Origin of the sequence: Actinomyces sp. oral taxon 175 str. F0384 (assembly GCF_000223355.1) — a bacterium.
In the GTDB taxonomy this organism is placed as follows: Bacteria; Actinomycetota; Actinomycetes; order Actinomycetales; family Actinomycetaceae; genus Actinomyces; species Actinomyces oris.
This window is the reverse complement of the sequence record NZ_AFUR01000001.1, coordinates 403,700-458,789: the sequence shown is the minus strand read 5'-3', so window position 1 is coordinate 458,789 and position 55,090 is coordinate 403,700. Positions and strand designations below refer to the sequence as shown.

At 68.5% G+C, this 55,090-nt stretch carries 60 protein-coding genes (2 of these 60 cut by a window edge); 11 read left to right on the top strand and 49 right to left on the bottom strand.

What is annotated here, in order from left to right; all coding sequences use genetic code 11:
* The 6 genes from HMPREF9058_RS01855 to HMPREF9058_RS01830 all read right to left on the bottom strand — a co-directional run.
* A protein-coding gene (locus HMPREF9058_RS01855; protein WP_009747566.1) for a GNAT family N-acetyltransferase crosses the window boundary here: on the bottom strand, positions 1-189 show its 5' end (the start). 417 nt of this gene lie to the left of the window's left edge; the window shows 189 of its 606 coding nt (coding positions 1-189); the start codon lies at positions 187-189; its stop codon lies beyond the left edge, outside the window.
* A 25-nt stretch (positions 190-214) separates the two neighbouring features.
* Positions 215-973 carry a tRNA (adenosine(37)-N6)-threonylcarbamoyltransferase complex dimerization subunit type 1 TsaB gene (tsaB, locus tag HMPREF9058_RS01850; RefSeq protein ID WP_009406223.1) on the bottom strand — a complete coding sequence of 253 codons (759 nt, stop codon included), beginning with the start codon at positions 971-973 and terminating at the stop codon, positions 215-217.
* 9 nt (positions 974-982) lie between these two features.
* Entirely contained in the window at positions 983-2,041 is a 1,059-nt protein-coding gene (locus HMPREF9058_RS01845; protein ID WP_009747455.1) for a hypothetical protein, read from the bottom strand.
* Entirely contained in the window at positions 2,038-2,676 is a 639-nt protein-coding gene (gene tsaE, locus HMPREF9058_RS01840) for a tRNA (adenosine(37)-N6)-threonylcarbamoyltransferase complex ATPase subunit type 1 TsaE (RefSeq protein ID WP_009405776.1), read from the bottom strand. The genes HMPREF9058_RS01845 and tsaE overlap by 4 nt, the downstream gene beginning before the upstream one ends.
* An 80-nt stretch (positions 2,677-2,756) precedes the next feature.
* Positions 2,757-4,073 carry an alanine racemase gene (gene alr, locus HMPREF9058_RS01835; RefSeq protein WP_009747331.1) on the bottom strand — a complete coding sequence of 439 codons (1,317 nt, stop codon included), beginning with the start codon at positions 4,071-4,073 and terminating at the stop codon, positions 2,757-2,759.
* A gap of 121 nt (positions 4,074-4,194) precedes the next feature.
* Positions 4,195-6,105: a bifunctional ADP-dependent NAD(P)H-hydrate dehydratase/NAD(P)H-hydrate epimerase gene (locus tag HMPREF9058_RS01830; RefSeq protein WP_009405485.1), complete on the bottom strand. Its 1,911-nt coding sequence runs from the start codon at positions 6,103-6,105 to the stop codon at positions 4,195-4,197.
* A 197-nt stretch (positions 6,106-6,302) separates the two neighbouring features.
* Between HMPREF9058_RS01830 and HMPREF9058_RS01825 the strand changes: the two genes are divergently transcribed.
* Complete coding sequence (locus HMPREF9058_RS01825; protein WP_009747565.1) at positions 6,303-6,782, top strand: holo-ACP synthase; 480 nt, start codon at positions 6,303-6,305, stop codon at positions 6,780-6,782.
* Between the two features lie 88 nt (positions 6,783-6,870).
* Here the strand turns inward: HMPREF9058_RS01825 and glmS are convergent, their stop codons facing one another.
* The gene (gene glmS / locus HMPREF9058_RS01820) at positions 6,871-8,775 is read right to left on the bottom strand and encodes a glutamine--fructose-6-phosphate transaminase (isomerizing) (protein ID WP_009406268.1); all 1,905 of its coding nucleotides are present in this window, start codon (positions 8,773-8,775) and stop codon (positions 6,871-6,873) included.
* Between the two features lie 172 nt (positions 8,776-8,947).
* Between glmS and coaA the strand changes: the two genes are divergently transcribed.
* Positions 8,948-9,931 (top strand): type I pantothenate kinase, encoded by a 984-nt coding sequence (gene coaA / locus HMPREF9058_RS01815; RefSeq protein WP_043537571.1) that lies wholly within the window; start codon positions 8,948-8,950, stop codon positions 9,929-9,931.
* A 541-nt stretch (positions 9,932-10,472) separates the two neighbouring features.
* Here the strand turns inward: coaA and HMPREF9058_RS12910 are convergent.
* A complete protein-coding gene (locus HMPREF9058_RS12910; RefSeq protein WP_139018962.1) occupies positions 10,473-11,537 on the bottom strand; it encodes an alpha/beta fold hydrolase in 1,065 nt (354 codons plus the stop codon).
* Between the two features lie 28 nt (positions 11,538-11,565).
* Positions 11,566-12,072, bottom strand: a complete 507-nt coding sequence (locus HMPREF9058_RS12905; RefSeq protein WP_254654031.1) for a helix-turn-helix domain-containing protein — start codon at positions 12,070-12,072, stop codon at positions 11,566-11,568.
* 214 nt (positions 12,073-12,286) lie between these two features.
* On the opposite strand from HMPREF9058_RS12905, the gene HMPREF9058_RS01805 reads away from it, so the two are divergent.
* From HMPREF9058_RS01805 to HMPREF9058_RS01795, 3 genes are read left to right on the top strand one after another with little or no spacing between them, the layout of a single operon-like run.
* On the top strand, positions 12,287-13,324 hold the full coding sequence (locus HMPREF9058_RS01805) for a ketopantoate reductase family protein (RefSeq protein ID WP_009406080.1): 1,038 nt from the start codon (positions 12,287-12,289) through the stop codon (positions 13,322-13,324).
* Between the two features lie 58 nt (positions 13,325-13,382).
* Positions 13,383-14,453: a daunorubicin resistance protein DrrA family ABC transporter ATP-binding protein gene (locus tag HMPREF9058_RS01800; protein ID WP_043537727.1), complete on the top strand. Its 1,071-nt coding sequence runs from the start codon at positions 13,383-13,385 to the stop codon at positions 14,451-14,453.
* Complete coding sequence (locus HMPREF9058_RS01795; protein ID WP_009405639.1) at positions 14,450-15,277, top strand: ABC transporter permease; 828 nt, start codon at positions 14,450-14,452, stop codon at positions 15,275-15,277. The genes HMPREF9058_RS01800 and HMPREF9058_RS01795 overlap by 4 nt, the downstream gene beginning before the upstream one ends.
* Before the next feature lie 16 nt (positions 15,278-15,293).
* On the opposite strand, the gene HMPREF9058_RS01790 is transcribed toward HMPREF9058_RS01795, so the two are convergent.
* The 6 genes from HMPREF9058_RS01790 to truA form a co-directional block, all read right to left on the bottom strand.
* On the bottom strand, positions 15,294-18,473 hold the full coding sequence (locus HMPREF9058_RS01790) for a BTAD domain-containing putative transcriptional regulator (protein ID WP_254654030.1): 3,180 nt from the start codon (positions 18,471-18,473) through the stop codon (positions 15,294-15,296).
* Between the two features lie 114 nt (positions 18,474-18,587).
* A complete protein-coding gene (locus HMPREF9058_RS01785; RefSeq protein ID WP_009393329.1) occupies positions 18,588-19,049 on the bottom strand; it encodes a hypothetical protein in 462 nt (153 codons plus the stop codon).
* A 608-nt stretch (positions 19,050-19,657) separates the two neighbouring features.
* A complete protein-coding gene (gene glmM, locus HMPREF9058_RS01775) occupies positions 19,658-21,019 on the bottom strand; it encodes a phosphoglucosamine mutase (RefSeq protein ID WP_043537568.1) in 1,362 nt (453 codons plus the stop codon).
* Positions 21,020-21,328: 309 nt separating this feature from the next.
* Complete coding sequence (gene rpsI / locus HMPREF9058_RS01770) at positions 21,329-21,823, bottom strand: 30S ribosomal protein S9 (RefSeq protein WP_003789348.1); 495 nt, start codon at positions 21,821-21,823, stop codon at positions 21,329-21,331.
* Positions 21,824-21,866: 43 nt separating this feature from the next.
* On the bottom strand, positions 21,867-22,310 hold the full coding sequence (gene rplM, locus HMPREF9058_RS01765) for a 50S ribosomal protein L13 (protein WP_003789346.1): 444 nt from the start codon (positions 22,308-22,310) through the stop codon (positions 21,867-21,869).
* A gap of 257 nt (positions 22,311-22,567) precedes the next feature.
* Positions 22,568-23,467, bottom strand: a complete 900-nt coding sequence (truA, locus tag HMPREF9058_RS01760) for a tRNA pseudouridine(38-40) synthase TruA (protein ID WP_009747538.1) — start codon at positions 23,465-23,467, stop codon at positions 22,568-22,570.
* Between the two features lie 48 nt (positions 23,468-23,515).
* Here truA and HMPREF9058_RS01755 point away from each other — a divergent pair, with 48 nt between their 5' ends.
* The 3 genes from HMPREF9058_RS01755 to HMPREF9058_RS01745 all read left to right on the top strand — a co-directional run bounded on the left by HMPREF9058_RS01755 (position 23,516) and on the right by HMPREF9058_RS01745 (position 27,501).
* Positions 23,516-24,271, top strand: a complete 756-nt coding sequence (locus tag HMPREF9058_RS01755) for an ROK family protein (RefSeq protein ID WP_009406089.1) — start codon at positions 23,516-23,518, stop codon at positions 24,269-24,271.
* A 188-nt stretch (positions 24,272-24,459) separates the two neighbouring features.
* Complete coding sequence (locus HMPREF9058_RS01750) at positions 24,460-26,010, top strand: Re/Si-specific NAD(P)(+) transhydrogenase subunit alpha (RefSeq protein WP_009747274.1); 1,551 nt, start codon at positions 24,460-24,462, stop codon at positions 26,008-26,010.
* 12 nt (positions 26,011-26,022) lie between these two features.
* The gene (locus HMPREF9058_RS01745; protein WP_009405913.1) at positions 26,023-27,501 is read left to right on the top strand and encodes an NAD(P)(+) transhydrogenase (Re/Si-specific) subunit beta; all 1,479 of its coding nucleotides are present in this window, start codon (positions 26,023-26,025) and stop codon (positions 27,499-27,501) included.
* Positions 27,502-27,512: 11 nt separating this feature from the next.
* Here HMPREF9058_RS01745 and HMPREF9058_RS01740 read toward each other — a convergent pair whose 3' ends face one another.
* Entirely contained in the window at positions 27,513-28,241 is a 729-nt protein-coding gene (locus HMPREF9058_RS01740) for an MgtC/SapB family protein (RefSeq protein ID WP_003789333.1), read from the bottom strand.
* 177 nt (positions 28,242-28,418) lie between these two features.
* On the opposite strand from HMPREF9058_RS01740, the gene HMPREF9058_RS01735 reads away from it, so the two are divergent.
* From HMPREF9058_RS01735 to HMPREF9058_RS12760, 3 genes are all read left to right on the top strand, one after another.
* Complete coding sequence (locus HMPREF9058_RS01735) at positions 28,419-30,248, top strand: tetratricopeptide repeat protein (RefSeq protein ID WP_009405464.1); 1,830 nt, start codon at positions 28,419-28,421, stop codon at positions 30,246-30,248.
* A 388-nt stretch (positions 30,249-30,636) separates the two neighbouring features.
* Positions 30,637-33,315, top strand: a complete 2,679-nt coding sequence (locus HMPREF9058_RS01730) for a tetratricopeptide repeat protein (RefSeq protein ID WP_009406051.1) — start codon at positions 30,637-30,639, stop codon at positions 33,313-33,315.
* On the top strand, positions 33,285-33,548 hold the full coding sequence (locus tag HMPREF9058_RS12760) for a tetratricopeptide repeat protein (RefSeq protein WP_009747526.1): 264 nt from the start codon (positions 33,285-33,287) through the stop codon (positions 33,546-33,548). The genes HMPREF9058_RS01730 and HMPREF9058_RS12760 overlap by 31 nt, the downstream gene beginning before the upstream one ends.
* Positions 33,549-33,644: 96 nt before the next feature.
* Here HMPREF9058_RS12760 and rplQ read toward each other — a convergent pair whose 3' ends face one another.
* From rplQ to HMPREF9058_RS01565, 33 genes are all read right to left on the bottom strand, one after another.
* Complete coding sequence (gene rplQ, locus HMPREF9058_RS01725) at positions 33,645-34,370, bottom strand: 50S ribosomal protein L17 (protein WP_009406029.1); 726 nt, start codon at positions 34,368-34,370, stop codon at positions 33,645-33,647.
* A gap of 30 nt (positions 34,371-34,400) precedes the next feature.
* A complete protein-coding gene (locus HMPREF9058_RS01720; protein WP_003789324.1) occupies positions 34,401-35,402 on the bottom strand; it encodes a DNA-directed RNA polymerase subunit alpha in 1,002 nt (333 codons plus the stop codon).
* Between the two features lie 157 nt (positions 35,403-35,559).
* Positions 35,560-35,961 carry a 30S ribosomal protein S11 gene (gene rpsK, locus HMPREF9058_RS01715; protein WP_003781888.1) on the bottom strand — a complete coding sequence of 134 codons (402 nt, stop codon included), beginning with the start codon at positions 35,959-35,961 and terminating at the stop codon, positions 35,560-35,562.
* Positions 35,962-36,022: 61 nt separating this feature from the next.
* Positions 36,023-36,397: a 30S ribosomal protein S13 gene (gene rpsM / locus HMPREF9058_RS01710; RefSeq protein WP_010614542.1), complete on the bottom strand. Its 375-nt coding sequence runs from the start codon at positions 36,395-36,397 to the stop codon at positions 36,023-36,025.
* Positions 36,398-36,562: 165 nt separating this feature from the next.
* The gene (gene rpmJ / locus HMPREF9058_RS01705) at positions 36,563-36,676 is read right to left on the bottom strand and encodes a 50S ribosomal protein L36 (RefSeq protein WP_003781903.1); all 114 of its coding nucleotides are present in this window, start codon (positions 36,674-36,676) and stop codon (positions 36,563-36,565) included.
* A gap of 33 nt (positions 36,677-36,709) precedes the next feature.
* Positions 36,710-36,931, bottom strand: a complete 222-nt coding sequence (gene infA / locus HMPREF9058_RS01700; RefSeq protein WP_003781847.1) for a translation initiation factor IF-1 — start codon at positions 36,929-36,931, stop codon at positions 36,710-36,712.
* A gap of 270 nt (positions 36,932-37,201) precedes the next feature.
* Positions 37,202-38,083: a type I methionyl aminopeptidase gene (gene map / locus HMPREF9058_RS01695; RefSeq protein WP_009405577.1), complete on the bottom strand. Its 882-nt coding sequence runs from the start codon at positions 38,081-38,083 to the stop codon at positions 37,202-37,204.
* A 135-nt stretch (positions 38,084-38,218) separates the two neighbouring features.
* Positions 38,219-38,806 carry an adenylate kinase gene (locus HMPREF9058_RS01690; protein ID WP_009747302.1) on the bottom strand — a complete coding sequence of 196 codons (588 nt, stop codon included), beginning with the start codon at positions 38,804-38,806 and terminating at the stop codon, positions 38,219-38,221.
* A complete protein-coding gene (gene secY, locus HMPREF9058_RS01685) occupies positions 38,803-40,104 on the bottom strand; it encodes a preprotein translocase subunit SecY (protein ID WP_009405748.1) in 1,302 nt (433 codons plus the stop codon). The genes HMPREF9058_RS01690 and secY overlap by 4 nt, the downstream gene beginning before the upstream one ends.
* 350 nt (positions 40,105-40,454) lie before the next feature.
* The gene (rplO, locus tag HMPREF9058_RS01680) at positions 40,455-40,931 is read right to left on the bottom strand and encodes a 50S ribosomal protein L15 (RefSeq protein WP_003789315.1); all 477 of its coding nucleotides are present in this window, start codon (positions 40,929-40,931) and stop codon (positions 40,455-40,457) included.
* 1 nt (position 40,932) lies between these two features.
* The gene (gene rpmD, locus HMPREF9058_RS01675) at positions 40,933-41,139 is read right to left on the bottom strand and encodes a 50S ribosomal protein L30 (protein WP_009396392.1); all 207 of its coding nucleotides are present in this window, start codon (positions 41,137-41,139) and stop codon (positions 40,933-40,935) included.
* Entirely contained in the window at positions 41,139-41,846 is a 708-nt protein-coding gene (gene rpsE, locus HMPREF9058_RS01670; protein WP_003789310.1) for a 30S ribosomal protein S5, read from the bottom strand. The genes rpmD and rpsE overlap by 1 nt, the downstream gene beginning before the upstream one ends.
* Positions 41,847-41,880: 34 nt before the next feature.
* A complete protein-coding gene (gene rplR / locus HMPREF9058_RS01665) occupies positions 41,881-42,261 on the bottom strand; it encodes a 50S ribosomal protein L18 (protein ID WP_003789309.1) in 381 nt (126 codons plus the stop codon).
* 2 nt (positions 42,262-42,263) lie between these two features.
* Positions 42,264-42,803, bottom strand: coding sequence for a 50S ribosomal protein L6 (rplF, locus tag HMPREF9058_RS01660; protein WP_003789306.1), 540 nt, complete (start codon positions 42,801-42,803; stop codon positions 42,264-42,266).
* Positions 42,804-42,824: 21 nt separating this feature from the next.
* Positions 42,825-43,223, bottom strand: coding sequence for a 30S ribosomal protein S8 (rpsH, locus tag HMPREF9058_RS01655; RefSeq protein ID WP_003789305.1), 399 nt, complete (start codon positions 43,221-43,223; stop codon positions 42,825-42,827).
* Positions 43,224-43,281: 58 nt separating this feature from the next.
* Positions 43,282-43,467 carry a type Z 30S ribosomal protein S14 gene (locus HMPREF9058_RS01650; protein ID WP_003781856.1) on the bottom strand — a complete coding sequence of 62 codons (186 nt, stop codon included), beginning with the start codon at positions 43,465-43,467 and terminating at the stop codon, positions 43,282-43,284.
* Between the two features lies 1 nt (position 43,468).
* Positions 43,469-44,026, bottom strand: a complete 558-nt coding sequence (rplE, locus tag HMPREF9058_RS01645; protein WP_043537565.1) for a 50S ribosomal protein L5 — start codon at positions 44,024-44,026, stop codon at positions 43,469-43,471.
* Between the two features lie 2 nt (positions 44,027-44,028).
* Complete coding sequence (gene rplX, locus HMPREF9058_RS01640; protein ID WP_003781892.1) at positions 44,029-44,373, bottom strand: 50S ribosomal protein L24; 345 nt, start codon at positions 44,371-44,373, stop codon at positions 44,029-44,031.
* 2 nt (positions 44,374-44,375) lie between these two features.
* Positions 44,376-44,744, bottom strand: coding sequence for a 50S ribosomal protein L14 (gene rplN, locus HMPREF9058_RS01635; RefSeq protein ID WP_003781898.1), 369 nt, complete (start codon positions 44,742-44,744; stop codon positions 44,376-44,378).
* Positions 44,745-45,312: 568 nt separating this feature from the next.
* Positions 45,313-45,606, bottom strand: coding sequence for a 30S ribosomal protein S17 (rpsQ, locus tag HMPREF9058_RS01630; RefSeq protein ID WP_003789301.1), 294 nt, complete (start codon positions 45,604-45,606; stop codon positions 45,313-45,315).
* Complete coding sequence (gene rpmC, locus HMPREF9058_RS01625) at positions 45,603-45,848, bottom strand: 50S ribosomal protein L29 (RefSeq protein WP_009403578.1); 246 nt, start codon at positions 45,846-45,848, stop codon at positions 45,603-45,605. Before rpmC ends, rpsQ begins: the two co-directional genes overlap by 4 nt.
* Complete coding sequence (gene rplP, locus HMPREF9058_RS01620) at positions 45,848-46,267, bottom strand: 50S ribosomal protein L16 (RefSeq protein ID WP_003781881.1); 420 nt, start codon at positions 46,265-46,267, stop codon at positions 45,848-45,850. The genes rpmC and rplP overlap by 1 nt, the downstream gene beginning before the upstream one ends.
* 3 nt (positions 46,268-46,270) lie before the next feature.
* Positions 46,271-47,092, bottom strand: coding sequence for a 30S ribosomal protein S3 (gene rpsC, locus HMPREF9058_RS01615; protein WP_003789299.1), 822 nt, complete (start codon positions 47,090-47,092; stop codon positions 46,271-46,273).
* Positions 47,092-47,469 carry a 50S ribosomal protein L22 gene (gene rplV, locus HMPREF9058_RS01610; RefSeq protein WP_003789298.1) on the bottom strand — a complete coding sequence of 126 codons (378 nt, stop codon included), beginning with the start codon at positions 47,467-47,469 and terminating at the stop codon, positions 47,092-47,094. The genes rpsC and rplV overlap by 1 nt, the downstream gene beginning before the upstream one ends.
* A 31-nt stretch (positions 47,470-47,500) precedes the next feature.
* On the bottom strand, positions 47,501-47,779 hold the full coding sequence (rpsS, locus tag HMPREF9058_RS01605; RefSeq protein ID WP_003786073.1) for a 30S ribosomal protein S19: 279 nt from the start codon (positions 47,777-47,779) through the stop codon (positions 47,501-47,503).
* A gap of 14 nt (positions 47,780-47,793) precedes the next feature.
* Positions 47,794-48,630, bottom strand: a complete 837-nt coding sequence (rplB, locus tag HMPREF9058_RS01600) for a 50S ribosomal protein L2 (RefSeq protein ID WP_009747234.1) — start codon at positions 48,628-48,630, stop codon at positions 47,794-47,796.
* A gap of 26 nt (positions 48,631-48,656) precedes the next feature.
* Entirely contained in the window at positions 48,657-48,959 is a 303-nt protein-coding gene (rplW, locus tag HMPREF9058_RS01595; RefSeq protein WP_003786064.1) for a 50S ribosomal protein L23, read from the bottom strand.
* Positions 48,956-49,600: a 50S ribosomal protein L4 gene (gene rplD, locus HMPREF9058_RS01590; protein WP_009403568.1), complete on the bottom strand. Its 645-nt coding sequence runs from the start codon at positions 49,598-49,600 to the stop codon at positions 48,956-48,958. The genes rplW and rplD overlap by 4 nt, the downstream gene beginning before the upstream one ends.
* 4 nt (positions 49,601-49,604) lie before the next feature.
* The gene (gene rplC, locus HMPREF9058_RS01585; RefSeq protein WP_003789295.1) at positions 49,605-50,273 is read right to left on the bottom strand and encodes a 50S ribosomal protein L3; all 669 of its coding nucleotides are present in this window, start codon (positions 50,271-50,273) and stop codon (positions 49,605-49,607) included.
* Between the two features lie 8 nt (positions 50,274-50,281).
* Positions 50,282-50,590: a 30S ribosomal protein S10 gene (rpsJ, locus tag HMPREF9058_RS01580; RefSeq protein WP_003786051.1), complete on the bottom strand. Its 309-nt coding sequence runs from the start codon at positions 50,588-50,590 to the stop codon at positions 50,282-50,284.
* Between the two features lie 258 nt (positions 50,591-50,848).
* The gene (locus tag HMPREF9058_RS01575) at positions 50,849-52,087 is read right to left on the bottom strand and encodes a class C sortase (RefSeq protein ID WP_009747501.1); all 1,239 of its coding nucleotides are present in this window, start codon (positions 52,085-52,087) and stop codon (positions 50,849-50,851) included.
* 237 nt (positions 52,088-52,324) lie between these two features.
* Positions 52,325-53,932 carry a SpaH/EbpB family LPXTG-anchored major pilin gene (locus tag HMPREF9058_RS01570; protein ID WP_009406155.1) on the bottom strand — a complete coding sequence of 536 codons (1,608 nt, stop codon included), beginning with the start codon at positions 53,930-53,932 and terminating at the stop codon, positions 52,325-52,327.
* A gap of 150 nt (positions 53,933-54,082) precedes the next feature.
* Positions 54,083-55,090, bottom strand: the final stretch of a protein-coding gene (locus HMPREF9058_RS01565; protein ID WP_009747652.1) for a CshA/CshB family fibrillar adhesin-related protein. 1,863 nt of this gene lie beyond the right edge of the window; the window shows 1,008 of its 2,871 coding nt (coding positions 1,864-2,871); its start codon lies off the right edge, out of view; the stop codon is at positions 54,083-54,085.

The following is a 55,090-nucleotide window of genomic DNA, read 5'->3' as shown; positions in this document are numbered from 1 at the left end:
GGACTCGACGACGACGTAGCGGCGGTCCGCCATCGGCCCGTGGGAGGCCTCCAGCTCGGCGGCCAGCAGGTCACGGCTCCAGGCCTCGGCTCCGAAGAGCTCGCCCTCGAGTCGGGCGACGGCCTCCAGGTCCCCCGCCGCCATCTCCCGCAGACCTGGGGCCCGGCCCGCTCCGGTCGCCTCGGGCACCTCAGTGTCCTTCTTCGCCCCGGGGTCAGCGCACGCGCTTGCGAGCGGCAGGCATCTGCACGTCGGCGTGGCGCAGGTAGAGCGGCTGTGTGCTCAGCTCCTCGCCGCGCTCGAGGCGGGCCAGGGCGATGCGCACCTGGGTCAGGGCGTCGCCGGAGACTGGGGCTAGGGCCTTCTGGCAGGAGGCCATCTCCGCCAGCTCGGGGTAGAGGGAGGCACCGGAGCCGGCCACGACGTCGATGCCTCCACTCCCCTTGTCCTGCCCCGGTGCCTGCTCGGCGAGGCGCTGGGCGACCTGGGCCGGGGGGCAGACGATGATCTCGGTCAGGCGGGTGACGTCGTCGGGACCGTTGGCGCGGAAGAGTGCCGTATAGACCTCGCGCCTGCGGGCGTCGGTGGCGACCAGGACGACCGGCCCCGTCTGCCCCTCCTGGGCTCCGAGCTCATCCAGGGCGCGGCGGGCGACGGCGTCGAGGCTGGAGACCCCGTGGACGGGGACGCCCCGGGTGCGCCCGACGACCCCGGCCGTCACCAGACCCGCGCGCAGTCCGGTGAAGGGGGCCGGCCCGGTGGCGGCGACCACGGCGTCCAGCGGGCGCTCGGCCGCCTCGGGAGCCGACAGAGCCCGGGAGAGCATCTGTCCGAGGGACTCGGCGTGACGGCGGGTATCGGTCTGTTCGTCCTGGCTCAGCACCTGCAGGGCGCGTGCGCCGGCGGCGGAGGGGACGGCATCGACGACCGCGACCTGAGTCCCCAGGGAGGAGTCAATGGAGAGGATTCGCACCGGACCAGCCTATGCCCTCGGGTCTCGCGGCAGGTTGACGCGGCTCTCGGGGATCGTGTCCCCCAGGGTCTCACCGGCGGTCGCATCGGCGTCGTCCTCGGCCCCGTCCCCCAGGAGGGACAGGTCGATGGCGGCGCGGGGGATACCCCGGCGTACTGCGGCGCCCTGGGTGTCGGACTCGTCCCGGCTGAGCCGGTCGGCGCGCTCGGCCATGTCTGCGCGGTTGCGGGCCTGGCGCAGCGGGGCAGTCACCTTGCGCTCGTGACGGACCGTGATGATGACGGTGACGATCCCGACGACGACGACCGCCAGGACCGGCCCCCAGATCGCCCAGCCCCCCGTGGTGGAGCGCTCCTCGCTCTGCCCTGCGGAGGTCTTGGGCTTGGATCCGGCGCGTTCACGCAGGATCTCTCCGTAGTCGCGCAGCTCGATGGGGCCGGCCAGGCGCCGCGTGGCGGCCTCCCCCATCGCCGTCACCGTGGTGCCGCTCAGCGAGTACCAGGCGTTGGCGTTGCGGTCGTGGACGAGGTGGGCCTCGCCCATCTGGTCGACGTCGGTGGCCAGGTCGTCGTCGAAGACGGGGGTGCAGGTGGCGTGCCCCTTGTCGTGGACCACCTCGAGAAGACCGACAGGCTTGCCGCCCGAGGAGACGGTCGCAGCCCAGTCTCCGGTGTCGACGGGTTGGGCGGAGGGCTGGGAGCCGTCGAGGAAGCCGGAGGCCCAGGTGTAGACGCTGCGCGGATCACCCACCGTGATCTCGCCCTGCTCACCGGTGCTCTGACGCACCTGCGCCACGCACTCGCTCTCCATGAGCGCCTTGGCCTCGTCGCGCGAGTCGGCGTCGGCTGCGACTCCTGTCACGCCGCCGGCCGATGTGATCGGCACGGGGCGGGGGCCGGTGTCGGCAACGGCGCGGGCCGGCCCCGGGGCCAGGAGGCAGACACCCAGGAGCGTCACCGCCGCAGCCGGCAGGAGCAGGCGCCGAGGACGCCGGGGACACCGGGAGCACTGAGCGGACTGGATGGGGATGGCGTTGCGGACCGGCGCCACGGTGGCGGGAGTGTTCACAGCGGCGCTCCCGGCTGGCAGGAGGCGTCTGTGCCCAGTGGGCTCAGGTCGACGTCGGCCCAGCGCGGACCGACGGCGCGCACGATGATCGTCCGGTTGCCGTCGTCGACCTCGCCAAGGTCCACGACCGGCTCCCCGGCCACCGAGCCGGCGGGAGACTCCGCCCCGGCGGGGGCCTCCTCGGGCTGCGGGAGCTCGGCGCGCACGGCACCGTGGGGGCGCATCACCTGGATCTCCAGGCGGTCGGGGCTCAGGGCCTCGACCTTCTCCTCGCCCCACTCGACCAGGGTGACGGCGCGATCCAGGGAGGAGTCCAGGTCGAGGGCGTCGATCTCCTCCAGGGAGGTGATTCGGTAGGCGTCGACGTGGATGAGGTCGGGGCCGTCGGACAGGGCGGGGTGCACGCGGGCGATGATGAAGGTGGGTGAGGAGACCCGGCCGCGCACCTCAAGGGCCGCACCGATGCCCTGGGCAAGCGTGGTCTTGCCGGCCCCCAGCCCGCCGGAGAGCATCACGAGGTCGCCGGCGCGCAGCAGGCGGGCCAGGCGGGCCCCCAGTGCCCGGGTCTCGTCGGCGTCGCCGGTGGCGACGGTGATCCCGGGGGCGGTCTGCGGTGTGTGCGGCGCTGGGCTCATATTCCCTCCTCTTCCGTGCATGGATCCGATAGTGGAGCCGGTCTGCCCGGTGGGGACCGGCGATATCCGACGTCTGCCGTCTAGGGTCGAGAGTAGTCGCCGGTGCCGGGTTCCCCGATGTAGCAGCGCGGGACACGAGCTCCCAACCGGGTCACGATCTCGTAGTTGATGGTGCCGCAGGCCTGCGCCCAGTCGTCCGCGGTGGGGACGGCCTCCTGGTCTGATACCGCGGGGGCTCCCCAGAGCACGGCGGTGTCCCCGACCCGGGCCGGTGCCGGCAGGGGCGCGCCGGTCTCGTCCACGGCCGGGCCGAGGTCGATGACCACCTGGTCCATGCACACCCGCCCCACGATGGAGGTCATGAGGCTGCCGACTCCCACGGGACCGGCGGAGCTGGCGGCGCGCGGGATGCCGTCGGAGTAGCCCAGGGGCACGAGCCCCACCCAGCGATCAGTGGGGGCGCTCCAGGTCCCACCGTAGGAGACGGCCTGCCCGGCCTCGATGCGCTTGACCTGCACCAGCGGGGACTCCAGGCGCATGGCGGGCCGCAGCCCGAGCTCGGCGCCGGTGGCCACGGAGGGGTCGGGACTCAGCCCGTACAGGCCGATGCCTGCGCGCACCAGGTCCATGCGGGCCTGCGGGTGCCACAGGAGTCCTCCGGTGGCGGCGAGGTGGTGAGTGGGTGGGTTGAGGCCGGCGGCGAGGACGACCTGCTCGGCCTGCCGGAAGCGCTCCAGGTGCTCCTCGGTGGAGCCGCTGGCCGGCTCGTCGGCGCGCGACAGGTGCGACCACAGGCCGACGACGTCGACCGTTCCCTCATCCGCGGCCCGCCTCAGCGCGGCGGCCAGGGCGGGCAGCTCCTCGGCGGTGGCGCCGCCGCGCGACATGCCGGTGTCGACCTTGAGATGGAGACGCGCCGCCCTCCCCTGCGCCCGGGCCGCCGCCGACAGGGCCTCGAGCTGGGGCAGGGTGGAGACCGACAGGTCCAGGTCGGCCGCCAGGGCGGCACGCAGGGGCGAGTTTTCGGCGGCCGCTTGGTCAGGCTCCATGACGGGCAGGAGCCAGGTGAGGAGCCGGGGGGCCTGCGAGGTGGGCTCCCCCGCCGGGCGGCTCACACCGGCCTCGTCCAGAAGGGCACGCAGGGTCAGGGCCTCGGCGAGCTGGGCCACCCCCAGCCAGGAGGCTCCCGCCGACAGGGCCGTCAGAGCGACCGGCCCCAGCCCGTGACCGTAGGCGTCGGCCTTGACCACGGCCATCCACGGCACGCCCGCCACCTGCGCCAGGCGCCGCCCGTTGTGAGCCACGGCCGCCAGGTCGACGACGGCCCGCGAGGTAGTGGCCGCCGGCGGTGGCGCGCACTGGGCGACTGCCGGGCGCGGAGCGGCGGACGGGGGCATTGCGGCTGAGTCCAAGGAGGTGGTCACGGCGCGATTGTCGCACTGGGGCCGGTAGCGCCGCTGTTTCCTGGCGCACGCCTCCGGTCAGGAGTCCTGACGGATACCGCGTGGCTGACGCGTCTCAGGCGTGGGGCACCGCCTGGAGCCAGTTGAGCTCGAGGCGGGCCGGGCCGAGGGCAGCGGCGATGTCCAGGGCGGCGATCGGGTGCCCGCCGGTCCCCGCTCCCCCGGCGCCCTGCGGGCTTGCTGCGGCATAGGCCCCCGCGAGCGCGTGCAGCCTAACTCCGGCGGCCACCGAGTCGACCAGCGCGTCCAGGACCGGGTCCACCCCGGAGGCGTCCGGCGCGCTCTGCTCCCAGCGGGCGGCCGCGCCGGCCAGGACGGCTCCAAGGATGCCGGCCAGCACGTCCCCGCTTCCGGCGCTCGCCATCCAACCGGGTCCTCCGTCCACGCTGACCAGGGGGCGCTGCGGCGCGGCGATGAGGGTGGTGGCCCCCTTGAGCAGGACGGTGGCGCCGGTGCGGTGGCAGATCTCGCGGGCGGCGAGCCCCGGGTGGGCTTCGACGCGCTCGCGGCTCCAGCGACGGGTCTCCCGCGTCGGCGCCCCCTTGTCCGGCAGCGTGCTCAGCAGCGCGGCGGCCTCTCCGGCGTGCGGGGTCAGCACGTGCAACGGCGTGCATCCCAGGTCCTCGGTGAGGAGCTCGGGCAGGATGCTCAGGGCGCCGGCGTCGACGACGGTGGGGACCCGGGTGGGGCACTGCCGGTCTTTGCCGCAGGGACCCAGGGTGGAGGCGAGTACGGTCCGCACCTCATCGGCCCTGGCGGTGTCAGCGGGGTCGATGCCCGGCCCCAGGACGAGCGCCTGAACGCGTCCGGCGGCGGGAACGACCTCGGGGCGGGCGGCCAGGACGAGGTCCTCCACGCGTCTGGGGGCGGACAGGCGCACCATGCCGGCGCCGGCGCGTACCGCGCCGCTGGCGGCCAGGACGGCGGCGCCAGGGTAGGACTCGCTGCCGGCCCACAGGCCGACCACGCCGCGGGTGTACTTGTGGTCATCGGGCCCGGGCTCGCCAACAGCGCGGTTCAGGTAGTCGCCCAGGGCGCCGTCGACGGGGCGGCGGGCCAGGGGCCGGCTCGTGGGCGCGGGCAGTCCGAGGGGGACGACGTCGACGACGCCACACAGGTGCCGGGCCGGGGGCAGGCACTGGCATCCCTTGAGGCAGGTGAAGGTGACGGTGCGGTCGGCGGCCAGGACCGGGCCACTCACTGTGCCGTCGTCGACGCCGGTTCCGCTGGGCAGGTCGACGGCGATGACTCGCAGCGGGCGACGCCCCGGCTCGCCGGCGGCGATGAGCGGGGCGATGAGGGCGGCGGCTTCAGGTCGCAGCGCCCCGGTGGCGCCGATGCCGGTGAGCCCGTCGAGGACGAGTCCGCCGTGGACGAGGAAGGCCTCGATAGCGGCCATGGCCTCGGCGGAGTCCTGGCCGGTTCCGTCGTCACTGCGGTAGCCGGCGCCGTGAATGGTGACGCCGTGGCCGCGGGCCTCCTCCAGGGCGACGGGATGGGGGTGCTCGGTGGCGAGCACGGCGCTGACCGCGCAGCCGCTGTGGGCGAGCAGACCTCCAGCCAGGAGGGTGTCGGCCCCGTTGTGGCCGCCGCCGACTAAGAGGAGTACCGGGGCCCCGGAGATCCATCCGGGGCCGGTCTGCGTCCCCGCCGTCTCACCTGCTCCTCCCAGCGGCGTCGCCGGGGACAGCGGTGAGGCTGGGGTGGCGGCCACCCCCATGGGGCTCATCAAGGTCAACGGCGCCGGAACCGGCCGGGCGGGGGCCACCGCGGCGCCCGCATTGCCGGTTCCTTGGCGCAGCTCGCGCAGCGCCGCCCGGGCCACCGCGTGGGCGGCGGCTCTCATGTAGCGGTCGGTGCCTGCGGTGACAGGGGCCTCCGCGGCCGCTATCTCCTGAGCGGGCCAGGCGCAGGTGGTGGGGTCGGTGACGTCGTGGGAACGCGGGAGGTCGTTGAGGTCACTCATCCGACCCATTGTCCTCCGCTCCGCTCTCCTCGCCCCTCCAACACGGCTTTGAGACGGGCAGTTTCACAGAGCAAGACCTCGCGGGTGGCCGCCGGCCCGCATTGCCCGTCCGCGGCCACGCGCCAAGAAGTTGTCTCTTCCAGAATTGGTGGCGCGTTCACCCCTCGCGCTACCCGCTCACCCGGCACAATGGCCGAGTGATCCGCGCTGTAGGGACCGACCTGGTTGATATCCCCCGCCTCGAAGGCTACATGGACCGGGTACCCGGCCTGCGCGAGCGGCTCTTCACCCCCGCCGAGCTGGCCGCCTGCCAGAAGCGGGCCGCCTCACTCGGGGCGCGCCTGGCGGCCAAGGAGGCGGTTCTCAAGGCCCTGGGTTCGGCCTACGCCGAGCTCGGGCTGGACGCGCCCCAGGGGTGGGAGTACCAGGACATCGAGGTGACCTCCACGCCCGGCACCCCACCGCGCCTGCGCCTGACCGGGGCGGCCGCGATGGCCGCCCGCCAGGCCGGCATCGGCCACTGGCACATCTCCCTGGCCCACGACGGTGGTATGGCCCAGGCCTTCGTCGTCGCCCAGGCCGATCACGTCGACAACGACGACGACCTGACTCTGTCCTCTCAGCGCTCACAGGCCCGCACGAAGCAGCAGATCCGGTCCCTGCGCCCCGCCCTGTAGACGGTAGACGACGGCGCCGAGCCCGGACTGCGGGCTCGGCGCCGTTGCGGGGCGAGTTAAGGGCCGAGTCGACGTCTCGGCGTCGGTCCTACTCGACGGTGACGGACTTGGCCAGGTTGCGCGGCTGGTCGATATCCAGCCCCTTGGCCCCGGCCAGCGCAGCGGCGAAGATCTGCAGCGGCACCACGGTCAGCAGTGGCCACAGGATCGTGGGGGTGACGGGCATCCGGATGATGTGGTCGGCAAAGGGCTCGACGTCGGTATCCCCCTCCTCCGCGATGACGATGGTGCGCGCGCCGCGGGCCCGGATCTCCTGGATGTTGGAGATGACCTTGTCGTGCAGGACAGGGCGGCGCGGGGTGGGCACGATGACGAAGACCGGAAGACCCTCCTCGATGAGCGCGATCGGGCCGTGCTTGAGCTCACCGGCGGCGAAGCCCTCCGCGTGGACGTAGGCGAGCTCCTTGAGCTTGAGCGCCCCTTCCAGCGCCACCGGGAAGCCGACGTGGCGGCCCAGGAACAGGAAGGAGGACTTGTCCGCCAGCTCGGAGCCCAGCTCACGCACGCGGGCCTCCTCGTGGTCCAGGACGTGCTGGATGCGGTCCGGCATGGCGGCGAGGTTGTCCAGGTACTCGGCGACCTCGTCGGGCCACTTGTTGCCGCGCAGCTGGGCCAGGTAGAGCCCCAGCAGGTAGCAGGCGGTGATCTGGGCGAGGAAGGCCTTGGTGGAGGCCACGGCGACCTCCGGGCCGGCGTGGGTGTAGAGGACGGCGTCGGCCTCGCGGGCGATGGTCGAGCCGTAGGTATTGACGATGGCCAGGACCTTGCTGCCCTGCTCGCGGGCGTGACGCACGGCCTGGATGGTGTCCATGGTCTCGCCGGACTGGGAGATGGCCACGGTCAGGGTCTTCTCGCTGACGACCGGGTCGCGGTAGCGGAACTCGTGGGCGAGCTCGACCTCCACGGGGATGCGGCACCAGTGCTCGATGGCGTACTTGGCGACATGCCCAGCGTAGGCGGCGGTGCCGCAGGCGATGACGATGATCTTGTCGACGCTGCGCAGGACGGCGGGGTCAATGCGCATCTCGTCGAGCTGGAGCTCACCGCGCTCGTCGACGCGGCCGCGCAGGGTGTCGGCCACGGCGGTGGGCTGCTCGTGGATCTCCTTGTCCATGAAGGTGTCGTAGCCGCCCTTGACGGCTGCGGAGGCGTCCCAGGAGACCTCCCAGGTCTTGGGCTCGACGGCGTTACCGTCCTTGTCCCAGACGTGGACGGCGTCGGCGGTCAGCAGGAGGACCTGGTCGTCGTCGACCTCGGCGGCCTTCTTGGTGAAGGCGACGAAGGCGGCGACGTCGCTGCCCAGGAAGTTCTCGCCCTCGCCCAGGCCGATGACCAGGGGGCTGGAGCGGCGGGCGGCGACGATCGCCGCGGGGGCCAGGTCGGTGACGGCCAGCAGCGCGAAGGCGCCCTCGAGGCGGGCGGTGACGGCCTGCATCGAGGCGACCAGGAGGTCGGCGACCCGGGTCGGGTCGGAGGCGGCGGACGGGTCCTGGCGCAGACGGGAGGTGAAGTCGATGTCCAGGACGTGGGCGACGACCTCGGTGTCGGTGTCGGAGAGGAGCTCGCGCCCGGCGGCCTCGACCTCCTCGCGCAGCGGACGGAAGTTCTCGATGATGCCGTTGTGGACCACGGCGAGGTGGCCGGCGCGGTGGGGGTGGGCGTTGGCCGTCGTCGGGCCGCCGTGGGTGGCCCAGCGGGTGTGTCCGATGCCCGCGGTGGCGGGAGCCGGCGGGGTGGCCTCCAGGATGGCGCGCAGCCCGGAGAGCTTGCCCGCCTCCTTGACGACATCCAGGCCGGAGGGCCCCACCAGCGCGACGCCCGCAGAGTCGTAGCCGCGGTACTCCAGACGGCCGAGGCCATCCATGAGAACGGTCAGGGAACGGGAGGAACCAGTTTCACTCAGAGGGCCGACGTGGCCGACAATTCCACACATGCTCCGATCGAATCATGCCGGCGCGGCGTTGACAACGAGCGCAGGCACACGTCGATGTGATCTCGGCGTGATCTCTGCGTGATCCCATTCCCCGCCGGCACCCCACCGACACCCCGACGGGCCCCATTCGTTCCTCGGGGATTGTCCGCCGGGCGTCTTCATTTGCGACACTGTGTCGGTGACATCCGAGCTGAGCGACCCGAGTGACCTGGGTATTCCGGGCGCCTCGCCCTACATCGAGCTGGACCGGGACCAGTGGTCCGCCCTGGCGTCCTCGGCGCCGCTGCCGCTGACCCAGGCCGATGTCGAGAAGCTGCGGGGACTGGGCGACCCCATCGACCTGGCCGAGGTCGACGCCGTCTACCGACCTTTGACGGCGCTGCTGGAGGACTACATCGCCACCTCGCGTGAGCGGGCACACCGCACCGGCGCTTTCCTGGGGGTGGCGGAGCCGCCCACGCCTTTCATCGTCGCGGTGGCCGGGTCGGTCGCCGTGGGCAAGTCGACGACGGCGCGCCTCATCGCCCACCTGCTCGCCCGCTTCCCGGACACGCCCAGGGTGGACCTGGTGACCACCGACGGCTTCCTGCTGCCCAACCGGGTCCTTGAGGAGCGCGGACTCATGGCCCGCAAGGGATTTCCCGAGTCCTACGACCGTCGCGCCCTGCTGGAGTTCGTCGCGGCGGTGAAGTCCGGCAGCGAGCGCGTCCAGGCGCCCGTCTACTCCCACACGGTCTACGACATCGTCCCGGACCGGCACGTGACGGTGGAGCGCCCCGACATTCTCGTGCTGGAGGGACTCAACGTGCTCCAGCCCGCCCCGCGGGGATCGCGGCCGGGGGCCTCGGCGCTGGCGGTGAGCGACTTCATCGACTTCTCGATCTACGTCGACGCCGACCCCGACGACATCCGCCGCTGGTACCTGGACCGGTTTCTCACCCTCAAGCACACGGCCTTCACCCAGCCGGGCTCCTACTTCCGGCGCTTCGCCGAGATCCCCGACGACGTGGCCCTGGCTGGAGCGAACGAGATCTGGGAAAGCGTCAACCTGGTCAACCTGCGCGAGAACATCGCCCCCACCCGAGGGCGGGCCACCCTGGTCCTGACCAAGGACGCCGAGCACCGCATGAGCCGGGTCCTGCTGCGCAAGTCCTGATTCCTCGTCCTCACGCGCGAGGCTCCCGTGGGGCGAGCCGCCTGGGGTGGGACATCGGCGGTCGGTTCGCTGGAAAGGGCGAGTCGGGTCACCCGCAGCCTCCCTACTGGCCTTGGGCGTGCACTGTACGAGGGTCGGGTACTACTGCGGGAGGGTCGAGTGCACTCCCGGTAGGTGGGACCTTCGTGCAGTGCGCACAACCCCTGGCCAGTAGATCCCCACCCTCGTGGAATGGACCGCACCAGAAGAGGAACATGCCCGAACCGACATCAAGCGTGCGCCGTCAGCAACCCGACGGAGAGCCAAGGATGTCCACATCGGCGACAAAGGCTTGGATCATTCTCACGCTGACGAAGCAAAACCGCATGATTCCAAGGTTCGCGTTCACGCGATCTGAGGTTCGAAAGTCCCATTATCACCGATGGGGACACCAACATGCCGATTCCCCGGAGAGTCCAGTGCAGCACCCAGCGTTAACACCGCAATGGCGGCACCGAGCTAAATTCTCAGAAAACACTCCCACCCCATTCCTTCCACATGATTAACGAAGATCATCGACAGCCTTGATAAAAACCTCAGGTTGTTCAGAATGAATATCATGACCGCTTTTAACGTTGTCAACTAGAGTGCCACGAGAGAGAAGCGAGTGGACACGCGACGCATCACGATCATCCATAGCACCGAGCAGCACCCCACGACCATCATAGTAGCCCTGCATATTTGATGGATGAGCAGCATGCAAAATTATTGACGGACAGCGAACATCCTTCAGTGTCTCCGCCTGATTAAAACCAGCAAACCACGAGAAATCATAGAAGGTCTCACCAAATCGTAAGTCATAGGCGCCCGTACCATCCTGCAAGTTAGCCGTCAAGTCGAAGAACTCATTGACATGCAGCTCAGGAGGATAATACCAAAGGCGCGGTATTTCGCCAGGGTGGCGCCTCATGTAATCGAGGGCAGGACGCTTAACAAACACATCAAAGTTCTTTTGCCCAAGAACTTGCGCAAGATAGGTGTGCTCAAGCGAGTAGCGGGTGAAATTTCGTTCACCGCTTCGCAAAAAACGATGCATATCGCGAAACCCGAGCCAAGCAAATGTCTTCTCAGCCCTTCCAGGTTCAGTCGCAAAGAATGGCGCATCCTCAATCAACAAACCAGTGACAAGCTGCGGAGCCCTGGCGGCAACGATGGTCGCCAACAGACCTCCCGAAGAGTGACCGGAGATCAAGACTGGAGACTTGACGACATGCTGGATAAACCACACGAAATCAATCGCATTCTTGATCGCCGTATAATCTGCCGGATTTTTACTCGATCCACCATGGCCATAACAGTCGACCGCAAACACGTGATAGCGTTGAGATAGTTCTCCAAGCACTGCACTATAGTCCTTCCACGTTGTTTGCTGGCCGTGGACCAACATGAGCGGCGAACCATTGTCCGGCCCCTCACCATAGTGAATGATCGCACCACTCGGCAGCATTACCTGCTTTTCGATATAACCAGCACGACGAACAACTGCCTCCGCAGCCCGATCATACGTCATATTTCGATGAGCATAATAAGTCACACCTCCTCCGAGCAGGCCAAGCACGGCGCACATTATTATCAGCACACGCACCCTCTTTCGCTTAGTTTTCAGTATTGTCATGTGCCGCACGATGGTCCCCCTCCACATGACGAGCAGCCTGCACAAAGAACTGCGTATCCATCAAGGCGAGCCCCCGGTCGATGTCGCCAATCAGTAGGAGCTCATCACCAGCCTTAATGTTGAAAACCTTTCTGGCACGTACTGGAAGCGTAAGCCTCCCATCCTGATCGATCACAACGGTGCCAAATATGTATTTACCGGGGCGATCAAGCATGGCAACCAATGAAGTGTCACCGTTGACAAGATCGTCGATCGCAACATCGAACACCTGCGCCAACCGAACGCATGAGGAAATGTCGGGATTACCACCCGGAGCCTCCCACTTGGCAATGGTCTGTCGAGAGACACCAACCTTGTTTGCCAACGTTTCCTGAGTCCAGCGACGCTTTTTGCGCAAGGTGGCGATGTTGCTACTAATCATAAACAAATAATAAAACAGCACACCACGGTCGTCAATCAAACAATACAGACAAAATGAGGTTTGCATGTTAAAAATAGTGGCATCCACCCCTGTTTGAATCCCACCAGAACCCACTCTTCACCAGTCCTGATCTGACGACCTTCCTGGGACGGGCCACCCTGGTCCTGACCAAGGACGCCGAGCACCGCATGAGCCGGGTCCTGCTGCGCAAGTCCTGAGCGCCCGTCCCTGAAGCCGCCGTGAAGGCGGTCTGAAACCGGAGGGCAGCAGACTCAAGGTCATGACAGCACAGGAAACCCGCACGGCTCCGATGAGCATCCTCGTCGTCGGCCTCGAAGTCATCGGGACAACCTACGGATACCTTTTTCAGAAGGCCGGTCACCACGTCGAGCACCTGGTGCGGCAAAGCAGTACGAGGGCCTCAGTCAGCTCGCTCGAGGTCGAGATCCTCGATGGCAGGCGTGACCCGAAAGGCTCGCTGTCCCAGGACCAGTACACCGTTCACCACCGGGGACACACGAGCTACGACCTCATCGTGGTCTCGGTGCCGCAGGGCAGGATCGCCGAGGCAATGGCCGGCCTCCGTACGGGTGGGATCGAGGGACCTGTGCTTCTGTTCTGCGGATTCTGGGGAGAACGCGAGGAGCTCGACCGTTTAATGGCCGGCCGCGATGTCCTTCTGGGGTACCCGGTGGCGGGCGGGAGCATCACGGGAGAACGGCTCACCTGCTGCGTCTTCGACCACGTCATGCTGGAGCGGCGCGACAAAGCCCGTTTCCCGGGCTACGAGAGGGTGGAGGCGCTGTTCGGCTCCTGCGGCATCAGCCTCGAGCGCCCCCATGACATGCTCGAGTGGATCTGGCTGCATATGGCGATCAACGCCGGTGTCGGTGCCGTGGCAGCAATGTACGGCGACGTCGAGGACACGACGCGCGCCGCCGAGCAGCTCATGGGCTCTACCAGGATGCTCGCCCGGGTGGTCAAGGCGATCCGGGAAGCATCGAGGATCGTGGCCTCGCGCAGCGTTGATCTGAGGCGCTACCGCAGCGAGATGCTCGTCTACCGGCTGCCGACCGCCGTGTCCGCACCCCTCATGAAGCGGATGTTCGCCAGGAATCTCCTCACCCGACGGATCATGACACTGCATGGCAACACCGCTGACCTGTTGTTCGTGTGCCGGACCGTCTACGAGCAGGGCCGGACCAACGGAGTCCCTGCGCCCATCTTCTACAGAAGCTACGAGGCGGCCCAAGACAAGGCCACCCGTCACGATCAGCACCTACCTGGCATGGTCCGTGGACGGAACGAAACGGCGTGAAACCGAGTGACGTCGCAGTGAAGCCGCGGTGAAACCGCTGGGGTCCAGCCTTGGCGGCATGGCAACACGAACAGCAAACGAATCGCTCTCACCGGGCGAGACACCGGCCATCAGGACCGATGGCCTGACCCGCACCTTCGGCTCCTTCACCGCCGTCGACCGCCTGGACCTGGAGATCCCCACCGGCATCGTCTACGGCCTGCTCGGCCCCAACGGTGCCGGCAAGTCGACGGCGCTGCGCATGATGACCACCCTGCTGGCCCCCACCCGGGGCCGGGCGATGGTCCTGGGGCACGACGTCGTCCGCGAGCGCCACGCGGTGCGCGGCCTCATCGGGGTGACGGGACAGTACGCCAGCGTCGATGAGACGCTCACCGGCTCGGAGAACCTGCGCCTCTTCGGGCGCCTGCTGGGCCTTGGCCGGCGTCGGGCGCGGGAGCGGGCCGAGGAGCTGCTGGCCGCCTTCAGCCTGACCGAGGCAGGCGGCAAGCGGGTGAGCGGTTACTCCGGTGGGATGCGGCGGCGACTGGACCTGGCGGTCTCGCTCATCTCCCGTCCCCCGCTCATCTTCCTCGACGAGCCCACCACTGGTCTGGACCCGCGTACGCGTGAGCAGATGTGGGACGTCATCCGTTCTCTGGTGGAGGGCGGCTCGACGATCCTGCTGACCACTCAGTACCTGGAGGAGGCCGACCGCCTGGCTCACCGGGTCGGCATCATCGATGCCGGACGGCTCATCGCCGAGGGCACCCCCGATGAGCTCAAGGACCGGGTGGGCAGCAGCTCTCTGGTGCTGACGCCGGCGACCCCCGAGGACCAGGCCGCTACCGCTGCCGTTATCGAGCGGGTGACCGGTCACGCCCCGGCGACCGTCGACCAGGGCACCCACCTGCAGGCGCCGCTGAGCGAGGCCTCAGTGGCCACCGAGGTGCTCGTGGCCCTGCGCGACGCCGGTCTGTCGCCCAGAACCGTCTCGGTGGACCGCCCCAGCATGGACTCGGTCTTCATGGCCCTGACCGGGCAACCCACGAAGCACGATGACGCGGCCTCACCCGATGCCGCCGCGCCGTCGGCGCCATCACCCACTTCCCCATCCGCCCGTCCCGCAGACTCTCAGGAGCAGTCATGACCGTCCCCGCCACCGCACCGACCAGTACCTCCCTCTCCCCCGGCGTCTGGCGTTTCAGCGAGGCCCGGCTCGTCCCGGACACCCTGGCCATGGCCTGGCGCTCACTCATCACCATGGTGCGCAACCCCGGGGAGTTCTACGACATCCTCATCCAGCCGGTCATGTTCACTGTCCTGTTCGGCGAGCTCTTCGGCGGCGCCATCGCCGGCGACGTCAAGGCCTACCTGCCCACGATCGTCCCGGGTCTCATCATCATGAATGCCTTGACCACGAGCCAGAGCGTGGGCGTGGACCTGCGCGAGGACATGGACAAGGGCGTCTTCGACCGCTTCCGCACCATGCCGATGTCCCGTATCGCGCCGGTCCTGGGTCCCATGGTCTCCGACGTGCTGCGCTACCTCATCTGCACCTCACTGACCGTACTCACCGGCTACGTCCTGGGCTACCGGCCCGTCAACGGCTGGTCCGGGGCGCTGGGCGCCATCGCCCTGGCGGCGGGCTGCGCCTGGGCCATCGCCTGGATCTTCCTCTTCCTGGGGACGGTGTTCTCCTCGGCCCAGGCGGTGACCTCCTTCACGGTGATCGTCCTGTTCCCGCTGACCTTCCTGTCCAACGCCATGGTGCCCACCTCGACGCTACCGGGCTGGCTCAAGGCCTTCGTAAGCCACAACCCGGTCTCGCACATCGTCGACGGCGGCCGGTACCTGCTGGACGGAACAGCGGGCTCGGCCGGGGACGTGCGGGCCGCGATCATCGGCTCGCTGCTGATCCTGGCCATCATGGCTCCCCTGACGGTCGTGCGCTACCAGCGGCGCAACGCCTGAGCCGCACCTCAGGGACTCAGCCGACCTCGCCCGCCAGACGGCCGGCGAGGTCGGCGGCGTGAGCCACGAGCCCGCCGCGGTCCAGGGACCGGATCCTCTCCTCGGCCTGCGCCAGCGCCCGGGCGTCCAGCCGCTCAGTGCGGCTGCGCAGGTAGTCGTGGGAGAGCAGGCGGCAGGTCTGGTTGGTGCCCACCGCCAGGGCGGTGGCGACCAGCTCGCCCCCTACTGCCCGCCGGTCGGAGCCCGCATCCTCAGCAGCCACGGCGGACAGGCCGACGGCCGCCGCGAAAGCCATGAGCGTGGGAATGTCACGCTGCAGTGGAGCCGGATCGGAGAGGATCTCGCGCAGCAGGGAGGTGGCTCGGGCACGGACGGCTCGGGCATCGAGCTCGACGGCGTCGTCGGGGCTGAGCTCGACGTCGGTGACCAGGCACATGCTCAGGATGTAGAGCTCCCACTGGGAGCCCGATCCCAGGATGGAGCGCCAGTTCCCGGCGTAGCGCAGGCTCACGCGCTGGATGAGGGCGGCGGTGCGCGCGTTCCCGCGGGTGAGCTCCAGCTCGCCACGCACGGAGCGGGCGATGAAGCGCATAGTTCCCGGCAAGTCGACCGGCTCCAGGCTCTCCAGCAGCCTGCCCGCCGTCTCGGGGCGCGGATCGAGGTAGACCGCGCAGTAGGCCCCCTCCATGTGCAGTGTCGTGCGGAAGAACTCGCCCCAGCTGGGTAGGACCCGTTCCAGGAGCACCTGGGCGCGCGAGCAGGCGTCGACGACCTGGCTGTAACGCCCCAGGGACATGAGCACCTGCAGCCGGTGGAGGTGCAGCTCGAGCAGGTGAATGCCGGCCAGGTCGTGGCCATGGAGCCGCCCCAGGAGGGCCTCGATGGTCTCCAGGGAGGCCTGAGGATCACCGTCGTCCTCCTGCTGGGCGGCCAGGCAGCGGGTCGCCGCCCAGGCGACCCAGGGGTCGGCGTCGCCGGTCAGCTCGGGCCACTGCTCATCGCTCGCACGCAGGAAGCGCCTGACCCGGCTGAACGGTCCCTCTCCGTCGAAGGAGGCCGGCAGCAGGGAACGGACCTGTGCAGGCACGTGGCTCAGGAGCCCGAAGAGGGTGACGCACAGGGCCAGGACGCTCAGGCCTGCCTCATTGCCGCGTGAGTCCTGGGCGGGTTGGACAGCGGAAGCGATGAGGCGCGCACCGTAGTCGGCGATGCGCTCATAGCTCCAGGTGACGCTCCACAGGCGCATGAGGGCGGCACCGATGAGGCAGATGGCGTCGCGCAGCTCCGCCGGCAGGTGATCCGTGCCGTGGCCGTCGGCCTGTGCCAGGAGCCGGTCGAGCTGTTGAAGGATGACGGCCTCATCGTGGGTGACCTGCCGGAAAAGGCGGTCGTGGCGGCGCGCCTCGGGGTGACGGGCATCGCCGAAGTCGCCGGCGTCCACGGGAAAACGGATCTGGGAGCACAGGTCCACCGCCCACTGGCGCAGGGCCGCGCGGGCCTCGGCCTCGTCACCGGAGGCGGACAGCTGCGCCAGAGCGAAGTCGCGGACGGTGACGAGCATGTGGAAGCGGGGCAGGCCGTGGTCGCGCACCACGAGCAGGGAGTGGGAGACCAGGGCGTCGAGGAGGTCGGCGGCCTGCGCGCCGATGAGCGCCTCCGCGGGCAGGAGGGTGAAGCCGTCGGCGAGCAGGGCCAGCCGAGCCAGGGCGCGGCGTTCGGCGGCGTCGAGCAGGTTCCAGGACCAGTCGATGACCGCTGTCAGGGTGCGCTGACGGGCGGGGGCGTCACGGGCGGCGGTGAGCAGATCGGGTCTGCCGGGTAGTCGCTCGGCGATCTGGCCGACCGACAGGCTGCGGGTGCGTGCGGCGGCCAGCTCGATGGCCAGGGGGATGCCCTCCAACCGGCTCAGGAGCTCGCCTAAGTCGTCATCGTCGATGACCTGGCCGGGGCGAGCGGCCAGAGCACGGGTGCGGAAGAGCTCGGCGGAGGAGGCAGCATTGAGGGCCTCAAGGCGGTGGACGTGCTCCGCGGCCAGGTCGAGGGGGCGGCGCGAGGTCGCCAGGACGCGCAGATCGGGGCAGGCGACCAGGAGCGGCCCGATGAGGTCGGCCGCCTCGCCGGCCAGGTGCTCGCAGTTGTCCAGCACCAGGACGGTTCCGGGCTGGGAGAGGGCGGCGGCCAGATCGCGGTGCGGGTCACCGTTGACGACTGCGGAGCCTCCGACTGCGTCGAGCACGACCCTGGCCAGATCGGCTCCGGGTGACACCTCGGCGAGGGCGACGACGTAGACGGCGGGGCGGCGGCTGCGGGCCGCCACCACCTGGGCCAGGGTGGTCTTGCCGACCCCACCGGGGCCGGTGAGCGTCACCAGACGGTGGGTGCTCAGGGCCTTGAGAACACCGGTCACGTCCGCCTCGCGCCCCAGGAAGTGCTCGGGCTCGGGCTGCAGGCCGTGGCGCACAGGGCTCTCGGCGGCCAGGACGGCCTCGTGGGCGGCGCGCGCGGCCGGTCCGGGCACGGCTCCCAGCTCGCGCAGCCGACGGCGGTACTGCTCGTAGATCTCCAGGGCCGCAGCCGGTGAGCGCACCCAGGACTCGGCGCGCATGAGGGCGGCCAGGACGGTCTCGTCGCCGCCGTCGCGCTGGGAGGCCTCACGCAGCAGGTCCACGGCCCGCTCGTGCTCACCGGTGGCCTCCAGGGCGAGCCCCCGGTCGCGGCGGGCCCCCTCGGTCAGGGCTGCAGCCCGCTCTCGCAAGAGGGCCATAGGGGCGGCTCCTGCTCCACCGTTGTCATCGACCTCGTCGGGAACGGGCACCTGGGGCAGTCGGTCGGTGAGATCGAGGACCTGCTCCCACTGGCCGGCGGCGGCGCAGGCTCGGGCGCGCTCCGCCCGATACGACAGGTCCCGGACATCAGCCTCCGCCTCCGCCAGCTCCAGTCGGTAGCCATCGCCGTTGCGCTCGACGACGCCCTCCCCCACGACGGCACGCAGCCGGGAGACGACGACGTGAAGCGCCCGCAGCGGCCGGGCCGGGGCGTCGTCGGGCCACAGGGCCTCAATGAGGGCGCCGTCGCTCACCCTGGCGTCCTGGCTGCCGGCGAGCACGGCGAGCAGGTCAAGGCTCCTCCCGCTCAGGGACCGGCCTTGCCAGGTCGGCGGCTCCGTCAGGAGAGCCAGGCGGTACGGAGAGGTCACGAGGCCATTCTCACCCATCACCGTGAGGCGGTGCTCCACACGCCGGGGCCGGTCGCGACACCGGCCACCGTACTGGTGGCGGCGGCTGCGAGGTCCTCAGGTGAGACTCAGGTGCTAGGAAGCAGCAAAGGCTTGAGACGACATGCGCTTGAGCAGAGTAGACACATCCGGGACGTCATCGTGAGGGCCATCGTCAGAAAGAGTAAAACGTTGAGCCTTCATCGTATCCATGACAGCGCCGATGGACGATGTGCGGCCCTGAGGTCCGGCCCCAAGCGTCACCCCTTCGGCAGCACACCAACCTTCGGGGGCCTGCTTTGAAGGCATCTCCCACCTGAAAAAGCCGAAGCGCTTGCTGCCCCGGCGATCGGGGAAGAACACGGCGACGATCGTGTCGGCACCGTGGTCGAGGTGATCGGCGATCACGGAGTCGATGGGCTCGGACTCAGGGACCGCAAGGATCCTGGTGTCATTGAGGTAGTGGTTGCGCCTGAACAGCTCCCGCCCCTGAGTCGTACCGAGGAAAAGCCCCACAGCGCGCGCCGCATCACGCCGCGTCGTCTTGGTGTCACTCATCTCTGCCAGCTCCTGAAGTGCTGTTCCATCCAGTCGATTACCTGCTTGTATGACTCGTCGTAAGACGCCCCCAGTATGGCATGGTCGTTCCTCCCCAGTACTTGGATGGGACGGGTCTCACGGTCGCGGTCCCGATGGTACTGGTGAGAGTGGATGCAACCATGACGCGTGTCGATCCGAAACACGGGCTGCCAGCCGTCATCAGGGCTAGATCGCCACTCATGCTGGAGCGCATAGTCGACCACGCGCCCCCTGTAGGTCCTCAACCGTATGACTATCCGGTGGCGCCCTGGCCCGGCGATCGGGCCGACATCGATTGGGTAGGTCTCGTCCTCACATACGTGGATCGGCGGAGGACGGTATCCGCCGTCGGGCAGGTCCATGCTCGCTCCGCTCGATTTGTTAGACGCTGTATCCCAACGGTTATATCAGAAGTAGATCGGCAATAACATTGGGGCTGAGGCATAGACGTCACCCACTACACGGCCACGCCGTGCACCTGCAGTTCCAGAACCTTCAATGGCCTGTGCCCCGCCCATAGGTTCTGGGCGGGGCACATAGATCGGGCATGATGCCTTTTGAAGGCAGGGGAGGAAACCGCCGTCAGCTCACAGGCTGAGGTTGTTCTTGACGGTGTCGGCCAGGGAACGGGCCACGCGGTCGGCCTCCTCCTGGGTGGCGGCCTCGACCATGACGCGCACGAGCGGCTCGGTGCCCGAGGGGCGCAGCAGGACCCGGCCGGTCTCGCCCAGGTCCTTCTCCGCGGAGGCCACGGCGTCCTGCACGGCCTTGTTGGTGCTGGCGGCGCCCTTGTCGACATTCTTGACGTTGATGAGGGTCTGGGGCAGGCGGGTGACGACGCTGGCGAGCTCGGCCAGCGTCTTGCCGGTGCGCTTGACGCGCGCAGCCACGTGCAGGGAGGTGAGCACGCCGTCACCGGTGGTGGCGTGGACGGTGTCGATGACGTGCCCGGACTGCTCGCCGCCCAGGGTGTAGCCGCCCTGGAGCATCCGCTCGAGCACGTAGCGGTCGCCCACGCCGGTCTGGACGGTGCGGATGCCGTGCTCACGCATGGCCAGGATGAGGCCGAGGTTGCTCATGACGGTCACGACGAGCGTGTCGGAGCCGAGAGTGCCGTCGGCCTTCATGCCGATGGCGAGCATGCCCATGATCTGGTCACCGTCGACGAGCTTGCCGTCGGCGTCCACGGCCAGGCAGCGGTCGGCGTCGCCGTCGTAGGCCACACCCATGTCCGCCCCGACCGCCGTGACGTAGTTCTGCAGCTGCTCGGGGTGGGTGGAGCCGCAGTTGTCGTTGATGTTGAGACCATCCGGAGAGGCGTTGATGACGATGACCTCGGCGCCGGCGGCCCGCAGCGCGGCCGGGCCGACGACGGAGGCGGCGCCGTTGGAGGCGTCGACGACGATGCGCAGGCCGGACAGGTCAGTGGCGACGGAGTCGACGAGGTGGTTGATGTAGTTCTGATCCGCGACGGTCTCCCCCTTGATGACGCGGCCGACGTCGGCGCCGGTGGGGCGGTCGTTGACCTTGCCCAGGAGGGCCTCGATCTCGTCCTCGACGGCGTCGGCGAGCTTGTAGCCGCCGCGGGCGATGAACTTGATGCCGTTGTCCGGGAAGGGGTTGTGGGAGGCGGAGATCATGACGCCCAGCTCGATGTCCTGGGTGGCCGTCAGGTGGGCGATCGCCGGGGTGGGCAGGACGCCCACGCGGGTGACGTCGATGCCGGAGGAGGCCAGGCCCGCGCTGATGGCGTGGTCGAGGAACTCTCCGGAGGCGCGGGTGTCGCGGCCCACGATCGCGCGGGGGCGGCCGCTGCGTGAGCTCCGTGCGGCGGACGTGTCCTTGGTCAGGACGCGGGCCGCGGCCTCACCGAGCTGTACGGCCAGGGCGGGCGTGAGCAGGTCGTTGGCCAGGCCGCGTACGCCGTCGGTTCCGAAGAGACGAGCCATGGAAATCCTCCTGAAGGGTGACGAAACAGCACCATCCTGCCACGGGGCGCCGAACATCGGGGCCCAACCTTCGGCCAGCGCACAAGGTCTGATGTCCTGCGCCGACCCCGGCCCGGCGGCTCGCGCCCGAGATCGCGCCCCCCACCTGGGCGCATCGGCTGCCTGCCGGCCGCGTATCGACTGAAGCGGTGCCGCCCGGGAGGCTCCCCGCCACCCCTGACACATGACGACGGCGGCCGCCCCAGGAAGGGGACGACCGCCGTCGTAGCGGAGGGGAGGCCCGGCCGGCTCGGCCAGGACCTGACCCGATCAGCGCTTGGAGTACTGAGGGGCGCGGCGGGCCTTGTGCAGACCGGCCTTCTTGCGCTCCACGATGCGCGAGTCGCGAGTGAGGAAACCGGCCTTCTTCAGGGTGGCGCGGTTGGCCTCACGGTCGATCTCGTTGAGCGCGCGGGCGATGCCCAGGCGCAGGGCGCCGGCCTGGCCGGAGACGCCACCGCCGTTGATGCGGGCGACGACGTCGAAGCGGCCCTCGAGGTCCAGGATGGTGAAGGGGGCGCGCACGAGCTGCTGGTGCAGCTTGTTGGGGAAGTAGTCCTCCAGGGAGCGGCCGTTCAGCGTCCACTGGCCGGTGCCGGGAACGAGGCGCACGCGAGCGACGGCCTCCTTGCGGCGACCCAGGCCGGAGCCGGGGGCGGTGATGGACTGGCCGCGACCCGGAGCGGACTCCTCGGTCTCGGTGGTGTAGCTGGAGGGGGCGTTCTCCTCGTCCAGCGCGTCAATGTCGACAGTGGTCTCAGCCACGATATGTCCTTTGCTTGTCGCGGGGTGCCGAGCGCTGGAGCGCTTACTGGGCGACCTGGGTGATCTCGAACGTCTTCGGGCTCTGGGAGGCGTGCGGGTGCTCAGCACCCGCGTAGACCTTGAGCTTCTTGAGCTGGGCGCGACCGAGCTTGGTGTGGGGAACCATGCCCTTGATGGCCTTCTCGACGGCGCGCTCAGGGCGGGTGGCCAGCAGCTCGCGGTAGGAGACGGCGGTCAGACCACCCGGGTGGCCGGAGTGGCGGTAGGCGAACTTCTTGTCAGCCTTGCCGTTGGTGAGAGCCACCTTGTCGGCATTGATGATGACGACGTAGTCGCCGCAGTCCTCGTTGGGGGCGAACTGGGGCTTGTGCTTCCCACGGAGCAGGGTGGCGGCCTGGGCCGCGAGTCGACCCAGGACGACGTCGGTGGCGTCAATGACGTACCAGTTCTTCTCGACGTCGCCGGGCTTCGGTGTGTACGTGCGCACGGGCGTTGCCTTCGTTTCTCTTGGCGAGTGGGCACGCCGAAGCGCGGTGAAGCGTTCGCGTTCGGCGAGACCACCATGGTCAGGTGAGTGGTCGGAGCACAGGCGATCCGGGGCGAGTGGGACGGCACCGCGGACACGCACACGTGTGCTGCACGACGATTGCCAACAGTACCGGGCGCCCCGCGGAAGGGTCAAAAGGTGCGGCTTCCCAGTTCCGTGAATCGCACCACGCGGCCAGGCGAGCCCCTGACCGCCGATCAGCAGCTCAGACGCCGGGTGGTGCGGGCCCGCTCGGCCTGGGCGGCGAGCTCGTCGTCGGCCGGGTAGGTGACCTCCTCCAGGGTCAGTCCGTGCGGCGGGGCGACGGGGGCGGCGCTCTGGCGCGTGCGGGCGTCCAGGAGCTCGCGCGGCCAGGTGACCGGCTTGCGTCCCTGCCCGACGGCCAGGCCCGCCCCCACCAGGGAGCGGACCATGGAGTGGCAGAAGGCGTCGGCGACGACGCTCAGGGTCACGAGCCCGGCGTCCGGCCCTGCGTCCGGCCCGGCCTCGGCCCGGCGCCACTGCAGGGTACGCAGGGTGCGGATGGTCGTGGCACCCTCGCGGGGCTTGCAGTAGGACAGGAAGTCGTGCTCGCCGAGCAGGGGCCGGGCACAGGCGTCCATGGCCTCGACGTCGAGCACCTCGGGCAGCCATAGGACGGTGGCGCGCCGGGCGGGGTCGCGCGGGGCGGCGGCGTCGGCGATCCGGTAGGTGTAGCGGCGGCTCAGGGCGCCGAAGCGGGCGTCGAAGGCCTCCGGCACGGTGCGTGCCCCGGTGACGACGACGTCGCTGGCCCCGCGCGGCGTGCGCGCCAGGCTCTGCTGGGCCTCACGGGCAAGGACGCCCGCCACCCGGGTGAGCAGGGCGGCCTCGGGGAGGCGCTCGGAGCGTCCGGGCAGTGCGGCCCAGGCCTCAGGACTCACGTCGAGGTGGGCCACCTGGGCGGCGGCGTGGACGCCGGCGTCGGTGCGTCCGGCCACGGTGAGGCGGATGGGCTCACGCAGCACGGTGGCCAGGGCGGAGGTGAGGACCCCCTCGACGGTGCGCAGCCCGGGCTGGGCGGCCCACCCGGAGAAGAAGGTCCCGTCGTAGGCCAGGTCGAGGCGGATGCGTGGCATGCCCCCATTGAACCGCACCGGCTTCGCCCTTCCACTAGGCTCGCGGCCGTGAGCACAACGACTCTGTCCGTGGACTGCGGAGGCGGCGGCATCAAGGCTTCGGTGCTGGACTGCGAGGGCAACATCATCTCCCGCGCCGTGCGCACCCCGACCCCCTACCCGCTGCCGCCGGAGAAGCTGGTGGAGACCATCGCCTCGCTGGCCTCCCAGCTGCCGGGCGCGGACCGGGTGACGGTGGGGATGCCGGGCATGATCCGCCACGGGGTCGTCGTCGCCACGCCGCACTACATCACCAAGGACGGCCCGCGATCCAAGGTGCTGCCCGACCTGGTGGAGGCCTGGGGCCGCTTCGACATGGGCGCCGCCGTCTCCAGGGCCCTGGGAATCCCCTCCCTGGTCCTCAACGACGCCGAGGTCGCCGGGGCCGGTGTCGTCACGGGCCACGGCCTGGAGATGATCGTGACCCTGGGCACGGGCCTGGGCAACGCGGTCTTCGACAACGGGGTCCTGGCCCCGCACGTGGAGGTCTCCCAGGGGCCGGTGCGCTGGGGACTGACGTACGACGACTACATCGGCGAGCACGAGCGCCTGCGCCTGGGCGACGCCCACTGGTCGCGCCGGGTGCGCCGCGTCGTCGACGCCCTGCGCCCCATGTACCTGTGGGACCGCCTCTACCTGGGCGGCGGCAACTCGCGGCGGATCACGGCGGCCCAGCTGGCCAAGATCGGCGACGACGTCGTCGTGGTCCCCAACGAGGCCGGCATGACCGGGGGCGCCCGCTGCTGGGACATGGCCCGCCCCTAGTTCCCGTTACTCCGTCCGTCGCCGGGGCCCTCCCCCAGGGGAGGCCGGTTACCTTCGCGGCACACCCGGCCGCTCATATCTCCGACTCAGCACCAACAGTCCCTTGCCGAGGGGCGCATCACCTTCTATCTTGCCGATAAGTTCTGCGACGTGTCCACGGCGGCACCCTCATCGTGCAAGGAGGCACTATGCGTATCGGAGTCCCCTGCGAGCCGGCCGATCAGCCGCGTGCCGCTGCGAGCCCACAGACGGTGGAGCGGATGATCCGCCTGGGCTACGAGGTCCTGGTGGAGAGCGGCGCCGGGGCGCGGGCGCAGTTCCCCGACGAGGCCTATGAGGCCGCCGGGGCCAGCCTGGCCGGCGGGGCCCGGGTCTGGGGCTGCGACGTCGTGGTGAGCTCCTCGGCCCCCGCCGAGGAGCACCTGGCGCTCATGAGCCGGGGCGCGGTCCTCATCTGCCGGCTGGACCCGGCGCGCCACCCCGAGCTCCTCGAGTCGCTGCGCGAGCGCGGCATCAGCGCTCTGGCCCTGGACGTGGTCCCCAGGATCTCGCGGGCGCAGTCCCTGGACGTGCTCTCCTCGCAGGCGAACCTGGCCGGTTACCGCGCCGTCATCGAGGCGGCCTCCCACCTGGGCAGGCTGTTCAGCGGGCAGGTGACCGCCGCCGGTAAGTTCCCGCCCGCCACCGTCTATGTCATCGGCGCGGGCGTGGCCGGCCTGTCCGCCATCGGGACCGCCTGCTCCCTGGGCGCGCAGGTGCGCGGCTCCGACGTGCGCCCGGAGGTCGCCGACCAGGTGCGTTCCATGGGGGCGCAGTTCGTGCCGCTGCCCAGCGCCCAGGAGGTGTCCTCCGACGGCTACGCCAAGGAGATGAGCGCCGACCAGGCGAGTGCGGCCAACGCGCTCTACGCCCAGCAGGCCGCCGAGTCCGACGTCGTCATCACCACGGCGAGCATCCCGGGGCGCCGTGCCCCGGTGCTCCTGGACCGCTCCGCGATCGAGGCCATGCGCCCCGGATCGGTCATTATCGACATGGCGGCGGCCACCGGAGGCAACACCGAGCTGACGGTGCCCGGTCAGGTGATCACCACCGACGGCGGTGTCACGATCGTCGGGCACACGGACCTGGCCGGGATGCTGCCCGCGCAAGCGACCCAGCTCTACGGGCGCAACATCGTCAACCTGCTGAGCCTGGTCACCCCCGACAAGGACGGGACCCTCGCCCTGGACCTGGACGATGAGGTGGTCCGGGCCATCACGGTCACCCACGACGGCGAGCTCCTGTGGCCCCCTCCCCCGATCCAGGTCTCGGCCGCCCCCGCCGCGAGCCAGCCGGAGCGGACGGCCGCCGACGACGCGGCCGCCCAGGAGGCCGCCCGCGCGGCCCAGGCGCGCTCACGCTCCCGGCAGTGGCTGGGGCTGGCCGCGGCGACCCTGGTGGCCGCCGCACTGGTGCTGGTGACGCCGTCGGCCGCCACGAGCCACTACATCGTGCTCATGCTCTCGGTGATCCTGGGCTTCCACGTCATCTCCAACGTGACCCCGGCCCTGCACACACCGCTGATGTCGGTGACCAACGCGATCTCGGGAATCATCCTGGTCGGGGCGATCTCGCAAGTCGGTCACCCCCATCCGCTCATCAGCGCCATCAGCCTGGCGGCGGTGGTCCTGGCCACGATCAATATCGTCGGCGGCTTCGCGGTCACCCACCGCATGCTCGCCATGTTCACGAAGGACTGAGGTGAGGAGCAGATGATGACTCACATCCTGATGCCGGCCACGTCGTCAAGCACGTTGATCGCCGCCGTGCCGTCGCTGCCCTCGCCGGTGGTCCTGGCCTATATCGCCGCCGCGATCCTGTTCATCCTGGCCGCGGCCGGCCTGTCCCGCCATGAGACGGCCGTGGCCGGCAACGTGGCGGGCGCCGTCGGCATGGGCGTTGCGGTGCTGGCCGCCATCGGCCTGGCCCTGAGCAACCACCCCGCACGCGGTGTGCTGCCCACGCTGCTGCTCATCGCCATGGGCCTGGCCCTGGGCTCGGTCATCGGGCTGGTGGTGGCCCGGCGCGTCGCCATGACCGGGATGCCCCAGCTCATCGCCGTGCTCAACGGGCTGGTGGGGCTGGCGGCCGTCCTGGTGGGCTACAACTCCTACGTCTCCCCCGACGCCCTGTCCGCCTCGCTGGGCGCCTTCCACCTGGGTGAGGTCTTCCTGGGCGTGTTCGTCGGCGGGGTGACCTTCACCGGCTCGGTCCTGGCGGCCGCCAAGCTGGCCGGCCGGGTGCCGGGGCGGCCGCTGACGCTGCCGGGCCGCAACCTGCTCAACCTGGGGGCGCTCATCGGCTCCCTGGTCCTCATGGTCGGTTTCATGATGGCACCGGCCGGCTCCGCCGCGGGCTGGGCCCTCCTGGCGGTGATGACGCTCATCGCACTGGCGCTGGGGGCGCACCTGGTGCTGGCCATCGGCGGCGGCGACATGCCGGTGGTCGTCTCGATCATGAACTCCTACTCGGGATGGGCCTCCGCCTTCACCGGCTTCATGGTGGACAACGACCTGCTCATCATCACCGGGGCGCTGGTGGGCTCCTCGGGGGCCTACCTGTCCTACCTCATGTGCCAGGCCATGAACCGCTCCTTCGTCTCGGTGCTGCTGGGAGGCTACGGGACCGACTCCACCAGCGCCGCCTCGAGCGGTTCGGGACAGGAGGGCACGGTGCATGAGACCACTGCCGGCGAGGTGGCCCACCTGCTGCAGTCCGCCCGGCGCGTGGTCATCACCCCCGGCTACGGGATGGCCGTCGCCCAGGCCCAGTACCCGGTGGCCACGCTGACCGAGATGCTGCGCTCGGAGGGCGTGGAGGTCACCTTCGGCATCCACCCGGTGGCGGGCCGCCTGCCCGGGCACATGAACGTGCTGCTGGCCGAGGCGAAGGTCCCCTACGACATCGTCCTGGAGATGGATGAGGTCAACGACTCCTTCAACGAGGTCGATGTCGTCCTCATCATCGGCGCCAACGACACCGTGAACCCGGCCGCCCAGGAGCCGGGCTCCCCGATCGCGGGCATGCCGGTGCTGCACGTGTGGGAGGCCAGCCGGGTCATCGTCTTCAAGCGCTCCATGGCGACCGGCTACGCGGGGGTCAACAACCCGCTCTTCTTCCGGGAGAACAGCTCCATGCTGTTCGGCGACGCCAAGGACACGGTTGAGGCCATCATCCGCGCCCTGGAGTAGGAGGGGCGGGCTCAGTCGAGCCGGCCTCCCTCGAGGCACTCGACGCCGTCGACGCCGTCGAGCCCGGAGAGGGCCTCGATGAGGTTGACGGCGGGGCGCTGCCCGTGGAAGCGCATGACGGCGTTCATGGTGCGCCCGTGCTCGCCGCGGGTCACCTCGGTCTCCTCCAGGGTGGCGGTGAAGCCCGATGCGGTGGCGACCTGGAGGATCTCGGGCATGACGGCGCTGCCGATCTCGTAGTCGATGCGCACAGTCACCTCGCCGCGGCGGCGCTGCAGGCGCGAGGTGAGGGGGCCCAGGAACAGGACGACGATGTAGTCCAGCGCGACCGCCGTGGCCGCCAGGGGGATCATGCCCGCCCCGCAGGCCATGCCGATGGCGGCACTGAGCCAGACGGTCGCGGCGGTGGTCAGGCCCCGGACGGTGTCGTTGTTGACGAAGATGACCCCGGCTCCCAGGAAGCCGATACCGGAGACGATCTGCGCGGCCACGCGGCTGGGGTCCACCGCGACATCCGAGCCGGTGATCGGGGCGAAGCCGTAGGCGGACACCAGGGTGAACAGGCACGAGCCCAGTCCCACCAGGACGTGCGTCTTGACGCCGGCGTCCTTGTGGCGCAGGTGGCGCTCGGCGCCCAGCGTCAGACACAGGACGAAGGTGGCGAGCATCGCGACGACCTGAACCCCCACGTGGTTCAGGCTGAACAGCGTGTCCACACCGACTCCCTTCCGTGTCGTCACCGTGCCTGTCCTGCCAGCAGCCGCCGGCCCCCTGCCGGCCCGCTGCCAGCACAGCGCCGATTCTAAAGGAGCCCCTGGCCGGGCGCGCCTTTGGTGATGTCTCCCCATCGCGGCGGCGCGCAGGCACCGTTTAGCGTGAGCACACCATCTTCCCCCTGTCCCTGAGGCTTGTCAGACGTGTTGCTCTCCCCCTGCGCCGCCCCCGAGGGGGCTGCTCGCGCCGGTCGGCTGCTGGAACTCAGTGAGCGCCTGGCAGGATCGGGCCGTCGGGGGGAGGCTCTGGATGCCGCACGGGAGGCCTGCCAGTTTCTCCGGAGCCTGGCCCGGCTCAGTCCGGACGTCTACCTGCCCGATCTGGCAGAGGGGCTGTCCGTCATGGCGGACCGCCTGCGCGAGACCCGCCGCATGCGTGAGGGGGTTGCGGTCTCGCAGGAGACGGTCCGGCTCCGACGGCGCCTGACCCGGCACGACTACGACGCCCACGCCTCCGGGCTGGCGCAGGCTCTGTGCCGCCTCGCCGTCGACCTGAGCGCTTCCGGCGATCTGCGTGACGCCCTGGCCAGCGCTCAGGAGTCCGTGGACCTCTACCGGGGCCTGCGCCGGGATGATTCTGTCACCGACGAGACCGGGTTGGTTCAGGCACTGGTCACACTCGCCTGCTGCCTGAGTGAGTCCGGTCGGCCCAGCGCCGCTTTCGTCACCGCCCAGCAGGCCCTCACCGTCCGACGGCGTCTGGTCCGGGCTGATCCGGATGTGCACACGCGCCGACTCGCGGCGGACCTGGCCCGTCTGGCTCCCAGACTGCGCACGGTGGGCTATGTCGATGAGGCCCTCGAGATGGCCCGGGAGGCCGTGGGTCTCTACCGCCGCCTCGATGGGGAGGAGATCGGTTCCTACACCGGCGATCTTGCCGGAGCTCTGGAGGTGCTGGCCGCCTGTGGGGCCGCCGTCGGGCGCCGAACCGAGGCCCTGGAGGCGGCCGAGGAGGCCGCTGCACTCTACCGGGGACTGGCCCGCCGCACGCCGACGCTCTCCTCGCCGAAGGCCGCCCATGCCCTGGGGACACTGGCTCGGCGCCTGAGCGACGTGGGGCGGCACCGTGAGGCACTCGCCGCGGGCGAGCAGGCAGCCAACCTCGCTCGCGCTCTGGCCCACAGCACCCCCGACACCCACCTGCCTGACCTGGCCGACGCCCTGACGGTTCAAGCCGCCTGCCTGCGTGATGGCGGCAGCCTGAACCGCGCGCTGGCTTCGGCACGGGAGGCAGTCAGCATTCGACGCGCTCTGGAGCACAGCCGCCCCAGCACTGAGACCCCGGCCCTGGCTGAGTCCCTGTACGTCCTCGCCGTCTACCTGTATACGGCCGGGCAGCTGCAGGAATCCTTCGCCATGGCCTGGGAGGCCATCGACATCTACCGGCAGCTGGTCCGTACCAACCCGGCCCCTCATACCGCCGACCTGGCTCGGGCGCTCAACATCCTCACCTTGAACCTCAGCCGGGCCGGGCGTGCGCACGAGGCCCTGGCTGCGGTGCAGGAGGCGGTCACCTTCTACCGGAGCCTGGCCCAGGTCGATCCGACCGCCTACAAGCCGGACCTGGCGGCCTGCCTGCACAACCTGGCCACATGCCTGAGTGACGTCGGGGACCGCTCCGCCGCCTTGGCCGCGATCCGGGAGACGGCGGCTATCCGCCGGGAGTTGGCCGAGCGCGACCCGGCGACGCACGCCCCGGCGCTGGCCCCGTGCCTGCACCGGCTCACCAAACGCCTGGCCGAGGCCGGTCACCGCGGCGAGGCCCTGGAGACCGCACGCGAGGCGGTGGCCGCCTACCAGAGCCTGGTCCGCAGGCGCCCGGAGGACTTCAGCCGGGGGCTCGCCGGCGCGCTGCGGACCTATGTGTCAGTCCTCGAGTGGGCGGGCAGGGAGGCCGACGCCGCCCGCATCCGCCAAGAGAGCGAGGCCATGACGGAGGACAAGGCCTTGGAGGACTCCATCCGGGGATTCTGAGGGGCGGCACCGGCCCGGCGGCGTCGGCGCACGTGGTGGACTCGAAGCCAAGCGGATCGGGGACTGCGATCTGCGCCCAGGACGTACTTCTCCCCCACACGACTGAGGTCCGCCCCCAGCGATCTGGAGGACATCGCAGTTCTCGTCGAAAAAGTACGTCCCCGATCAGTCGCAGCCGAGACAGACGGCCAGTGTCGGCCAGAGGCTCAACCCCGTCACCCATCAGCCGAGGTCGAAGGGAACGACCACAACAAACCTACGCAACCGCACTGTGCGTCAGGGCCACCGTTCTTCCGTAGTGGCAGCGGTACGAGAACCGTGAGAAACCGAGCAGCTGCTCGGTAGACTACCCTACAGCAGTCTTCCTCTTCTCCCCGAGGTCCGTACCGTGACAGAGCCGTCCCCTTCACCCATACCGACGACGTCCTCAAGTCAGTCGTGGCTCGACTCGCTCGACCCGTTAAACCACTTGTGGAAGGAGCAGCCCTTCGTCGCGTACGTCATCACGGCACTGGCCCTCCCTCTGGCGATCTGGCTTGGCAAGCGAGCATGGAAGACATGGGAACGGAGACAGCGAACCCAACGCATCACCGCACGCAAGCAGCAACTTCCACCGGTTCGCCTTCCGTTCACAGTCGAGGTTGGATACCAACGGCTGACCCTGGAACCCGCGCAACCGCAGCAGAACTTCGCGCCAGAAGGTATGAGCATCGTCCGGCTTCTGAGCGCTAAGTCGACCCCGGTTCCCTTCCTCGACCGCGCGGAGGCACTCACCCGCTTAGAGACGTGGGCGCGAAGCGAGGAGCGATTCGCGATCCACGTTCTGGGCGGGGACGGCGGCTCTGGGAAGACTCGCCTCGGCGTGGAGCTCTGCCGACGTCTCACCACACCAAGCACTCATCACCAAGGTGCTGAGGTCTGGCAGGCCGGGTTCCTTCAGAACATCGAACGGTCCGACAACACGTCGTCCAGCAACGATGCTTCGTCACTGCTGCTCGTGATCGACTACGCCGAGGCTCGACCGGAAGTGGTCACTGAGGTCATCAATGTTGCTCTCCAAGCAGCCGAGGATCCTGAGAGGCGGCGGGTGCGGATCGTCTTCCTGGTCCGGCGGCCATCACCACTCTCAGTCACCCACCAAAGTTCCAACAAGTGGCTCGATGCGCTTCGCCCACAGAAATCCCAGAATGAGGGAGTAAATCTCATTCTCGACGAAGCCTCAACGATCATTCTTAGCGACGAAGGACTATCCGACAGGGAACGAGAGGAGCTGTTCGAGGCGGCGTACAGATCATTCACTGAGCCGTCAGAATCATCACCAGCAAGCGATATTATCGAGCAACTCAATGATCCCATGTACTCTCAGCCCCTCCTCGTCACAGTCGACGCCTTCCTGAACGCACGCCCCCAATCTAGGACTCAGCAGAGTTGCTCGCCGAGCGAGTTGTTCGAGGAAGTTCTTTGCCACGAGGAGCACTACTGGGCCGAACACTGGCCGTCAAGTCTCGCCGTCAATGCCGACCGACACCACCAGACAGAAGGTACTGCAACTCCCACCGATACCCAGGGTAATCTCAATCGAAAACTGGCACGCCAGGCAGTGGCTGCCGCCACACTCACCGACATTCAGGACGAGGAGGACGCTATCAGCCTTCTCAATCTCCTTCCAGCCAATCCCGGCAAGAATACCAAGGACCTGGCCAGATGGCTGCGAAACTGCTACCCACCCCACATGAACGCTAACGGACAACCAGCCCTGTGGTGCGAACATCTTGAGCCGGACCGCATCGGCGAGCACCTCGTCGCCTCCACAGCTGACGACCTAGTACCTCTTCTCCGAGAACTTTTGTCTCCGAGCAGAGCGGGAACGTCATCTCTTCGAACCTGGACCGCCCTCGAACGCGCATCAACAGATCCTCGCCTCAATGAGCAAGTAGGACGAATCATCAACGATGTTCTAGTGGAAGTGACTCAGGCAGTTCACGCACAGACCGTCAACTCCCAGAGCCCAGACCTCGCAGCGGGCTTCGCCAAACTCGTTAACGCAGTACGTCCCCACATTGACCCTAACAAGGCCCACGAGGCACAGCAGACTCTATCCGATAGTGGATACTTCACCGCATTGTTGGAATACGAGCTTGCTCAATGTTCAGCCAATATCCTCCCTCCAACAGATGACTCCTCTGAAATTGATCGAGCAACCTATGCTTCACGGAGACTATCACTTAGCAGATGCTTGGCCAATATCGGAAGACACGATGAGGCCCTCAAAGCCGTACGAGAAGCAACCAAGCTCTACCGGACCCTGGCCGAGCACAACCCAGGCACCTACACCCCCAACCTCGCCAGCTCCCTCAACAACCTCGCTGGCAGCCAGGCGGAGAACGGGCAACCGCACGACGCCTTGCAGACCGTCCACGAAGCCACCAACCTCTACCGGACCCTGGCCAAGCACAACCCAGCCGCCTACACCCCCGACCTCGCCCGCTCCCTCAACAACCTCGCCATCTATCTGGACGGCAACGGACAACCGCACAAGGCCCTGCAGACCGCCCAGGAAGCCACCAACCTCTACCGGACCCTGGCCAAGCACAACCCAGCCGCCTACACCCCCGACCTCGCCATGTGCCTCATCAACCTCGCCATCCGCCTAGCTGACAACGGACAGCACCATGAGGCCCTCCAGACCGCCCAGGAAGCCACCAACCTCTACCGGACCCTGGCCAAGCACAACCCAGCCGCCTACACCCCTAACCTCGCCATGTGCCTCATCAACCTCGCCATCCATCTGGACGGCAACGGACAACCGCACAAGGCCCTGCAGACCGCCCAGGAAGCCACCAACCTCTACCGGACCCTGGCCAAGCACAACCCAGCCGCCTACACCCCCAACCTCGCCAAATCCCTCAACAACCTCGCCATCCATCTGGACGGCAACGGACAACCGCACAAGGCCCTGCAGACCGCCCAAGAAGCAGTCACCATTCGCAGAAAACTAGCCAAGCACAACCCAGCCGCCTACACCCCGACCTCGCCATGTCCCTCAACAACCTCGCCAACCGCCTAGCTGACAACGGACAGCACCATGAGGCCCTCCAGACCGCCCAGGAAGCCACCAACCTCTACCGGACCCTGGCCAAGCACAACCCAGCCGCCTACACCCCCGCTCTCACCAGATCCCTCAACACCTACGCAGACATCCTGGAGCGAAGTGGCAACACTAAGGAGGCCGCCCGCATCCGGAAGGAGCGCGATGAGGTCCTCAAGCGGATGAAGGAGACGGAGGAGGGCCGCGTCTGACAGGCCCGCCACCACCCACCGACAAACACGGGGAGGGCCGGTCACCATCAGGTGACCGGCCCTCCCGGAGTTCTTGCTCAGTGTGTCAGCTCTGGCTCACTTCTCGACCTTCTGGGCGGCGGCGCCGCCGGCGGGGGCGAAGCCCGCGGCCTCGGCGTCCTCGGCGCTGACGAACCAGACCTCGGCGACCGTGGCGTCGTACCAGCGCGAGCCGGGAACGTGGTACTTCATGGAGTCCTCGTTGCCCTTGACCAGGTGGTCGTCGTCGGGAGCGTCGGTGGCGCCCTCCTCGAGACGGACCGCGCCCGCGTACTCGGCCTTGTCAGCCTTCTCAGCCTTGTCGGCCTTCTCCTCAGCCTTCTCGGTCGTGGCCTTCTTCTCGGCCTTGTCCTCGTCGGCGACGGCCTTCTGGGCGGCCTTCTTGGCGGTGGCGACCGCGTCCTCCACGATCTCCTTGCGGGCAACCGGCTCCAGCACCAGGGAGATGACCGCCATGGGGGCGTTGTCGCCCTTGCGGGGGGTCGTCTTGATGATGCGGGTGTAACCGCCCTCGCGGCCCTCGAACTTGGGGGCGAGCTCCTCGAAGAGGCGGTAGACGGCGTACTTGTCCGTCACCTTCTTCAGCACGGTACGGCGGGCGTGCAGGTCACCGCGCTTGCCCTTGGTGATGAGCTTCTCGACGTAGGGACGCAGGCGACGAGCGCGAGCCTCCGTGGTCTTGATCGACTCGTGAACGATGAGCTGCGTGGCCAGGTTGGCGAGCAGGTGACGCTCGTGCTGGGCGCTTCCGCCCAGACGGGGACCCTTAGTGGGGCGAGGCATGGTTGTCTCCTAGGTGAATAACGAGCCGGCTCAGGCCTGGGTCTCGTCGCTGAACGTGGGGTTGGCGTAGTCGTCGTCCGAGACGTAGTCGACCGGGGAGCCCTTGAGGGAGAGCCCCAGCTCGGCCAGCTTGTCCTTGATCTCGGAGATGGACTTGGCGCCGAAGTTACGGATGTCGAGCAGGTCGGCCTCGCTGCGCGAGACGAGCTCACCGACGGTGTGGATGCCCTCGCGCTTGAGGGCGTTGGAGGAGCGGGCCTGCAGGTCGAGCTCGTCGATCATGAGGGCCAGGTCCTGCTGGAAGGCCTCGTCGATCGGCGAGGGGCCGACCTCGATGCCCTCGGCCTCGACGTTGAGCTCACGGGCCAGGCCGAAGAGCTCCACGAGCGTCTTACCGGCGGAGGCCAGGGCGTCACGCGGGGTGATGGAGGACTTGGTCTCGACGTCGACGATGAGACGGTCGAAGTCGGTGCGCTGCTCCACACGGGTGGCCTCGACGGAGTAGGAGACCTTCTTGACCGGCGAGTAGATCGAGTCCACCGGGATGCGGGAGATCTCCGCGTTGGGGTCCTTGTTCTGGTTGGCGGAGACGTAGCCGCGGCCGCGTTCGACCGTCAGCTCGATCTCCAGCTTGCCCTTCTCGTTGAGAGTGGCGATGACCAGATCGGGGTTGTGGATCTCGACGCCGGCCGGCGGGGTGATGTCACCGGCGGTGACCTCGCTCGGACCGGACTTGCGCAGGTACATGACGACCGGCTCGTCGTTCTCCGAGGACAGGACGATCTCCTTGATGTTGAGGATGATCTGGGCGACATCCTCCTTGACCCCGGGGATCGTGCGGAACTCGTGGGGCACCCCGTCGATGCGGACGCTGGTCACGGCCGCCCCCGGGATGGAGGACAGCAGCGTGCGGCGCAGGGAGTTGCCGAGCGTGTAGCCGAAGCCGGGCTCGAGGGGCTCGAGCACGAAGCGCGAGCGGCGGTCCTCGACCACGACCTCCTCGGTGAGCGTGGGTCGCTGTGCAATGAGCACGTGGTTTCCTTTCGTCGCGGCGCCCGCTATATGACGCCGTTCCTCATGGGTGGAGCAGCCGGCCCGACCGGGCCGGCCCTACTCCGCGTCCCGCCGTGGGGGCGGAACGTGGTGAGACGACGACGCAGCAACCGGCTGCGCCGTCGTCCCTTGAAGCTCAGACGCGACGGCGCTTGGGCGGGCGGCAGCCGTTGAAGGCCTGGGGGGTGACGTCGGTGATCGAGCCGACCTCGAGGCCGGCGGCCTGGAGGGAGCGGATCGCGGTCTCGCGGCCGGAGCCGGGACCCTTGACGAAGACGTCAACCTTCTTCATGCCGTGCTCCTGGGCGCGCCGGGCGGCGGCCTCGGCAGCGAGCTGGGCGGCGTAGGGGGTCGACTTGCGCGAGCCCTTGAAGCCGACCTGGCCGGAGGAGCACCAGGCGATGACGGCGCCCTGCGGGTCCGTCAGCGAGACGATGGTGTTGTTGAAGGTGGACTTGATGTAGGCGTGACCGTGGGTAACGTTCTTGCGGTCCTTGCGGCGCGTCTTGCGCGCGGCGGCGCGGGTCTTGGGAGGCATTCTTCCTTCTTCGTGATGAGGTCGTCACTGCGCCCTGCGCTAAGCGGGCGCGAGCTGCTGCTTACTTGGCCTTCTTCTTACCGGCCACGGTGCGCTTGGGGCCCTTGCGGGTACGCGCGTTGGTCTTGGTGCGCTGACCGTGCACCGGCAGGTGGCGGCGGTGGCGCAGGCCCTGGTAGCAGCCGATCTCGATCTTGCGGCGGATGTCCGCCTGAACCTCACGACGCAGGTCACCCTCAACCTGGTAGTTGCCGTCGATGTGGGTGCGGAGCTTGACCAGCTCCTCCTCGGTGAGGTCCTTGACGCGGGTGTCGGGGTTGACGCCCGTCGCCTTCAGGGTCTCGTCCGCGCGGGTGCGTCCGATCCCGAAGATGTAGGTGAGTGCGATCTCGACTCGCTTCTCGCGAGGCAGGTCGACACCGGAAATGCGTGCCACGGTGTGGTTCTCCTGTGTGCTCCCGGAGGTCGTCACCCATCTCCTCCACCTCGCCTGGTGGCCCCGGCCTCCGAGAACCGGGGGTTGCGGACCCGCGGTGCGGGTGCGCTGGGATGGGTGCTGGAAAGGGCCGTCCAGGTCTCTGGGCGGCCCGGCGCCGGGGACTCAGCCCTGACGCTGCTTGTGCCGCGGGTTCTCGCAGATGACCATGACGCGGCCGTGGCGACGAATCACCTTGCAGCTGTCACAGATCTTCTTGACGCTCGGCTTGACCTTCATGATGTTCCTCCGCCGGCTCTGAGAGCCGACATGTCACTTGTACCGGTAGACGATTCGGCCGCGGGACAGGTCGTAGGGGCTCAGCTCCACGACCACCCGGTCCTCGGGGAGGATGCGGATGTAGTGCTGCCGCATCTTTCCGGAGATGTGCGCGAGCACGACGTGCCCGTTGCTCAGCTCCACCCGGAACATCGCGTTCGGAAGGGCCTCGACGACCGATCCCTCGACCTCGATGACTCCGTCCTTCTTAGCCATGTTCCTCCATCGGTGCTTTCTCGCTCGAGTTCACCCCGACGACGTCGCCGCCGGGCAGTCGCGGTCGCCGTTGCGCAGGCCCACCGCAGGCGGGTCCCCGTTGCCAGGGTCGTGAATGCGGTACGAGGGCATGCGTCATCGACGGACGCGCGTCCAGCGGATAACTTTACGGCAGACGGCCAGGGCTCCACCATGCCAGATGGCGCGATCACGCGGTGTTTCCTGACACACCGCAGGCGCGTGCGTCGCAGCAGTTCCCGCCTCGGCGTCTCAGCCCAGCGCCTTGGGCACGATGCCGTAGGGGGCGAGGCCCTCGGCGCCGCCGTCGGGCGCGGTAAGGACCCACACGCCGCCGGGGACGATGGCCACGGTGTGCTCCCACTGGGCAGCGTGTGAGCCGTCCCGGGTGACGACGGTCCAGCCGTCGTCGAGCTCGCGTGTGTCCGGGCTGCCGGCGGTGAGCATGGGCTCGATGGCCAGCACCATGCCGGGGCGCAGGCGGGGGCCGCGCCGTTTGACGGAGTAGTTGAGGACGTCGGGGGCCATGTGCATGCTCGTGCCGATGCCGTGGCCGACATACTCCTGGAGGATCCCCAGCTCGTGCCCCTCCCGCTCGGCCACGTCCGCGACAACGGTCTCGACGGCGTCGCCTACCGCGTTGAGGCACAGCTGGCGCCCCCGCCCCTCCCCCGCTGCGGCGCGGGCGACGGCGGCAATGGCCTCCCACAGGGCCTGCCGGGTGGTGGTATCCACGAGCTGATCGGTCTCGCTCAGGTACGTCCCGCCGACGACGGTGGTGAAGGCGGCGTCGCCGTGCCACTGGGTGCCGTCCTCGTCGACGATGTAGGCGCCGCAGTCGAAGGTGACCAGGTCGCCGTCGGCCAGAACCCGCTCACCGGGGATGCCGTGGACGACCTCGTCGTTGACGGAGATGCACACGGTGGCCGGGTAGTCGTAGTAACCCAGGAAGTTGGAGTGAGCGCCGGCGGCCTTGATGACCCCGGCCGAGACGGCGTCGAGCTCGGCGGTGGTGATTCCTGCACGCACCGCCTCGCGCAGGGCGGCGTGGATGTCGGCGACGACGAGCCCGGCCCGGCGCATGAGACGAACCTGCTCCGGCGTCTTGATCTGGATCTGTTCGCGTGAGAGCACGGGTGCCTCCTGGGGTCGTGTGTAGCGGGCTGGGCCTGGGGCGGTTCCGGCTCCCCCGTCAGGGACGGGAACGGGCCGGAGCATGCGCAGGCGGGTCGTCCGCTTAAGCAGACGACCCGCCGGTGAGCGTGGGCTTCAGGAGCCGGTGATGCCGCGGGAGGCGAGGGCCTCCATGATGCGGCCGGTGACGACGTCGATCTCGCCCATACCGTCGACCTGAACCAGCAGGTCGCGCTCGGCGTAGAGCCCGGCCAGCGGCGCCGTGGACTCGGCGTAGACCTCGAGGCGGCGGCGGATGACCGGCTCGGTGTCGTCGGCCCGCCCCTGCTCGCCGGCCCGCTTGAGCAGGCGGGCGACGACGGCCTCAGCGTCGGCGGTGATCTCGACGACGACGTCGAGGGCCAGGCCCGAGGCCTTCAGCATGGAGTCGAGCTCTCCGACCTGGGCCGTGGTGCGCGGGTAGCCGTCCAGGAGGAATCCGTTCTCGCAGTCGTCCTGGGCGATGCGGTCGGCCACCATGGCGTTGGTGATGGAGTCGGGGACGTACTCGCCCTTGTCCATGTAGGCCTTGGCCTGGGTGCCGAGCTCGGTGGCACCGGCGACGTTGGCGCGGAAGATGTCTCCGGTGGAGATGGCCGGGATGCTCAGGCGCTCGGCGATCCGGGCGGCCTGGGTGCCCTTACCCGCTCCGGGGGGACCGAGAAGAACCATGCGTGCGCTCATGACAAGAACCCTTCGTAGTGACGCTGCTGCAGCTGGGAGTTGACTTCCTTGACGGTCTGGAGGCCCACACCCACCATGATGAGGATAGTGGTTCCGCCGAAGGGCAGGTGCTGGGCCAGGTCCAGCCAGATGACGGCAAGCGTCGGGATGAGGGCGAGGACCACCAGGTAGATGGAGCCGGCCGTCGTGATGCGGTTGATGACGTAGGACAGGTAGCGCACGGTGGGCTCACCGGCGCGGATGCCGGGGATGAAGCCGCCGTAGCGCTTCATGTTGTCCGCGATCTCCTCGGCGTCGAAGGTGATGGCCGTGTAGAAGAAGGCGAAGAAGAGGATGAGGACGCCGTAGGCGGTCAGGTAGATCGGGCTCGTCTGCTGCAGGTTCGTCAGGATCCACTGCACCCACTTGCTCGTGGGGCTCCCGAAGCCGGCGATGAGCTGGGGCATGGCCAGGATCGAGGAGGCGAAGATGACGGGGATGACGCCGGCGGTGTTGATCTTGACCGGGATGTAGGTGGTCGATCCGCCGTACTGGCGGCGCCCGATCATCCGCTTGGCGTACTGCACGGGGATGCGCCGCTGGGCCTGCTCGATGTACACCACCGCCAGGGTGGCCAGGAGGACGACGGCCACGATGATGGCGAAGTTGGCCGCGCCGTTGTTGCCTCCGGCGATGGAGAACATGTTGGAGGGGAACTGGGCCACGATGGAGGTGAAGATGAGCAGCGACATGCCGTTGCCGATGCCGCGCTCGGTGATGAGCTCACCCAGCCACATGATGAGGCCAGTACCGGCGGTCATGGTGATGATGATGAGCAGCGGGGTGACGATCGAGTCGCCGGCGATGATGTGCTGGGCCCTGGCGCACCCCTGGAAGAGCTGACCGCTCTTGGCCGTGGCCACGATGGTGCTGGACTGCAGCAGTCCCAGGCCGATGGTGAGGTAGCGGGTGTACTCGGTGAGTTTGGCGGTGCCCGCCTGCCCCTCCTTGTGGAGCTCCTCGAAGCGGGGGATGACGACCCGCAGGAGCTGGATGATGATGGAGGCGGTGATGTAGGGCATGATGCCCAGCGCGAAGACGCTCAGCTGGAGCAGCGCACCACCGGAGAAGACGTTGACCAGGCTGAGGAGGTTCTGGTCCTTGCCGGCCTCCCCGATGCAGTACTTGGCGTTGGCCAGGTTGACGCCGGGCGCCGGCAGGATCGACCCGAGCCGGAACAGGGCCATGATGCCGAGGGTGAAGAGCAGCTTCGCCCTGAGGTCTGGCGTTCTGAACGCCTGAGTGAACGCGCTGAGCACTCGATCTCCTGTGGACTCGGGGGTGGGTTCGGCCTTGCGGGCAGCAAGGCGGAGCGCAGGGGAACTGCGCCCGGCCCAGACTACCCCGCCGAGCTCGCCACCTGGGCGCTGAGATGGGCTTGCAACGTGGCTGGGGTGCGGGTTTTCTCACGTCTCGTCCCGGTGCGGTTGCCCGGGGTGATCCAAGGCACCCGGCCGCAGGTGCGCAGGAGCCGTCGTGCGGTGCGAGGCCCGCGCACGACAGACCCCGGCGGCCCAGGTTTCCCTGGACCGCCGGGGTCTGTGATGTCGCTTCTCGTCAGGGCCGCGCCGTCGGGGTGTCACCCGTGCCGGGCTCGGCCCGACGACGTTCAGCGCGTGGCGATGGTGCCGCCGGCGGCCTCGATCTTCTCCTTGGCGGAGCCGGACCAGGCGTCGACCGTGAGCGTCAGGGCCACGGTGACGTCGCCGCCGCCGAGAACCTTGACGAGCTGGTTCTTGCGAACCGCACCCTTGGCGACGAGGTCCTCCACGGTCACCGTGCCGCCCTCGGGGAACAGCTCGGCGATACGGCCGACGTTCACGGGCTGGAACTCGACCCGGTTGGGGTTGCGGAAGCCGCGCAGCTTGGGAAGACGCATGTGCAGCGGCATCTGGCCACCCTCGAAACCAGGACGGACCTGGTAACGAGCCTTGGTGCCCTTGGTACCGCGACCGGCGGTCTTACCCTTGGACGCCTCACCACGACCCACGCGGGTCTTGGCCTTCTTGGCGCCGGGGGCGGGACGCAGGTGGTGCAGCTTGACGACGCGCACCTTCTCCTCCTGCGTGTTCTCGGTGTCAGCCATCTCAGACCTCCTCAACGGTGACCAGGTGGTGCACCGTGGCAATCAGGCCGCGCACGCTGGGGCTGTCCTCGCGCACGACGGACTGGCGGATCTTGCGCAGACCCAGGGTCTTGAGGGACTCGCGCTGGCGGTGGGTGCCCCCGATGCCAGAGCGGACCTGAGTGACCTTGAGCTGCTTGGTCATCTGCTTCGATGCGGACTCAGCCATCACGCACCCACTCCTTCAGCGGCCTTCTCGGCCTCCTGCTTCTCAGCCTGAGCGCGCTTGTCGGCCTCGCCCTCGGCGCGGGCCCGCAGCATGGACTGCGGGGCGACGTCCTCCAGGGGCAGGCCACGGCGGGCCGCGACGGCCTCGGGCTGCTCCAGCTGCTTGAGGGCGTCCACCGTGGCGTGCACGATGTTGATCGCGTTGGAGGAGCCCAGCGACTTGGACAGGATGTCGTGGACACCGGCGCAGTCCAGCACGGCGCGCACCGGACCGCCGGCGATAACACCGGTACCGGGGGACGCCGGGCGCAGGAGGACGACTCCGGCGGAGTCCTCACCCTGGACCAGGTGCGGGATGGTGCGGCGGATCATCGGGACGTGGAAGAAGTTCTTCTTCGCGATCTCGACGGCCTTGGCGATGGCGGAGGGAACTTCCTTCGCCTTGCCGTAGCCCACGCCGACGGTGCCCTCACCGTCACCGACGACCACGAGGGCCGTGAAGGTGAAGCGGCGGCCGCCCTTGACGACCTTGGACACGCGGTTGATGGTGACGACGCGCTCGATGTACTTGTCGTCGTTGCCGCGACCACGGTCGCGGCGGTCGTTGTTGCGGTCGCGGCGGCCGCGGCCCTCGCCCCGGCGCTCGTCGTTCTCGCGCTGGGCCGAGCCGTCGGACGACGCGGACCTGTCTCGCTGCGGTGCAGCCATCAGATGTTCCTCTGCTTTCTCGTCGTCTTAGTGCTCACAGCTTCAGGCCGCCCTCACGGGCGCCCTCGGCGACGGCCGCGACACGGCCGTGGTACTTGTTGCCGCCGCGGTCGAACACGACTGCCTCGATGCCCAGTGCCTTGGCCCGCTCGGCGATGAGCTCGCCGACCTTGTGGGCGGCGCCCACCTTGTGGCCCTCGACGCCCTTGGCGGCCTCCTCCAGGGTGGAGGCGGCGCACAGGGTGTGGCCGATGGTGTCGTCCACGACCTGAGCCACCATGTGGCGGTTGGACCGGGTGACCACCAGGCGGGGACGCTCGGGCGTGCCGGAGATGTGCTTGCGCACGCGCTGGTGACGGATCTTGCGGGCGATGGCGCGGGGGTTGCCCTTGCCCCTCTTGATCGAGTAAGCCATGGTCACTTACCAGCCTTTCCGACCTTGCGGCGCACGTTCTCGCCGGCGTAGCGCACGCCCTTGCCCTTGTAGGGCTCCGGCGGACGGATCTTGCGAATGTTCGCCGCGACCTCGCCGACCTGCTCCTTGGAGATACCGGAGACGGTGATCTTCAGGTTGCCGTCGACCGTGAAGGTGATGCCCTCGGGGGGCTCAACGGTCACGGTGTGGGAGAAGCCGAGGGAGAGCTCGATGCTCTGGCCCTTGGCGGCGACGCGGTAACCGGTGCCGACGATCTCGAGCTGCTTGGAGTAGCCCTCGGTGACGCCGATCACCATGTTGTTGATGAGGGTGCGCGACAGTCCGTGCAGCGAGCGCGAGCGGCGCTCGTCGTCGGGGCGCGTGACCAGGATGGAGCCGTCCTCCTGGCGGGTGACGCTCAGGGGTTCGCTGATCGTGCGGGACAGGGTGCCCTTGGGGCCCTTGACCGTCACGTCCTGGCCGTCGATGGTGACGTCCACTCCGGCAGGAACCGGAACGGGGAGCCGTCCAATACGAGACATGGTTTTCCTCCGTTCCTTCTCTTACCAGACGTAGGCGAGGACTTCGCCGCCCACGCCACGCGACTCGGCCTGCTTGTCGGTCAGGAGGCCGGAGGAGGTGGACAGGATCGCCACTCCCAGGCCGCCGAGGACCTTGGGCAGGTTGGTGGACTTGGCGTAGACGCGCAGGCCGGGCTTGGAGATCCGGCGCAGGCCCTGGATGGCCCGCTGGCGGTTGGCTCCGTACTTGAGGCTCAGCGTGAGCGTCTTGCCGACCTCGGCGTCCGTGACCTCGTAGCCGGCGATGTAGCCCTCGGCCTTGAGCATCTCAGCGATGTTCACCTTGAGCTTGCTCGACGGCATCGACACGGTGTCGTGGTAGGCGCTGTTTGCGTTGCGCAGACGGGTCAGCATGTCTGCGATGGGGTCTGTCATTGTCATGAGTGGGCCTTGGCCCTTCCTCGTCGTGGTTTCCTCAGCGGACCTGCGACGTAAGTTCTTACCAGCTGGACTTGCTCACGCCCGGGAGCTCGCCGCGAAGGGCCATCTCACGCAGGCAGATACGGCACAGGCCGAACTTGCGGTAGACCGAGTGCGGGCGGCCGCAGCGCTGGCAGCGCGTGTAGGCACGGACACCGAACTTGGGCTTGCGGTTCGCCTTCTCAATCAGTGCGGTCTTCGCCATCTCACTTCTCCTTGAAGGGGAAGCCGAGCTGCTTGAGCAGCGAGCGGGCCTCCTCGTCGGTCTTGGCCGTGGTCACCACGGTGATGTCCATGCCGCGGACGCGGTCGATCTGGTCCTGGTCGATCTCGTGGAAGACAGCCTGCTCAGTCAGACCGAAGGTGTAGTTGCCGTTCCCGTCGAACTGCTTGGGGCTCAGACCGCGGAAGTCGCGGATACGGGGCAGCGAGATCGAGACCAGACGGTCCAGGAACTCCCACATGCGGTCGCCGCGCAGCGTGGAGTGCGCGCCGATCGGCATGCCCTCACGCAGCTTGAACTGCGCGATGGACTTGCGGGCCCGGGTGACCTGGGGCTTCTGGCCGGTGATGGCGGCGAGGTCGCGCACGGCGCCCTCGATCATCTTGGAGTCGTGGGCGGCCTCGCCCACACCCATGTTGACGACGACCTTGACGACGCGCCCGACCTCCATCACGTTGCCGTGCTGGAACTCCTTGAGCAGGGCGGGGCGCACCTCCTCGGCGTACTTCGTCTTGAGACGGGGGGTGGTCTTCTCAGCCATGGTCACAGGTCCTCCCCGCTCTTCTTGGCGTAACGCACGCGGACGGTGCGCTTGCGGCCGTCGGGACGCACGCCCTCCTCGACGCGGAAGCCCACGCGGGTGCGCTTCTTCGTCTTGGGGTCGACGAGCATGACGTTGGAGGCGTGGATGGGCGCCTCAACGGTCTCGATGCCGCCGGTGCGGGCGCCCTGCTGGGACTGCCCCACCTTGGTGTGCTTGGTCACGCGCTGGACGCCCTCGACGATGACACGGTCAGTGCCCTTGAGGACCTCCAGAACGCGGCCGGTCTTGCCCTTGTCCTTACCGGCGATGACGATGACCTGGTCGCCCTTCTTGATGCGTGCCATGTTCAGATCACCTCCGGGGCGAGCGAGACGATGCGCATGAACTTCTTCTCGCGAAGCTCACGGCCGACGGGGCCGAAGATGCGCGTACCGCGCGGCTCCCCATCGTTCTTGAGGATGACGGCGGCGTTCTCGTCGAAGCGGATGTATGAGCCGTCGGGACGACGACGCTCCTTGCGGGCACGCACGACGACGGCCTTGACGACCTCGCCCTTCTTCACGTTGCCGCCGGGAATGGCGTCCTTGACGGTGGCGACGATCGTGTCGCCGATACCCGCATAGCGCCGACCCGATCCACCGAGAACACGGATGCAAAGGATCTCCTTGGCACCGGTGTTGTCGGCGACCTTCAGTCGCGACTCCTGCTGGATCATTGAGTGTTCTCCTGTCGTCGAGCCGGTTCTCAGGAAGCTCCTGAGCCTGGCCGAACGTTCTTCTGGTCTTGCACACGTCTCCCCCGGCCGCTGGCCGCACGAGGCTGACCCAGGGATAGGGGATTCCCGCGGTACGTTGTCCCGACAGACACAGGCGCAGACTGCACGAGGTCTCTGCCGGGCGCACCGAGGGCGCGCGCAACTCCATTAGCCTAGTCCAGCCGCCGCATCACGCGGAACCTGAGATGACCAGCCCGCCCTGTGCCTTTGCTCACCGGCTTTTCCCGGACCTCCGACGCCGACGCTCGAAGCACCCGGTCGGCCCATCGACCCCTGATCGAGGACGTACCTGCCCGCCGAGGACTGCGTTGTCCTCCAGACGACTGGGGCACTACCGTCGTCCTTTGGGGGAACAGGACGTCCTCGTCGGAAAGCGCAGTCCCCGATCCGCCTGACTGTCATCATTCATCGGTAGCAGCCAACGACGCCGACGCCGCAGCCTCCCGGGAGGGATGCTGCGGCGTCGGGGGCCGTCTCGACGTCGTCGAGGGCGGCGTTCAGCCGAGGGTCACTTGGCGCGCTCGAGGATCTCCAGGAGGCGGAAGTGCTTGGTGGCGCTCAGCGGGCGGGTCTCCATAATGGAGACGAGATCGCCGACACCGGCCTCGTTGTTCTCGTCGTGGACCTTGACCTTCTTGGAACGACGGAGGACCTTGCCGTACAGGGAGTGCTTGTAGCGCTCCTCGACGAGGACGACCACCGTCTTGTCCATCTTGTCGGAGACGACGTAGCCGCGACGCACCTTGCGCTGGGGGCGCTCGGTGGACTGCTCGACGTTCTCAGTGCTGGTCTGCTCGCTCACTTGGACTCCTCCGTGCTCGGGGCGGTGCGAATACCGAGCTCACGCTCGCGCACGATCGTGTAGATGCGGGCGATGTCGCGACGCACAGCCTTGAGACGTCCGTGGTCCTCGAGCTGGCCGGTCGCCGAGGCGAACCGGAGGTTGAACAGCTCGGCCTTGGCCTTGGAGAGCTCCTCGGAGAGGCGCTCGTTGTCCATGCCGTCGAGGTCGGCGGGGGTCAGGCCCTTGGAACCGATTGCCATCAGACGTCACCACCCTCACGAGTCACGAAACGGGTCTTCATCGGAAGCTTGTGCTGTGCGCGGCGCATGGCCTCGCGGGCGAGGGCCTCGTCGACACCGCCGAGCTCGAACAAGATGCGTCCGGGCTTGACGTTGGCGATCCACCACTCGGGTGCACCCTTACCGGAACCCATACGGGTCTCGGCGGGCTTTTTGGTCAGGGGGCGGTCCGGGAAGATGTTGATCCACACCTTGCCGCCACGCTTGATGTGGCGGGTCATGGCGATACGGGCCGCCTCGATCTGGCGGTTGGTGATGTAGGCGGGCTCGAGGGCCTGGATGCCGTACTCACCGAAGGCGATCTGGTTGCCGCCCTTGGAAAGGCCCGTGCGGTGCGGGCGGTGCTGCTTGCGGAACTTGGTCCGGCGGGGGATGAGCACGGCTCAGGCCTCCGTTCCCTGGTCTGCGGCAGCGGTCTCGGCGGCCGGCGTCTGCTCGGCTGCCTGCTGCTGCTCGGTGTTCTGACGCGAACCGCGCTCACCGCGGTCGCCACGACGGCCGCCGCGGCGCTCGCCCCGGCCCCGGCCACGGGAGCCGGACTCGGCCTGCTGGCGGGCGAACTCGCGCTCGGTGATGTCGCCCTTGTAGATCCACACCTTGACGCCGAGGCGGCCGAAGGTGGTCTTGGCCTCGTAGAAGCCGTAGTCGATGTTCGCGCGCAGGGTGTGCAGCGGCACGCGCCCCTCGCGGTAGAACTCGCTGCGGCTCATCTCGGCGCCGCCCAGGCGGCCGGAGCACTGCACCCGGATGCCCTTGGCGCCGGCGCGCATCGCGGACTGCATGCCCTTGCGCATGGCGCGACGGAAGGACACGCGGGAGGCGAGCTGCTCGGCGATGCCCTGGGCGACCAGCTGGGCGTCCAGGTCGGGGCTCTTGACCTCGAGGATGTTGAGCTGGACCTGCTTGCCGGTCAGCTTCTCGAGCTGACCGCGCAGGCGCTCGGCCTCGGCCCCACGGCGACCGATGACGATGCCGGGACGGGCGGTGTGCAGGTCGACGCGCACGCGGTCACGGGTGCGCTCGATATCGACCTTGGAGATTCCGGCCCGCTCCATGCCGTCCTCCATGAGGCGGCGGATCTTGACATCCTCCTCCACGAAGTCGCGGTAACGCTGACCGGGCTTGGTGGAGTCGGCGAACCAGCGCGAACGGTGGTCCGTGGTGATGCCCAGGCGGAACCCGGTCGGGTTGACCTTCTGCCCCATTACCGGGCTCCTTCCTTCGTTGCGGCGTCGGACTTGTCCCCGACGATGACGGTGATGTGGCTGGTCCGCTTGAGGATCCTGCTGGCCCGGCCCTGCGCACGGGGACGGAACCGCTTCAGGGTGGGACCCTCGTCGGCGAACGCCTCGATGATGAACAGGTCGTTCTCGTCGAAACGCTCACCGTCACGCTCAGCCTTGAACCGGGCGTTGGCGATTGCGGACTCGAGGACCTTGCGCACCGGCACCGCAGCGGCCTGCGGGGCGAATCGGAGCACGTTGACGGCCTCGACGGCGCGCTTGCCGCGGACGACGTCCACGACCCGGCGCGCCTTCATCGGCGTGCAGCGCACGTACTTGGCCTGCGCCTTGGCTTCCATGTTCTCTGCCTCTCAAACTTTCCGACGTCCGTCAGCGACGCGACTTGCGGTCGTCCTTGACGTGCCCGCGGAAGGTGCGGGTCGGAGCGAACTCACCGAGCTTGTGGCCCACCATGGACTCGGTAACGAAGACCGGCACGTGCTTACGACCGTCGTGGACGGCGAAGGTGTGCCCCAGGAAGTCCGGCGTGATGACCGAACGGCGGGACCAGGTCTTAATGACGTTCTTGGTGCCCTTCTCGTTCTGAGCGTCCACCTTCTTGAGGAGGTGGTCGTCGACGAAGGGACCCTTCTTCAGACTACGCGGCATGATTCAGGCTCCTATCAGCGCTTCTTGCCGGTCCGACGACGACGCACGATGAGGCGGTCGCTGGACTTGTTGGGACGGCGGGTGCGGCCCTCGGGCTTGCCCCACGGCGAGACGGGGTGACGACCACCGGAGGTCTTGCCCTCACCACCACCGTGCGGGTGGTCCACCGGGTTCATGACGACACCGCGGACGGTCGGGCGCACGCCCTTCCAGCGCATACGGCCGGCCTTGCCCCAGTTGATGTTGGACTGCTCGGCGTTGCCGACCTCGCCGATGGTGGCGCGGCAGGCTGCCTCCACGTTGCGGATCTCCCCGGAGGGCATGCGCAGCTGCGCGTACTTGCCCTCCTTGGCGACCAGCTGGACGGAGGTGCCGGCGCTGCGAGCGATCTTGGCCCCGCCACCGGGACGCAGCTCGACCGCGTGGACGACCGTACCGGTGGGGATGTGACGCAGCTGCAGGTTGTTGCCGGGCTTGATGTCGGCGCTGGGGCCGGCCTCGACGACGTCGCCCTGACGGAGCTTGTTCGGGGCGATGATGTAGCGCTTCTCGCCGTCCATGTAGTGGAGCAGGGCGATGCGCGCGGTGCGGTTGGGGTCGTACTCGATGTGAGCGACCTTCGCGGGCACGCCGTCCTTGTCGTGACGACGGAAGTCGATGAGACGGTAGGCGCGCTTGTGGCCACCACCCTTGTGGCGGGTGGTGATACGACCGGAGGAGTTACGTCCACCGGACTTGCTCAGCGGGCGCACCAGCGACTTCTCGGGCGTGCTGCGCGTGATCTCCACGAAGTCGGCCACGGAGGAGCCGCGACGACCCGGGGTCGTGGGCTTGTACTTACGGATTCCCATATCGATCCTTTACCTTCCGTGGCGCACTAGGCCACATCACCGAAGATGTCGATGGTCCCCTCGCGCAGGGTGACGATCGCACGGCGGGTGTCCTTGGACTTGCCGATCCCGGTGCGGGTGCGGTGCGTCTTGCCCTTGCGGTTGATGGTGTTCACCGAGGAGACCTTGACATCGAAGATGGCCTCAACGGCCTGCTTGATCTCGGTCTTGTTGGATCCCGGCGCCACGATGAACGTGTACTGGCCACGGTCCATGCAGGCGTAGGACTTCTCGGAGACCACCGGCGCGATGATGACGTCGCGGGGGTTCTTGGACTTCTCGAGGCTCACTTGGACTCCTCCTCACCCTTGCCCAGGAACGCGTCCAGGCCAGAGGCCGTGAAGACGACGTCGTCGGACTTGAGGACGTCGTAGGTGTTGAGCTGGTCGGCCCACAGGACGTGCGCCTCGGGGGCGTTGCGCAGGCTGAGCCTGGACAGGTCGTCCTGACGGTCCACAATCACCAGGGCCTTGCGGTCGGTGAGGTTGCGCAGCGCGACCAGGGCGTTCTTGGTGGAGGGCACCGTGGTGGTGACGAACTCGGTGATGACGTGGACGCGGCCGTTGCGGGCGCGGTCGGACAGGGCGCTGCGCAGGGCGGCGGCCTTCATCTTCTTGGGGGTCCGCTGGGTGTAGTCGCGCGGCTGCGGGCCGTGGACGGTGCCACCGCCGACGAACTGCGGGGCGCGGGTCGAGCCCTGGCGGGCGCGGCCGGTGCCCTTCTGGCGGTAGGGCTTGCGGCCACCGCCGCGGACGTCGCCGCGGGTCTTGGTGGCGTGGGTGCCCTGGCGGGCCGCGGCCAGCTGGCCGACGACCACCTGGTGCATGAGCGGAATGTTGAGGGGGGCGTCGAAGACCTCGGCGGGCAGCTCGACGCTGCCGGTCTTCTTGCCCGCGGAGTCGACGACGTCGACGGTGAGTGCCTCAGTCATGGTCTCAGGCTCCCTTCACGGCGGTGCGGACGACGACGACCGAGCCCTTGGGGCCGGGGATCGCGCCGTTGACGAGCAGAACGCCCTTGTCAACGTCGATGCCGCGGATCTTGAGGTTCTGGACGGTGCGGCGCGCGTGGCCCATACGACCGGCCATGCGCAGGCCCTTGAAGATGCGCCCGGGGGTGGCGCAGGCGCCGATGGAGCCCGGCTTGCGGTGGTTGCGGTGAGCACCGTGGGAGGCGCCGACACCGGCGAAGCCGTGGCGCTTCATGACACCGGCGAACCCCTTACCCTTGGAGGTCCCGGTGACGTCGACCAGCTGGCCGACCTCGAAGGTGTCAGCGGCCAGCTCCTGGCCGGGGGTGAACTCCGACGCCAGGGAGGTGCGGATCTCCGCCACGTGGCGGCGGGGCTCGACCCCGGCCTTGGCGAAGTGGCCGGCGAGCGGCTTGGTGACCTTGCTGGCGTCGATGTCGCCGAAGGCGAGCTGAACGGCCTCGTAGCCATCGGTCTCGATGGTGCGGACCTGGGTCACGACGTTGGTGTCGACCCGGACGACGGTCACAGGGCGCAGGACCCCGTTCTCGTCCCAGATCTGCGTCATGCCGAGCTTGGTGCCGAGCAGCGCCTTGGCAGGCGCGGCGGCAGCCGGCGTGTTAAGCGTTGTCATGGCAGTCCTCAGAGCTTGATCTCGATGTTGACGTCAGCGGGCAGGTCGAGACGCATGAGCGAGTCGACGGCCTTGGGCGTCGGGTCGACGATGTCGATCAGCCGCTTGTGCGTGCGCATCTCGAAGTGCTCGCGGCTGTCCTTGTACTTGTGCGGCGACCGGATCACGCAGAACACGTTCTTCTCGGTCGGCAGCGGCACCGGGCCCACGACCGTCGCGCCAGCGCGGGTCACGACGTCGACGATCTTGCGCGCCGAGGAGTCAATGACCTCGTGGTCGTAGGACTTGAGCCGGATGCGGATCTTCTGTCCCGCCATGGCGCCTAACCTCTCTTGTACTTGCTTCTGGCCGGTCCACGCGCTCGGGCGTGTCGCTTCAGGACGCGCGCCGCTCCCGCGTCGGGAGGCGGTGAACCGGTCTGGACACACGGAAACCCGTTCAGGAGGAACGGGTCCGTCAGTATGATTCCCGGGGTGATCCCGGGGCGGCACAACCAGGGGCACGCATGTGCACGCCCTTGGCCGGCCGGATTACGTTATCAGGGCTCGCGCGGGCAGCGGAACCCAGGATGGGGCCTAGAGGCTGTGAGTCCGCCCACTGGCCCCCGCGCTCGGGCGTGTCGCGTCCAGCACCGGGATCTCCGCGGTGTCGATGAGCTCCTGGTCATCCCATTGTCCCGACGGCGCCGACAGCGACGCGATCTCCTCCAGGAGCGACAGGTTCTCCATCTCGGAGGGCTGGGGAGGCACCGGAAGGTCGGTGAACCACCGTTGGGGCTCGACGCCGGCGTCGTCATCCATCCAGATCCGCATCTGCTCCGCCCAGGTCTGGGGGCGCGGCTCCTCCTGCGCAGCACGGGCCCTGGCCAGGGCCCGCTCCTTGGCCCGCGCCGCCGCGTAGCCCGAGCGCCACAGGTACAGCCCGATGACGATGAGCCCCGCGGCCAGACCCACGGCCCACCAGGGGAAGTGGGGAACGTCGGGGCGCTTGCCCGCCGCCGCGAGGTCCTTGGCAGGGGTCGGGTAGATGCGCTCGCCGGTCAGCAGGATGCGGTGGGTGTTGATGCCCAGGGGCGTGCAGGTCACCAGGGTGAGCAGGTCCTTGCCCTCTTCGGCGCGCAGAGCCTCGGTCTCCTCGGGCTCGACGACCTTGGTGCTGGTGACCCGGTAGGTGAGGACCTCTCCGAAGACTTCGACGATGAGGCTGTCACCGGTCTTGACCTTGTCCAGGTTGGTGAACATGGTGGCCTCGGCCAGGCCGCGGTGCCCGGTGATGACCGAGCGGGTCCCCTCTCCCCCGACCGGCAACGAGGTGCCCTCCAGGTGCCCCAGGCCCTTGAGGAGGGTGTCGTCGGCCGTGCCGTGGTAGACGGGCAGGTCCAGGGAGATGGAGGGGATCTTCAGGCGGGCCATGAGGCCCTCGTTGTTGGCCTTGAGGATGTTGGCGTACTGCAGGGAGCTGTCCTTGCTGGAGCCGGCGCCGGTGGGGACGTGGTTGTTGGCCTCCAGGACCGCTCCGGCCGAGAGCGCGTCGTTGTAGGCGTGCGCCTGCTCGACCTGGGTCTTGGCGTCGGGACGGGCCCCATCGACCTGGGCGGAGTAGTCGGCAGTCACCTTCGACTGGTTGTACTGGGCGACCCAGGAGGCCGCCGTCGGATAGGTCAGCAGCCCCATGCCCACCAGCGCCATGATGGAGGTGACCAGGGCGGAGACCGACAGGCGCCAGGCGCGGGGACGGCGGTGCTTCTGGAGGCTCGAGGCGCGGGTGCGCGGAGTCCGGGCGGTGCGGGGTGTGCGTGCTTTGCGGGAGATCATGGGGCCTCGTGCGCTTCCAGGGTCGGGTGGACGGGGTTGAGGATGGTGCGGGTTCGCACATGGCGGTGCAGGCGCTCGACGGATCGGGGTCCGTCGAGTGCCTGCACCGGTTCCGCTCAGGCCTCGGCCTCAGGATCGAGACAGGTGAGGAACCCGGTCAAGACGTGGCTGAGGAAAGGCTCTTGCGGTTGCCGCTGCCGACCGGGACTCACGGGCCCCGGTCGGCAGCCAGTGTCATCAGAGCGCGAGGTTCGCGTTCTGCTTGCGCTCGCGGTAGCGGGCCACGAGGACGGAGCCGACGGCGATCATCAGCAGGGACGCGCCGGAGGCGGTCAGGATGAGCATGCCGTTGGCACCGGTCAGGGGCAGGCCCGGAACCGACTGCTTGGTGTTCTCGATGGTGACGTTGTCCGTGGTCACTGCACCGACCTCAATCTTGACGGGGGTCACGGCGCCGTCACCCGCGGGCAGGACGTAGCCGGCCGGAGCCTTGGTCTCGACCAGGACGTAGCAGCGCGCGGTGGCATCCTTCTGGTTGTCACGGTTCGCACCGTCGATGGAGTCGGAGATGAACAGGCCCTTGACGTTGATGGCGCCCTGGGCGTCCGTGGTCAGCGTGGTCTCGCCGTTGATGGCGATGGGGTCGCCTTCCTTGTCCTTGGTGCAGGTACCGGCGTAGGCGTTCTTGGCCTTGTACAGCTGGAACTGAGCGCCCTGGAGGCCGGCCTTGTCCTGGCCCTGCTGGTGGTTGTCCACCTTCTTGATGAGCAGGTCGCCCCAGCGGGAAGTCACCTCGTTAGAGGTCGGCGGGTCGTTGGGGTTCGCCGGGGGCTCCTCGGGCGTCGGGGGCTGCTCGGCGTAGACGGTGTCGCTGATCACCTGAGCCCGGTTCGTGATGGCGCCGTTGCGGGCCTCGGTCACCTTGCCCTGGAAGACGGCGGATACCTTCTTGCCGGGGGCGGCCTTGATCTTCTTCAGACCCTCGGCGGTGAAGGTGACGGTGACGGTCTGCCCCTTGGTGTCCACCTGGTAGTCGGTGGGATCCAGGGTCGTGCCCTCGAGGGAGACCTCAGTGGCGGTCACCGCCGTGAGGCGGTCGTCCAGGGTGTCCCTGAGCTGGAAGTACTTGTAGAAGGACTTGGCGTCGAGAGTCGGCGCCGTCGAGCTCACCGGGAACTTGACGAGGGAGCCGACGCCGTAGCCGTTGAGCTTCTGCTCCTGGATGCTCTTCTCAACGCTGATGGCCTCGTTCTTGGGGTAGACGTGGACATCGTAGATCCACTGGCCGTCGGCGCCCGCAGCGGTGTTCGGGTGAGGAACCGTCACCACGAAGGGCTTGGCCTTCTGGACGATGTTGCCGGGGGTCGTGGTCTCGCACACGAGGTAGGCCTGAACCGGCATGTCCGTAATCGTGGCGAGTCCCTCGTCATTGGTGGCCGGGGAGACCTTGGGGGTGCCGAACTGGTGCGCTCCCAGCGTGGGGGCGGCGGGGTTGGTGCAGGCGCTGTCCGGCACGCCGGCCTTGGACAGGTCACTGATCGTGTCCCACCCGGCGGGGTCCTTCAGGTTGATGTCGGTGATCGGGTAGGCGGTGAAGACGACGCCCTGGACGGGAGCCCCCTTGCTGTCCGCGTTCTGCGGGGTACCGGTGGGGTTACCGATGTCCTTGCCACCACCGTTGAGGTGCTTGTGGATGGCGAGGGAGCCCTTCGCCTCAGTCTTGATGTTTCCGTAGTTAGGCGTTTCCGTGGCCACGGCCGAAGGGGCCAGGCCGAGGAAGGCCAGGGTGAGGACACCGGCTGCGGCAGCAGCCCGACGCCCCAGCGTGCTGGCGTTGTGCTTCATGGGTTGGGATTTCCTTTCACTGTGCGCCGCGGGGAGATGCGAACGCGTGGCAGAGGTATGGATAGGGAGTTCTTCTCCGGTGGACGGCTCCGTCTTGTCCGACGGCGTCACCGGCGCCTCCGACCTTTCATGCGTGGGTCGGTGGGCGGATCAGTCGAGGTTGCAGTGACGGCGCCTCCTGAGGAGTCCGGTGGAGATCGCCAGAGCGGAGACGACCGCTCCTGCGATCAGGAAGATGTGCGCACCGCGTCCACCTGTCAGGGGCAGGCGGGGGGTGGCCGCCTTCTCGTTGGTGAAGGCCTTCGAGAAGGAGTACTGGAGGGCATTGGGCTTGATGGCGAAGCTGCGGCTCGTCGTGTCAAGCCGGTATCCCGCGGGAGCCCGCTTCTCCACCAGGGAGTAGGAGCGCGTGTCCCAGGGCAGGCCGGTCACGGTGAAGGAACCGGCCGCGGGGTCCGTATCGGCGTAGAGGCCTCCCGGGCACCGTCCCCTGCCACTGGCGATGACGCAGTCGGTGACGGTGGTCCTGGCCGGGACTCCGGGGCCGCTGAGCGTCCACTCCGAGCCGCCCAGGGCGTGTCCGCTCGTGTCCTGCTTCTTCCAGGACACGGCTCCGGTCAGACGCTGGTTGGTCACGACCCCCCTGGTGACACCCGTGGTGTCCTTGAGCCCAGCCTTGAGGTTGGCGCCGGAGACATCGTTGAAGGCCAAGGTCTTGTCCAGGCGCTGGTATCCACTGGGGGCGGTTCTCTCGGTGACGGAGTAGCTCCCCCACGCCAGTCCGCTGACCTCGAAGACACCCGGAGCCGGGTTGGTGTCCCGGTAGGCGCCGCCTCGGCAGCCCGCCGCCTGGCAGTCCTCGACGACGGTGCCGGCGGGGACGCCGGGACCGGTCAGGGTCCAGCTGGTACCGCCCAGAGGTGTCTGACCGTCCTGGTCGACCTTGGTCCAGGACAGCGCTCCGGGCTTGGTCGTGTTGGTGACCGAGCAGGTGATGCGATCGGCACCCTGCACTTGGATCTTGGATCCTGTCAGGCTCGAGCCGCTCCAGCTGCCGCGTGTCCCGGGGGTCTGGGCGCACTGCCATGCGCTCGCCTCGTAGCCCGGTGCCTGGGGGTTCGTGGAGGACTCGCTGAGCGCGTACTGTCCTGGACGCAC

What these genes read in the sequence shown, in the direction of transcription:
- HMPREF9058_RS01575 (WP_009747501.1), bottom strand. Translation starts at nt 52,087, where the DNA reads ATGATCTCCCGCAAAGCACGCACACCCCGCACCGCCCGGACTCCGCGC.
- HMPREF9058_RS01570 (WP_009406155.1), bottom strand. Translation starts at nt 53,932, where the DNA reads ATGAAGCACAACGCCAGCACGCTGGGGCGTCGGGCTGCTGCCGCAGCC.
- alr (WP_009747331.1), bottom strand. Translation starts at nt 4,073, where the DNA reads ATGCCCCCGTCCGCCGCTCCGCGCCCGGCAGTCGCCCAGTGCGCGCCA.
- HMPREF9058_RS01750 (WP_009747274.1), top strand. Translation starts at nt 24,460, where the DNA reads ATGCGTATCGGAGTCCCCTGCGAGCCGGCCGATCAGCCGCGTGCCGCT.
- rplQ (WP_009406029.1), bottom strand. Translation starts at nt 34,370, where the DNA reads ATGCCTCGCCCCACTAAGGGTCCCCGTCTGGGCGGAAGCGCCCAGCAC.
- rplO (WP_003789315.1), bottom strand. Translation starts at nt 40,931, where the DNA reads ATGGCTGACACCGAGAACACGCAGGAGGAGAAGGTGCGCGTCGTCAAG.
- tsaE (WP_009405776.1), bottom strand. Translation starts at nt 2,676, where the DNA reads ATGAGCCCAGCGCCGCACACACCGCAGACCGCCCCCGGGATCACCGTC.
- rpsS (WP_003786073.1), bottom strand. Translation starts at nt 47,779, where the DNA reads ATGCCGCGTAGTCTGAAGAAGGGTCCCTTCGTCGACGACCACCTCCTC.
- rpsC (WP_003789299.1), bottom strand. Translation starts at nt 47,092, where the DNA reads ATGGGGCAGAAGGTCAACCCGACCGGGTTCCGCCTGGGCATCACCACG.
- rplV (WP_003789298.1), bottom strand. Translation starts at nt 47,469, where the DNA reads ATGGAAGCCAAGGCGCAGGCCAAGTACGTGCGCTGCACGCCGATGAAG.
- glmM (WP_043537568.1), bottom strand. Translation starts at nt 21,019, where the DNA reads ATGGCTCGTCTCTTCGGAACCGACGGCGTACGCGGCCTGGCCAACGAC.
- rpmD (WP_009396392.1), bottom strand. Translation starts at nt 41,139, where the DNA reads ATGGCTGAGTCCGCATCGAAGCAGATGACCAAGCAGCTCAAGGTCACT.
- HMPREF9058_RS01745 (WP_009405913.1), top strand. Translation starts at nt 26,023, where the DNA reads ATGATGACTCACATCCTGATGCCGGCCACGTCGTCAAGCACGTTGATC.
- infA (WP_003781847.1), bottom strand. Translation starts at nt 36,931, where the DNA reads ATGGCTAAGAAGGACGGAGTCATCGAGGTCGAGGGATCGGTCGTCGAG.
- glmS (WP_009406268.1), bottom strand. Translation starts at nt 8,775, where the DNA reads ATGTGTGGAATTGTCGGCCACGTCGGCCCTCTGAGTGAAACTGGTTCC.
- rplB (WP_009747234.1), bottom strand. Translation starts at nt 48,630, where the DNA reads ATGGGAATCCGTAAGTACAAGCCCACGACCCCGGGTCGTCGCGGCTCC.
- rpmC (WP_009403578.1), bottom strand. Translation starts at nt 45,848, where the DNA reads ATGGCAATCGGTTCCAAGGGCCTGACCCCCGCCGACCTCGACGGCATG.
- HMPREF9058_RS12905 (WP_254654031.1), bottom strand. Translation starts at nt 12,072, where the DNA reads ATGCAAACCTCATTTTGTCTGTATTGTTTGATTGACGACCGTGGTGTG.
- rpsE (WP_003789310.1), bottom strand. Translation starts at nt 41,846, where the DNA reads ATGGCTGCACCGCAGCGAGACAGGTCCGCGTCGTCCGACGGCTCGGCC.
- rpsJ (WP_003786051.1), bottom strand. Translation starts at nt 50,590, where the DNA reads ATGGCGGGACAGAAGATCCGCATCCGGCTCAAGTCCTACGACCACGAG.
- rplF (WP_003789306.1), bottom strand. Translation starts at nt 42,803, where the DNA reads ATGTCTCGTATTGGACGGCTCCCCGTTCCGGTTCCTGCCGGAGTGGAC.
- rplC (WP_003789295.1), bottom strand. Translation starts at nt 50,273, where the DNA reads ATGACAACGCTTAACACGCCGGCTGCCGCCGCGCCTGCCAAGGCGCTG.
- HMPREF9058_RS01800 (WP_043537727.1), top strand. Translation starts at nt 13,383, where the DNA reads ATGGCAACACGAACAGCAAACGAATCGCTCTCACCGGGCGAGACACCG.
- rpmJ (WP_003781903.1), bottom strand. Translation starts at nt 36,676, where the DNA reads ATGAAGGTCAAGCCGAGCGTCAAGAAGATCTGTGACAGCTGCAAGGTG.
- rplE (WP_043537565.1), bottom strand. Translation starts at nt 44,026, where the DNA reads ATGGCTGAGAAGACCACCCCCCGTCTCAAGACGAAGTACGCCGAGGAG.
- rplD (WP_009403568.1), bottom strand. Translation starts at nt 49,600, where the DNA reads ATGACTGAGGCACTCACCGTCGACGTCGTCGACTCCGCGGGCAAGAAG.
- HMPREF9058_RS01785 (WP_009393329.1), bottom strand. Translation starts at nt 19,049, where the DNA reads ATGAGTGACACCAAGACGACGCGGCGTGATGCGGCGCGCGCTGTGGGG.
- HMPREF9058_RS12910 (WP_139018962.1), bottom strand. Translation starts at nt 11,537, where the DNA reads ATGTGCGCCGTGCTTGGCCTGCTCGGAGGAGGTGTGACTTATTATGCT.
- HMPREF9058_RS01690 (WP_009747302.1), bottom strand. Translation starts at nt 38,806, where the DNA reads ATGAGCGCACGCATGGTTCTTCTCGGTCCCCCCGGAGCGGGTAAGGGC.
- HMPREF9058_RS12760 (WP_009747526.1), top strand. Translation starts at nt 33,285, where the DNA reads ATGTCCCTCAACAACCTCGCCAACCGCCTAGCTGACAACGGACAGCAC.
- HMPREF9058_RS01650 (WP_003781856.1), bottom strand. Translation starts at nt 43,467, where the DNA reads ATGGCGAAGACCGCACTGATTGAGAAGGCGAACCGCAAGCCCAAGTTC.
- rplX (WP_003781892.1), bottom strand. Translation starts at nt 44,373, where the DNA reads ATGGCACGCATCAAGAAGGGCGACCAGGTCATCGTCATCGCCGGTAAG.
- rpsH (WP_003789305.1), bottom strand. Translation starts at nt 43,223, where the DNA reads ATGACAATGACAGACCCCATCGCAGACATGCTGACCCGTCTGCGCAAC.
- rplR (WP_003789309.1), bottom strand. Translation starts at nt 42,261, where the DNA reads ATGGCTTACTCGATCAAGAGGGGCAAGGGCAACCCCCGCGCCATCGCC.
- rplN (WP_003781898.1), bottom strand. Translation starts at nt 44,744, where the DNA reads ATGATCCAGCAGGAGTCGCGACTGAAGGTCGCCGACAACACCGGTGCC.
- HMPREF9058_RS01805 (WP_009406080.1), top strand. Translation starts at nt 12,287, where the DNA reads ATGACAGCACAGGAAACCCGCACGGCTCCGATGAGCATCCTCGTCGTC.
- truA (WP_009747538.1), bottom strand. Translation starts at nt 23,467, where the DNA reads ATGCCACGCATCCGCCTCGACCTGGCCTACGACGGGACCTTCTTCTCC.
- HMPREF9058_RS01830 (WP_009405485.1), bottom strand. Translation starts at nt 6,105, where the DNA reads ATGAGTGACCTCAACGACCTCCCGCGTTCCCACGACGTCACCGACCCC.
- HMPREF9058_RS01795 (WP_009405639.1), top strand. Translation starts at nt 14,450, where the DNA reads ATGACCGTCCCCGCCACCGCACCGACCAGTACCTCCCTCTCCCCCGGC.
- rpsK (WP_003781888.1), bottom strand. Translation starts at nt 35,961, where the DNA reads ATGCCTCCCAAGACCCGCGCCGCCGCGCGCAAGACGCGCCGCAAGGAC.